Raw genomic sequence first — 50,105 nt, forward strand, 5'->3', positions numbered from 1 at the left:
GTAGCGCGACATGGCCATCAGTGCATAGGCCACCGACTGCGTGCTGTGCCAGCTGTCGTTGCTCAGCTGGGCCGAGATGTCGTCCACCAGCGGGCGGGCGCGTTCGCTCTGGCCCAGCGTCACCATGCCGGTCAGCACGATGGCGCTGTCACGCAGGCGCGAGCCGAAGGTGCCGTCGGGCGCGGCGTAATCCTGCAGCATCAGGCGGTCGGCCTTGACGATGTCGTTGGCGGCATCGGTCATGCCGGCCAGCTTGTAGGCCGCGGCCAGCATCCAGAGCGTCGTCGAGGGCAGGTTGGCCGATTCGCGCAGGCGGTTCATGGCGCCCACTTCGGGCTGGCCGGCCAGGGCCAGGGTGTAGAGGCGGTAGGCCTGGTCGAGCGCGGGTGTGCCGCTGCTGCCACTCCAGGTCTGTGCGGCCTGCTTCTGGAAGCGCACCCATTCGCTCTGCATGGACGAGGGCACCGTGTAACCCTGCTTGCCGGCTTCCACCAGGAAGTGGCCCGCGTAGTTGGTGGACCAGGCGTTGCGCGTATCGAAGCCGCTGAAACCGCCGAAGTCACCCGGCCAGTAGGCGAAGGAGCCGTTGGGCAGCTGGAAGCCGCGCAGCCGGTCGATCGCCGCCAGCACATTGGCCTCGATCTCCTTCTTGCGCGCATCCTCCAGCTTGAGCAGCGAGGGCAGGAAAAGCTGCGGGAAGGCGGCCGAGGTGATCTGCTCGATGCAGCCGTGCGGGTAGCGGATCAGGTAGTTCAGCCGCTGCTCCAGGTTCAGCGGCGGCACCGCCGACATCTCCAGCGTCACCGTGTTGGTACCCGGCAGGCCGTGCGGCGCGACGATCTTCTCCCAGGTCTCGCCCGGGGCGATCATCTTGGTCTGCGCACGCGTCGTGGCCGGGTTGGGGCTGCGCACCTCCAGGTGCACGTCCGCCTGCGCGCGGTGTGCGCCGCTGGTGGCGATGAAGCGCAGCCGTCCCTTGCCCAGGCGCGGCTGGGTCTTGATGCGCAGCTGGCCCAGCTTCTCCTCGGGCCGGCTGAACTGGATCTTGACCGTGTCGCCCCCGATCAGCTGGAAGCGCGAATCGGCCTCCAGCTTGAGCGTGACTTCCTTGATCGACGGGTCCATGGCGAAGACCGACACCGGTACCGTGATGTCCTCCCAAGGCCCCACCACACGCGGCAGCGTGGGCAGGATCATCAGCGGCTGGCGCACGTAGACCGACTTCTCGGCCGAGCCATAGGCCCCGGCCTCGCCGGCCACCACCATGGCACGCACCGCGCCCACATAGGGCGGCAGCGTCAGCTCGTGGCGGCGTTTCTCGCCGGCCTTGAGCCTGAATGGCCCGAGGTACTTGACCACCGGCGGGAAGCGCTTGCGGTTCTTGGCCTCCTCAGCCTTGCCGGCATCGCTGCCGCCCAGGGCCAGCAGGCGTTCCAGTTCGGCGCCGTAGGCGCCGGCCACGTCGTCGAACAGGTCCCAGGTGGTCACGCCCAGCGCCTCGCGCTTGTAGAACTGCTCGTGCAGCTCGGGCGTCTTGAAGTTGGTCAGGCCCAGCAGGCCCTCGTCCACCACGGCCAGGGTGTAGGTCATTTCGCGGCCCGAGGCCTCGGAGACATCCACCGCCACGCGCGACTCGGGTTTCCATTCCTCGGCCGCCGCAATCTGCGGCTTGATCCGCGTCTGCGGGTCCGTCACCAGCAGCGGGATCACCCCGTACAGGCGGATCGGCCGGTCGTTCTTCTTCTCCGCGTGCGGCTGGATCAGCGTCACGCTGACGTAGACATTGGGCGCCATGGCGCGTGTGATCGGCACCTCGAAGCGCGTCGCTCCCTTCTGGAACTCGATCCAGCGCGCCTCGATGATGGCGCTGCCGCTCTCCACCGTCACTAGCGCGCGGCCCTGGCTGGCCTCGGGCAACTGGACCACCGCCTTGTCGCCCACCACGTACTGCTCCTTGTCGGCGTTGAAGGTCAGCACGCTGGCGCCCGGCCCGGACTGCTCCTGGGCGCGACCGGCCCAGGCCGGCCAGTCGATGTAGAAGGTCTGCCCGGTGCAGTGGCCGCCGTCCAGGTCGCAGGCGCGCACCAGGTAACGGCCCCACTGCGGGTACTTGATCTCGAAGTTCCACGTGCCCTGGCCGTTGGCTGCGGTGGTGATGGTGTCCTTCTTGAGTACCCGGTTGCTGGAGGCCGAGGCGTACTGCGCCAGCGAATCGCCGGACTTGTCCCACCACCACTTCCACTCCACCTTGTAGAGCGTGACCTCGATGTTGCGCACTGCCGCCGGCTTGCCGTCGGCCAGCACGCTGGCGATCTCCACCGTGTGCTGCTTGTCGGTCAGCAGCATGTTGCGCGCCACGTCGCCCTTGGGCAGTTTCATGCCAATGTAGCGGTCGAAGGGCGAGTAGGGCGCCGTCTGCCGGTTGATGCTGAAGGCGCCGCCCGGCTCGAACACGCGCGTGGTCAGCGTGGCACTCAGCATGCCCGGCGCCTCCTTGGCAGAACTGCCCGCGTGTTCGAACGTGGTCTTGCCATCGTTGTCGAGTTCACCCTCGAAGATGGTTTCGGGCTCGGCGTTGAATTCGCGTGCCGGGTCGTCGAAGGCGAAGTCGGCGTAGCGCTCGAAGCGCGTGGCCGTGCGGTTCAGGCGCATCTTCACCTCGGCCTTCAGGCCGGCGGCCGTGGCGCCGGTCAGCCACTGGGCGGCCAGCTGGCCCTTCAGGGGCGTGCTGCCCGCCAGCTTGCCGGCGCCCACGTCCAGGTCGATCTTGAGCCGGTTGGGCATCACCGTCTCGATCTTCACGCTGCGGCTGAAGCTGGTGCCGCCCAGGATGGCCTTGGCCGTCCAGTCGCCGGTGGGTGCGCCGTCCGCCGTCTTCATGGCGAACTTGTAGAAGCCGCCCACCGGGGCGGTGTTGGTCAGCGTCTGCACCAGCTGGCCCTGCGGGTTGCGCAGTTCCATCGTGACCGGGTGGTTGGCCGGCAGGGTCTTGTGGCTGTCCTGCAGCACGAAGGTGAGGAAGATGTCGTCGCCCGGGCGCCAGACGCCGCGCTCGCCGTAGATATGGCCCTTCAGGCCGGCGCTGACCTTCTCGCCGCCCACGTCGAAGTGGCTGGTCGGCAGGGCCGTGCCCTGCGCAACCTTGAGGTAACCCTTCTGTCCGCCCTTGTCGGCCAGCAGGAAAAAAGGCGCGGTCTTGAGGTTGAAGTGGATCAGGCCTTCGCCGTTGGATACCTCGCTCACCACCGGCTGGTTCTGGAAGTTCATGGCCGTGACCTTCACGCCCGCCAGCGGCTGGGCCGTGCGCAGGTCGGTGGTCACCACCAGCATCTTGCCGTTCTGGTCGCGCTTGGCCAGCAGGCCGATGTTCGACGCCAGCAGGTTGCGCGCGGCGCGCGTGCGCTCAGAAAACCGGTAGTAGCTCTTCTTGCAGGGGTTCTCGCGCTCGTGCCAGCCCTCCTGCTCGCCCTCGCCGTAGTACTGCTCGGCAAAGTCCCAGCTGCTGGCTTCGCGCTGACCGAAGTCCTCCTCGTTCACCAGCGGCGACTCCATGGTCGCCTCTTCGGCGTCGGCGTCGGTGCCGGGGCAGGCGTAGGTCGAGTCGGCGCGGCCGATCGAGACCGTCAGGCGGAACAGCCCGCCCGGGTTCTTGTCGAAGAGTTCGGTCACGTCCAGCGCGTAGCGGCCCCAGCGGTTGGCCTGCGTGGCGGGCAGCGTGATGGTCTTGCGCCAGAGGTAGCGGCCCACGCGGCCCAGCTCCTGCTGGCCGTCGAGCTTGTTGACTTGCAGGAACTGACCCACGTTGTTGTCGTAGATGCGGAAGGCCGTCACGCGCACCGAGCGCGCGTTCACCGCCTCGATCGGCACGCTGAGCACCTTGTTCTCGGGCAGGATCACGCCCTTGCCCACAAAACGCACCTGCGGCTTGATGCTGGCAAAGGTCAGCGCCTGCTGGAAGCCGGAGAGCAGCCGGTCGCCCCGGGCCGTGCGCAGGCCGGCGGCCACCGTCACCTGCACCTCGCCTTCGGCGCCGTTTTCGGGATAGACCTTGATCACGTTGTTCTCGACGCGGTGGGTCGACCGGCCGGAGCTCAGCTCCACCAGGCCGCGCAGGTTCTGGCGCGCGTCCAGCGGCTCGGAGAAGGTGAGCTGCACGTACTGTTCGTTGTCGTTCTGCACGGCCCGCGCCTGCAGCACCTTGAACTGGTTGCGCGCCGGGATCTCGATCTGGCTCTGGCCCGTGGTGTTCTGCGCCAGGCTCTGGCCGGCCCATTCGATGGAGAGCTCGTGCGCGGTCTGCTGCCGCTCGATGCCCGTGACGGTGAACTCGTGCCGCCGGGCGTCCGGGGCGGGCTGCCATTCCACGGCCAGCGGCTGGCCCTGGAAGCGGGCCTTGAGCACCTTCTGCACGTCGACCGCCGCTTCCACGTCGGCCGTCACCACGGTGCCGCGCAGCTGCATGCGGCCCTCGTGCTTCAGGTCGGTGGCCAGGCCGGCCATCTGCACTTCGAACTGCCGCGGCTGGGTCTGCACCACGAACTCGTAGTCCTTCACGCCGGCGTCCACGCCCTGCAGGCCGGCCGGCTTGACCGTCAGGCGGTAGTCCCGGCCCGACTCCAGGTCCTGTTCCGGCGCCAGCACGATCTCGCGCGTGCTGGCGAAGACCGCGTTGCCCTTGATGGCCGGATAGGCCGCCAGATGCCGGGTGGCGCTCTGCCCGACCCGGTCCGCGGAGACCACGTCGCCCGAGAAGACCACACGGATCTTGTCCTTGCGCGAAAGCAGGCCCGCGCTGTGCGAGTTGATGATCCGGCTCCAGGCCGGGTCTTGCGGGGTGATCTTGAGGGAGGAGCCGGGGCCCCGGTTGCAGGCGGCAAGTCCGAGTACCACCAGGCCCACCAGCGCGAGCGCGCGCACGAACTTCGATCCAGACATGTTTCCTCCCTTCACCGTTTTCTGTTTCCGCTGGCGCAGGCCGCGGCGCTTGTATGAAGTGCGACACCCCGCTCCGTACCATGGATCAACGAAGCCGGGGAGCCGTCGCGGGGTCATTCTAGGCCAAGGTTTTGCGGCTCCTTGCTCTGGTTTTGATATCCGTCAAAATCATTCCCGGCCCCAGCCCTTGAAATTCAGTCAACGCACCCAAAGCTGGGCTGCAACCGGAGGATTTCATGCGGATCGACAAACTCACCACCAAATTCCAGGAAGCCCTGGGCGAAGCGCAGACGCTGGCCCTGGGCAACGACCACGCCTACATCGAACCGGCCCACCTGCTGGTGGCCATGCTGCGCCAGCAGGACGGCCCCAAGGCCCTGCTGGCCCGCGCCGGCGTCAACGTGGCCGGCCTGCTGGCCGGTGCCGAGGCCGCCGTCAAGAAACTGCCGCAAGTGGAGGGCCAGGAGCAGGTGCAGGTCGGCCGTGACCTGGTCAGCCTCTTGCAGGCCGCCGAGAAAGAGTCCATCAAGCGCGGCGACCAGTACGTCGCCAGCGAACTCTTTTTGCTGGCCGCCGCCGACAACAAGGGTGACATCGGTCACCTGGCCAAGGCCAACGGCCTGACCCGCAAGGCGCTGGAAGCCGCCGTGGACGCCGTGCGCGGCGGCCAGTCCGTGGACAACCCGGAGGCCGAGGGTCAACGCGAAGCTCTCAAGAAATACACCCTGGACCTGACCGAACGTGCCCGCGCCGGCAAGCTGGACCCGGTGATCGGCCGTGACGACGAGATCCGCCGTGCCATCCAGGTGCTGCAGCGCCGCAGCAAGAACAACCCCGTGCTGATCGGCGAGCCCGGCGTGGGCAAGACCGCCATCGTCGAGGGCCTGGCCCAGCGCATCGTCAACGGCGAAGTACCCGAGACCCTGCGCGACAAGCGCGTGCTGGTGCTGGACATGGCGGGCCTGCTGGCCGGCGCGAAGTACCGCGGCGAGTTCGAGGAACGCCTGAAAGCCGTGCTGAAGGAAGTCTCGCAGGACGAAGGCCGCATCATTCTCTTCATCGACGAGCTGCACACCATGGTGGGCGCGGGCAAGGCCGAGGGCGCCATTGATGCCGGCAACATGCTCAAGCCCGCGCTGGCGCGGGGTGAACTGCACTGCATCGGCGCCACCACGCTGGACGAATACCGCAAGTACATCGAGAAGGACGCCGCGCTGGAGCGCCGTTTCCAGAAGGTGCTGGTGGGCGAGCCCACGGTGGAGCAGACCATCGCCATCCTGCGCGGCCTGCAGGAGAAATACGAAGTGCACCACGGCGTGGACATCACCGACCCGGCCATCGTGGCCGCGGCCGAGCTGAGCCATCGTTACATCACCGACCGCTTCCTGCCCGACAAGGCCATCGACCTGATCGACGAGGCCGCGGCCAAGATCAAGATCGAGATCGACTCCAAGCCCGAAGTCATGGACAAACTCGACCGCCGCCTGATCCAGCTGCAGATCGAGCGCGAGGCCATGAAAAAGGAAAAGGACGAGGCTTCGCAAAAACGCCTGGAACTGATCCAGGAAGAAATCGGCAAGCTGCAGAAGGAGATCGCCGACTACGACGAAATCTGGAAAGCCGAAAAGGCCCAGGCCCAGGGCAGCCAGCACGTGCGTGAAGACATCGAGAAGCTCAAGGTGCAGATCGGCGAGTTGACCCGCAAGGGCGATTTCGCCAAGGTGTCCGAGCTGCAGTACGGCAAGCTGCCCGAGCTGGAGAAACTGCTCAAGGAAGCCCAGGCCCGCGAACAGGGGCAGGGTGAGGGCAGCGCGCCGCGCCTGCTGCGCACGCAGGTGGGCGCCGAGGAAATTGCCGAGGTGGTGAGCCGCGCCACCGGCATCCCCGTGGCCAAGATGATGCAGGGTGAGAAAGACAAGCTCTTGCAGATGGAAACGAAACTGCACGAGCGCGTGGTCGGCCAGGACGAAGCCATCTCGGCCGTGGCCAACGCCATCCGCCGTTCACGCTCGGGCCTGTCCGACCCGAACCGCCCGACGGGCTCCTTCCTGTTCCTCGGCCCCACCGGCGTGGGCAAGACCGAGCTGTGCAAGGCGCTGGCCGGCTTCCTGTTCGACAGCGTGGACCATCTGGTGCGCATCGACATGAGCGAATTCATGGAGAAACATTCCGTGGCTCGCCTGATCGGCGCGCCCCCGGGTTACGTGGGTTACGAGGAGGGTGGTTACCTGACCGAGGCCGTGCGCCGCAAGCCCTACAGCGTGCTGCTGCTCGACGAGGTGGAGAAGGCCCACCCGGACGTGTTCAACGTGCTGCTGCAGGTGCTGGACGACGGCCGCCTGACCGACGGCCAGGGTCGCACCGTGGACTTCAAGAACACCGTCATCGTGATGACCAGCAACATCGGTTCGCACCTGATCCAGGCCATGGTGGGCGAGCCGTATGAAGACGTGAAGGACGCGGTCTGGGGCGAGCTGAAGAACCACTTCCGCCCCGAGTTCCTCAACCGCATCGACGAGACCGTGGTCTTCCACGCCCTCGACGCCGAGCACATCACCAGCATCGCCGGCATCCAGCTGCAGGCCCTGCAGGACCGCCTGGGCAAGATGGAGCTGGCGCTCAAGGTGTCCGAGAAGGCCCTGGCCGAACTGGCCAAGGTGGGCTTCGACCCCGTGTTCGGCGCCCGGCCGCTCAAGCGCGCCATCCAGCAGCGCATCGAGAACCCGCTCTCGAAGCTTCTGCTGGAAGGCAGGTTCGCGCCCAAGGACGTCATTGCCGTGGACGTGGACCCCATCAAGAACCCGGGGCAGTTCAGCTTCGACAAGGTCTGAGCGACAGGCGGGCTGGCTGAAGCGGGAAAGTGAAACCCCGCCTCTTGCGTGCGCAGGAGGCGGGGTTTCTGTCTTGTACCGTCGGCGATCCGGGGGATGGCCTGGCTACCGGTCTCAGGGCTTGCCGCCTGGGCGCGGTTCAACATGCTGGCGAACCCAGTCGGCGAACTGCTCTTCGCTCAGATCGCCGGCCGCCACGCCCAGCATGGTGAGTACGCAGTCGGCGTCTGTAGCCATGAGTTGCCAGCCATTGAGCCGCAAGAAAAGTTCGGTGGCGACAAATGCGGTGCGCTTGTTGCCATCCACATAGGGGTGGTTGCGGGCGATGCCATAGCCATAAGCGGCCGCCAGTGCTGACACATCCGGCTTGCCGTAAACCGCCAGCTGCCTGGGTTTGGCCAGGGCTGATTCAAACATACCCGCATCGCGTATGCCGGTTCCGCCGCCATGTTCCGCCAATTGCATGTCGTGCACGGCGGTCAGGACCGCAGCGTCAAGCCAGCGCCAGGTCATCACTTGGCCAGTTCGCGCAGGACGGCTCGGCGCTCTTTCATGACGTCGCGGCTCAGGCGCATCTGCGCTTCAAATTCAGGGTTGTGCGGCGTGATGCGCAGACCGTCGGGCGTTTCCGTCACATAGAACTCGTCGCCCTTTTCCAGGCGCAAGCTGGCGAGCAACTCCTTGGGAAAGATGGCTCCCACGGAGTTGCCGATCTGGGTCAGTTTGAGCGTGTGCATGGTGATCTGCTTGTTATTACGAATGTAATACTAGCGAGGTGTTGTGCGGGCGTCAAGCTGCAAAAACCTCTTGCGTGATTTCGAGCACCAGATGGCGCGGGTTGATGCCCGACTCGCTCACGCAGCGCGAGTAGACACTGAGGAAATCAGGACCCTCAGCAGTCATCGGCGTGCCGATCCCTGCTGCAGTTGACCTGGTTCAACGCGGTGTTGGGTGCCTGCTGCCATTCCCAGGCCCAGTAGGAGAGCACGCCAGCCAGCAGCAGCATGGCCAGCCAGGCGTGGTTGCGCTTGGCCAGGTCCGGCCCCTTGCCTTCCATGCGGCCGGTGAGCATGGGCGTGGCCTGGTTTTTGCGGCGCAAGACGCTCAGGGCCAGCAGGAAGGCCAGGTGGCCCAGCACCAGACCGAGCATGAATTCACCCATCGCTTCATGGATCTCTTCGAGCCACTCGCCGCCCCATTCGTGAAAGGCCGCGTAGCCGCTCAGCGTGAGCGGCAGCACCACGGCCAGCAGGGCGACCACGGTCATCGCCATGGCCAGGTACTGGCCCTGGCGCCAGTTCACCGGCGCAGTGGTCTGGCCCCTGCCAGACCAGGCCGCCTTCACGCTGCGCAGCCAGGCCGGCGCGGCTGCCACCTTGCCCCAGAGCAGGGACAGGCGCGCCTGTCGCGGGCCGAACAGGCCGTAGAGCACACGAAAGACCAGCAGGCCGGCCATGCTGTAACCCAGCACGACGTGCACCAGGCGCAGGCGCTCGCCGTCGGCCGTGAGGTAGGCCCCCACGAAGCACAGGGCAAACAGCCAGTGGAACATGCGGGTGGGCGCGTCGATGACACGGCGGCTTGCGATGGCCTGGCGTGGCGTGGTGCCGGCTAGGGTGGTGTGGGGGGAGGTGGTGTTCATGAGGTCACTCCGGTTCGGGTTCATCAGTCCTGGAAGGCGCGGCGGTAGCGCGCGTCCAGGCCGCGGGGGAATTGAAGTTGGCTCTCGTCAAAGCTGCCCTGCTCGGCGCGGGTGTGGCAGGCCGCGCAGTTGGCCGCGCTCTTGACGCTGGCGTGTTGCCACACGGGCGCGTCCAGCTTGCGGTGCTTGCGCAGGAACCAGGCTGATTCGGTGATACGGTCCTGTGGCGGCTCCGCGCTCACGCGCTTGGTGGTGCCGGCCTTGGCCTGCAGCCACTGGCCGATCTGCTGCACCGTGGCCGCGTCGAGCGAGGCGTCGGTGCCGTAGTGCTGGTCCAGGCCGTTCATGATGCGGCCCCAGGAGCGCGCCGGCAGCAGGCCCGGCGGGTAGGCCAGGTGGCAGGCCGCGCATTCCTGCTGGTAGCTCGGCAGCATCTGGCGCGGGTTCAGGTTTCCGCTGTCGGCCAAGGCGGCGGTGGTCAGGCCCAGCAGCAGGGCCAGGGCCGGCAGGGTGCGCTTGAGTGTTCGGGTTTGCGTTGGGGCTTGCATGGTGTTGCTCCAGCGGGCTCAGGGTTTCAGGCTGGCCAGGTAGGCCAGCACGTCGGCCTTCTCGGCGGCCGTGCATTCGCGGCTCAGCACGTCCTTGCAATTGCGGCGCAGCCACTTGTCCACCTTGGCGCTGTCGGTGAAGGCCTGCGGGTTGAAGGCCGGCGCCAGCGGGGCGATGGTCTTGCCCGTGCTGGCGTGTTTGCCCTGGCCAGTGGGCGGCGTGCCGTGGCAGGAGGCGCAAGACCAGTCGCCGCCGTGCTTGCTGCCGAAAAAGACCTGGCCCCGGGCCGCGTTGCCGGGTGAACCAGCTGCCGCGTTCCAGCGGGCCAGCTCCTGCGCCATGCTGGTGTCCGCCGCCTGGGCCGGCTGCAGCATCAACATCAGCGCCAGCCCGACGGCGGCAGACCCGTTTTGCAATTTCTTCATGGGCAACTCCTGTTTCTTGTGGGTGGTTTCGGGATGGCGTTGATGGTGCGCCCCGCTGCCTGTACCCAGGCTGAAGCCGTCGTTCATCTGCCGTTCAGCTTCGCTGCGCAGAATGAGGGCATCACGGGAATAAGATCCCCCATCAGGTCATCCCCCCATGCGCACCACCCTCGCCATCGCCACCCTGCTTGCCGCCGCGGCCCTGACGCCGCTGGCCAGCCTGGCCGACGGCGACCACGACCGCGCCCGCGCTGCCCTGCGGGCCGGCGAAGTGCTGCCCCTGCACGTGGTGCTGGAGCGCGTGGCCCGGGACCACCCCGGCAACGTGCTGGAGGTGGAGCTGGAACGCGAGAAGGGCCTCTGGATCTACGAACTCAAGATCCTGCAAAGCGGCGGCAGCCTGCTCAGGCTGAAGGTCGACGCCAAGACCGCCGAGCTCATCAAACGGCGCGAGGGCAGACACTGATGCGCGTGCTGCTGGTCGAAGACGAAGCCACGCTGGCCGCGCAATTGCGCCAGGTGCTGCTGGATGCCGGTTACGCCGTGGACCAGGCCGACAACGGCCGCGACGCCTGGGTCCAGGGCGGCGTGCAGGCCTACGACGCCGTGGTGCTCGACCTGGGCCTGCCCGTGCTCGACGGCCTGAGCGTGCTCAAGCGCTGGCGCAGCGAAGGCATGAGCGCGCCGGTGCTCATCCTCACCGCGCGCGACCAGTGGCACGAGAAGGTGGTCGGCATCGACGCCGGCGCCGACGACTACCTCACCAAACCCTTCCATACCGAAGAGCTGCTGGCCCGGGTGCGCGCCCTGATCCGCCGCGCCAGCGGCCTGTCCTCCGCGCTGCTGGCCTGCGGCCCACTGGCGCTGGACACGCGCAGCGGCCGGGTCACGCTGGACGGCCAGCCCGTGAACCTGACCGCGCAGGAGTTCAAGCTCCTGTCCTACCTCATGCACCACCCCAACGAGCTGGTCTCGCGCACGGTGCTCACCGAGCATCTCTACGCGCAGGACTTCGAGCGCGACTCCAACACCATCGAGGTCTTCGTCGCGCGCCTGCGCAAGAAGCTGCCCGCCGCCATGATCGAAACCGTGCGCGGCCTGGGCTACCGCCTCAACGTACCGGCCAGCCCGGCCGCAGCCGCATGAAGGCCTGGGCACGCTCCCTGCGCTGGCGCCTGCTGGGCCTGACCCTGGTGGCGGTGGCCCTGGCACTGCTGGGCGCGGGCCTGCTGATCTCCAGCCTGTTTCGCACGCATGTCACCGCGCAGTTCGACACCCAGCTGCTGCGCCAGCTGGACCAGCTCACCGCCGCGCTGGAGCCCGACGCACAGCAACGCCCGCAACTCAAGATGCCCCTGAGCGACCCACGCTGGCACACACCTTACTCGGGCCTGTACTGGCAGATCGAGGCCCTGGACCCGGCCGGCGCCGCACCGTCACCCGCCCGCCCGCTGCTGCGCTCGCGTTCCCTGTGGGACAGCGAACTGGCCTTGCCCCCCGATGATCTGGGCCGTGGCGAGCTGCATCATCACCAGATTCCGGGGCCCGACGGGCAGGGCCTGCTGGCGCTGGAGCGCCGCGTGCAATTCGTCACCGCAGACCAGGGCAGCGCCGCTCAGGCCACACCGGGCTGGCGCCTCACCGTGGCCGCCGACAGGGCCGAGCTGGAGAGCGCCGTGGCCAGCTTCTCGCGCCAGCTGGCGCTCTCGCTCTCGGTGCTGGGCATGGCCTTGCTGCTCGCGGCCTGGGCGCAGGTGAGCCTGGGCCTCTTGCCACTGCGCAAGCTGCAGGCGGCCGTGCTGTCCATCCGCCAGGGCCGCGAGCAACGTTTGAGCGGCGCCTTCCCCGCCGAGGTCGATCCCCTGGTGCAGGACTTCAACCACGTGCTCGACCAGAACGAACAGGTCGTCAAGCGCGCGCGCCAGATGGCAGGTAACCTGGCCCATGCCATCAAGACCCCGCTGGCCGTTTTGGGCAACCTGGCCACGGACCAGACTTCGGAGCGCAGCGCCTGGGCCAGCCAGCTGCAGGAGCAGGTGGCCAGCATCCGCCATCAGGTGGACTGGCACCTGGGCCGCGCCCGTGCGTCCGGCGCCGGCATAACCGGCTTGCGCACCGAGGTGGCGCCCGTGGTGGAAGGGCTGGTGCGTGTCATGCGCAAGGTCCACGCCCGGCGCGAAGACCGGCCAGAGTTGCTCATCACCGTGGCGCCGCTGCCGGCCGGCCTGCAATTCGCCGGCGAGTCGCAGGACCTGCAGGAAATGCTGGGCAACCTGCTGGACAACGCCTGCAAGTGGGCGCGTTGCCAGGTGCAGATCACCGCCGGCCATGCCGACGGCCAGCTGCGCATCAGCATCGAAGACGATGGCCCCGGCCTCAGCGAAGCCGAGCGCAGCCGGGTCTTCGAGCGCGGCGTGCGCGCCGACGAGCGCACCCCCGGCACCGGCCTGGGCCTGGACATCGCGCGGGAACTGGCCGGTCTTTACCAAGGCGAGGTGCGGCTGGGTCTTGCCGGCCGGGGCGGGCTCAGGGCGGAGCTGACGCTGCCCGGTTACTGCGCCTGAGGGGCCCCATAACTGGGGCGACAAAGAGAAACGTGCTTCTGGCTTGCGCAGCAGGCAGCTTGGCTCTGTTAAAGCGCCATGGCTCATGCCCTGCCATCTTGCTGGGCGGCCCCACAAGGTGGCCGAAGCACTGTACATTGGGTCCACGGTTCGTGCTGCGCGGGCTGACACGAGAGTTGCCCATGGATCCCCACTTCTCCGATGCCACAGCGTCGAGCCTCAGAATCGCGGGTGCTGCCGCGCTGCGGCTCGATCTGCTGCAGGAGGCCGAGGAAGACCGCCTGGCAGTCAAGGGCCGGCCGCGGCTTTGGCCCCTGGTCGTGGCCATCCTGGCGCTGGTGGCCATGCTGCTGGTTTTTTACCAGGTCGTGCGCGGCTCCCTGCAGAAAAGCGAGTTGCGGCAGGAGGTGCAGGCCGAACACGCCGAAGCCCTCTGGCGCTGCAACAGCCTGCAAGGGCGGGAAGTGAGCGACAGTTGCCAGCTGCGGGTCAACGCCGAGGCGCGCGGGGTCGTCCTCGTGCGGTCCCCGGACTCGCCTTGAGAGGGCAGGGGTGGGGTTTTGATGCTTCGAAGCGTAACGCCCACATGGCAGCGCCGTGACAGGCGATAGGCAATTCGTCTCAGGACTTACATCTCGATGAGAAGTTTTGGGGCTTTGCACATACGCTTGTAAAACTCCCATGGGAAGCTATCTTTTTCGAGCGTGAACCCATCCATGAGAGCTTGCCATGCACACCTTGCCCTACAAGATCGAAAGCTCCTCCCCCATCGTGGCATCGCTGCCCCGCACCAACGTGCGCGATGGTTCCTTGCTGGCCAGCCGGGAGCTGGCCGTGTCCCTGGCCGCCAAGAGCATCACGGACCCGCCGGGCGGTGTGGTGCGTGTCATCCACGTCCCGACGGGCGAGGTGCTGTTCAGCAAGGTTAGTGGGTGGGGTGACTTGGAGGAATGAAGAGTAAGCACTCTGAAGCCGTTTGGAGCCGGGGACGTGATTGGGATTGATGGGGAGCCAATCGTGATCCATGAGTAGATCTAGCTTTGCAGAGGCTTACCGGTCGTTGCCGAAATGAAGGATTCTTGGACGCTACTTTGGGAGGATCCAGAACCCTAGATTTTTTCGCTTTATATGCTGCAGTCCTCTTTTTTCTGGAGGTATTCCCTTGAGTAACTGTCGGATGTCGGATAGCACGCTAAGGGAATCTGCGAAGCTTGAATGACCGCCAGGTCGATAATTAACAGATGAGACGTCGATAGTCTCAACTCCAGCGACCAAACGTAGTCCTTGTCCAGAATCGCCAGCACGCTCGCCAGAATTGGCTTTTTTGGACATCCGTAGTGCTGCATCGTTAGACGATACATAGTTGGTAATTCTGTGGTGGCTTGCTACGGCGGGCATCACCAACGCCTCGAAATCAGCCGCGCGAATGTCAGGCGCGGCCAAAATAATCTGATTAAACAGCGGAACGAGGGATGCGTCCTTGCCTGAATCTGCGAGCAGGTTCGGGGCGCGCAGTTGATCTAACGCTATCCCAAGCACCTGTGCTCCTTTGCTATGGGCAATGATGTGAATCTTTCCCACTCCGGTGTTATCGGTCAGTTCTTTTAAGAAAATTGCGAGTTGTTTGCCTGCAGACCACAATCTGTCAGTAGCACCGATGTAATTGAAGCCAGCAGGATCAGAGGGCCAACTGAATAGGACCGGCACTACGACATAGGATTCGTCAGACAAGTCGTAGGTGAACTGTGCTGTTCTAAATGCTGCATCCTTGAAGCTGTTGGCGAACCCGTGAACATAAACGATGGCTTGTTTGCTATCGGTTCGGTCAAGAGAATTTCTGAGGGTTTTTTGAAATTGTTCAGGATTGAATTCCTCAACGGCTCCGGCAAATGCGAAGTCTGTTTTGGGGTTCGCGGCTTTGACCGGTGTCATCCCAAGAAAACTTGCTGCGCTGCTGCTGGTGATTTTCTCGAGTGTTGCCATGAAGAACCCAGGCTCTGAGATTTCTCCCTTTCTACGATCAGGGGGGATGCTCACAAAAACACGACCTCGAGTGAGTAGGTCTACTTCTGTTGATTCATCTGACGTGAAGTACCGGTATGGATCGTTGTCGCCGGATTTCTTCCGAGTAGTTGCAAACAGCACAGCAACGACCCCTTTTGGGGGCGCCAACTCTTCAGGTGTGGCGGCGCTCTTTATTCGTGTGCCGACGATCTCTAGTTCTACGCGTCGATTTTTGAACCGATCTTTATCCGCCGGGCCGCTAGTGATGGGTTGTGTCGCGCCTTTGCCATCAACAAATACTAAATTGCTCTGAACTCCTCGGAATATCAGGTAACGTTTGACTGCTTCGGCTCTGTCTACCGACAAACGCATTCTTTGTGCACTGCCTGAAACTTCGTTGGCATCAACGTGGCCCGTAGCGATGATGGCCTCCAGCTTCAAGTCGGCCATCTTCTGAGTTAACAAGTCGAGCTGAGCTATGCCTTCAGGTCGTAAGTTCTTACTGTTCGCGGCGAAGAACATGTCCGCTGCGAAGGTGAATTTCATCGCCACTGGAGCTGGAGCTGGAGCTGGAGCTGGAGCTGGAGCTGGAGCTGGAGCTGGAGCTGGAGCTGGAGCTGGAGCTGGAGCTGGAGCTGGAGCTGGAGCTGGAGCTGGAGCTGGAGCTGGAGCTGGAGCTGGAGCTGGAGCTGGAGCTGGAGCTGGAGCTGGAGCTGGAGCTGGAGCTGGAGCTGGAGCTGGAGCTGGAGCTGGAGCTGGAGCTGGAGCTGGAGCTGGAGCTGGAGCTGGAGCTGGAGCTGGAGCTGGAGCTGGAGCTGGAGCTGGAGCTGGAGCTGGAGCTGGAGCTGGAGCTGGAGCTGGAGCTGGAGCTGGAGCTGGAGCTGGAGCTGGAGCTGGAGCTGGAGCTGGAGCTGGAGCTGGAGCTGGAGCTGGAGCTGGAGCTGGAGCTGGAGCTGGAGCTGGAGCTGGAGCTGGAGCTGGAGCTGGAGCTGGAGCTGGAGCTGGAGCTGGAGCTGGAGCTGGAGCTGGAGCTGGAGCTGGAGCTGGAGCTGGAGCTGGAGCTGGAGCTGGAGCTGGAGCTGGAGCTGGAGCTGGAGCTGGAGCTGGAGCTGGAGCTGGAGCTGGAGCTGGAGCTGGAGCTGGAGCGCTTCCAGATAAAGAACTACAACCGCCTAGAGCAAGGCAGATTCCTGTGATGACTAATTTGCGAAGCAAAAAGTGTGACATCATTTTGCGAGCCTTCCCTGCAATTTGAACGAGTCGCCCGTATGCTTTATGTTCTGTCCGTGGTGAGTTCGAATTTCGTGCGCGAAACGAAATCAATGTGCATACCGCATTCCATGCGGCATGTGATGTGACATCTTCTGATAGATGAATTCTTCTGTCAAATTTGTGAATGAGGTTTTGCGAGCTATCGCCGTTAAATCATCAAATTTTGAATAGTGAAGTCCCGTGCAGCGCGGCTGTAAGACATTGATATTGAGCAGAGACCAAAAAACATGAGCACCCTGATCTACACCCACGAAGCCTGCTTCAACCACAAGCCCGGTCCGCACCATCCCGAATCCCCCGAGCGCCTGGAAGCCGTGCTGGCCGCGCTGAAGACCCCGGCCTTTGCCGATGCTGTCTGGCGCGATGCGCCCCTGGGCACCTTCGAGCAGGTGCTGCACGTGCACACACCCGACTACGTGGAGACCGTGAAGGAGATGGCGCCCGAGCAGGGCTACCGCGCCCTGGACGCGGGCGACACCATCATGTCGCCCGGCACGCTGGAGGCGGTGATGCGTTGCGTGGGCGCGGCCTGCGCGGGCGTGGACGACGTGGTGAAGAAAGAGGCGAAAAACGTCTTCTGCGCCACGCGCCCCTGCGGCCACCATGCCGAGGCCGGTGAGGCCATGGGTTTCTGTGTGTTCAACCAGGCGGCCATTGCGGCCCTGCACGCGCGCGCGCAGCATGGCCTGCAGCGCGTGGCGGTGGTGGACTTCGACGTGCACCACGGCAACGGCACGCAGAACAGCTTCTACGACGACCCGGACCTGTTCTACGGCTCCTGCCACCAGGGGCAGTTCTACCCGGGCACGGGTGCGAAGCATGAGACGGGCGTGGCCCACAACATCGTCAACGTGCCTTTCCCGCGCGGCACGGGCTCGGCCGCCTTTCGCGCGGCCATGACGGACGTGCTGCTGCCCGCACTGCGCGAGTTCGCGCCCGAGCTGCTCATCATCTCGGCTGGTTTCGACGCCCACCACCTGGACCCGCTGGGCGGCCTGAAGTTCACCGACGAGGACTACCACTGGATCACGCGCGAGCTGATGAAGGTGGCCGACGAGACGGCCCAGGGGCGTGTGGTCTCGGTGCTCGAAGGCGGCTACAGCCTCGAAGGCCTGGCCAGCGGCACGGCCGCGCACGTGCAGGCGCTGATGGGGCGTTAGGCGCGGGGGCTGCCGGCACGCGCCGGCACGAAGAGCATCAGACGCAGCCCGTGGGCTTGGGCAGGCCGCCGTACTTGGTGATCGGTTTCATCGGCCCGGTCATCCAGCGTTTGAAGATGTCGCTCTGATCTTCGCCCAAGTACTTGGCGAACTTGCGGATCGGGGGCACGCTGCCGAATTCATCGTAATACTCGCGGGCCTTCAGGATCTGGGTCCATTTGGTGTCGTCGAGTTCATAACCGTCGACTTCGGCCATGGCCACGCCAATGTCCTGGGTCCAGGCGTTCATGTCGGTCAGATAACCATCGCCATCGCGCTCGGGAATATCCATCTCATGGCTCCTTTCTGGAATTGTGTTGAAGTAGGGTTACGCAGGCAGCAGCGCTGCCTGCGTGACGGCATGGAGGCGGGGTTCACTTTAATGGGGATTGCGCCCCTGACCCCAAAAAAGCGCAATGTCCCTGGTCGCAGCAGCGTTGTTGCTGCCGGCGCCGACCGCAGCGGACCGGCCCATCAGCTCAGTCGCGCTTGGGGATGTTCAGGCCGCGCTGAACGGCCGGCCGTGCCACGAAGGCCGCCAGCACGCGCGTGACTTCGGGGAAGTCCTTGGCGCCCACCAGATCGCCGGCTTCGTAGAAACCGAGCAGGTTGCGCACCCAGGGGAAGGTGGCGATGTCGGCAATGCTGTACTGCCGGCCCATGATCCAGTCGCGGCCCTTGAGGTGCTGGTTCAGCACATTGAGCAGGCGGCGCGACTCGGCCACGTAACGGTCGCGTGGGCGCTTGTCTTCATAGTCCTTGCCGGCGAACTTGTGGAAGAAACCGAGCTGGCCGAACATGGGGCCGATGCCGCCCATCTGGAACATCAGCCACTGCAGCGTCTCGTACTTGCCCGCGTCGTCGGCCGGCATCAACTGGCCGGTCTTGGCCGCCAGGTAGACCAGGATGGCACCGGACTCGAACAGGGCCAGCGGTTTACCGCCCGGGCCGTTGGGGTCGATGATGGCCGGGATCTTGTTGTTGGGGTTCAGGCTCATGAACTCGGGCGAGAGCTGGTCGTTCGAGCCGAAGTTCACCAGATGCACCTCGTAGGGCAGGCCGGTTTCTTCCAGCATGATGGACACCTTCACGCCGTTGGGCGTGGGCAGCGAGTAGAGCTGCAGGCGCTCAGGGTGCTGGGCGGGCCACTTGCGGGTGATGGGGAAGTCGGCGAGTCGGTTCATGGGCTGCAGCGGTGAGTGGAATGTGCCGCTGACTTTAGCCCAGATGCGCCGTCCGTGCAGGGGGCGGCCCTGGCCTGATGGCGGCTCGCCCGCGCATATTGACAGGTGGCGGGCACGTTCACATACTGCGGGCAGCCCCTGGCCGCGAGCCCGGGGAACCCCAAGGAGGAACGACATGGCCCAGAAAAGAAAGAACGCCACCGCATCCACGGAGGGCGTGCCCCTGCAGGCTGTGGTGCGACGCGCGCACATCTGCTTCGAACGCATCATTCCCGACGCACTCGACCCGGAGCGGCATGTCCGCCGGGCGCTGCGCGGCGAACTGGTGGCCGCGGCGGGCGGGGCGAAGAAGCTGGGGGCGGACGCGGTCGGGCAAGTGGCCCGCATGGCCGTGATGACCTCGAAGAAGTGGCCGCCGGGATGCAACTTGCGCTGCCGCTTCCTGGACGGCAGCGCGAAGATGCAGAAGAAAGTGCGGACCCAGGCGAAGGAGTGGGAGAAGCACGCCAACGTGAAGCTGAAGTTCATGGCCAAGGGGCCGGCCGAGGTGCGCATCTCTTTCTACGCCGACGATGGCTCCTGGTCCGCCGTGGGGCGCGACGCGCTCAACGCCAGCTATTTCCCGCTGCATCAGCCCACCATGAACTTCGGCTGGGTGCGTGACGATTCCGACCCCGTGGAAGACCGCGCCGTGATCCTGCATGAGTTCGGGCACGCGCTGGGCTGCATCCATGAGCACCAGTCGCCCACCTTCGAGCGCAAGTGGGAGAAGGCCGCGGTGATGAAGTATTTCAAGGGCCCGCCCAATTACTGGGACGAAGAAGGGATCCGCGACAACGTGTTGTTCAAGTATTCGCCCAAGGGGATCAAGGCGACCCGGTTCGACCCGAAGTCCATCATGCTGTACGCGTTCGACGGGGAGCTGTTTGCCGATGGCCGCGGGCCGACCAACCAGAACGCCCAGCTGTCGGCGACCGACCGGGCGATGATCAGGCAGATGTATCCGCGTTGAGGGGCGGTGCCGCCCGCTGGCGCCAGGCAAAGAAGCCGCGATACAGCGCCACGCTGAGCACCATGCCCCAGGTCATGCCCACGAACATGCCGCCCAGCATGCCGCTGAGCGTGCTGGTGCTGCTGCCCAGCTGCCATCGCGCCAGCCAGACGGCGCCGGCCGTCATGCCGATCAGCATCCAGCCCGAACACATGAGGTTCTGCGCGAGCAGTGAACAGAGGTAACGGCCGCAGTGCGGGCGCAGCACGCGCAGGCTGGGGATGGCCAGCAGGCCACCGGCCAGCATGCCGGCGTGCATGCCGGGCAGGAATTCGATGTGCAGCAGCAGGCTGTCATAAAAGCCCAGGGTCGCCGACTGGCTGCACAGGCTTTCCAGCCGCGCGGGGCCGGTCTGCAGCACGTCCCACAACAGGCCCAGCAGCATGCCGCCGAACCCCAGGGAGAGCATGACGTGCGGCGGCGAGAGGCCGGCGCGCTGCGGGCGCACCCAGGCCAGCGCGGCGCAGCCGGCGGCCACGGCGAGCAGGGTCAGTGCGATCAGCCATGTCTGTGCGCTACCCAACATAGCGGAGTCCCGGCCCAGTGCCCAGAGCGTGAAACCCACCAGGACCACCAGCAGGGCGGGCGTGAGGGTGGCCGAGCCGATGCTGCGGGCCAGCCAGTGGGGGTGCGGGGACAGGTTCATCGGAATTTGGCTACCGGATTCTTAGTTGAAATCTATCGGGCACGCGGGTTAACACCATGTTCACTGCGCGCACGCTGTAAGACACTCGGCCGCAACTCGGCGTGTTTACTCTAGTACGTACAGGACGAACACGCCGGCTTCGTGAATGAAACGCAGCTGCGTTGCATGAGCGCCCGCCAGCCGGCACGAGCACGCCGGCCATGACGGGCCTGCCGGGCTGCCCCCAAAGGAATGCTGCAACCATGAAAAGCTGTCCCATGTCGGCTGCCCCCGCGGCCAACCCGAATTCCTGGCTCTACCTGCTGGAGCGTTTCGACGTCGGCGTGATCCACCTGGACAAGGCGCTGCACGTGGTGGGCATGAACGACTTTGCGCGGCGCAGCCTGCCGGTGCAGGACAAGCTGCCCTTCGACAAGTACGTGCTGGACTTTCACCCCGACGCCGCCAAGAACAAGGTGAAGTTCCTGCTGGACCAGGCCGAGTGCCCGGTGAACAACGCGCCGCCCATGGCGATGATGATCAACATCCCCGACCGCATGCTGCTGATCAAGGTGTCCAAGATCGGCGACATGCAGGGTGCGACCACCGGTTACACCCTGGTGTTCTACGACATCACCGACGTGGTGAGCCCCGAGGCCGAGGGGGTTGCCCGCGGGCGCGACAGCGGCGAGGCCGCCGAGCGTCGCCTGCTGCGCAAGATTCCCACCATCAAGCAGAACCGCGTGCTGCTGGTGGACGTGCCCTCGGTGTCCTTCATCCGCTCGGAAGGCCACTACACCTGGGTGCACACGGGGCAGGGCAGCCAGTTCTGCAACCTCAACATCGGCGACCTGGAAGGCCGGCTGGACCCGCAGCTGTTCCTGCGCGTGCACCGCAGCTACATCGTCAACCTCTCGCACGTGGACGAGATCGTGCGCGACGACGGCCGCATGACGCTGCGCATGATGGGCCCCACGCCAGTGGAGATCCCGGTCTCGCGCTCCAGCGCCCCCACGCTGCTGGAGCATCTCGGCCTGGTCGATCCGGCCCCGGTGCGTAACTGAAGGCACCGGGCCGCCGGCATCAGCGGCGGCTTATGTAGGGATGTGCGTGCCGCATGCACGTTCGTGCGCGTCGGCTGCCATTCGTGCAAGCGGGACGACGGTTGATTGCATGGGCGCCAAAACCGGATGCGTCGGCGCTAGATTCACTCTCCGAGAGGTTTTGAGACCCAACAAAGGAGACAACGTGATCACAGTCCCATTCGATTACCACAGCCCCCGCACGGTGCCGGAGGCGCTCAAGCTGCTGTCCACCCTGGGTGACGACGCCAAGCTGCTGGCCGGCGGCCACAGCCTGCTGCCCATGATGAAACTGCGTTTCGCCCAGCCCGCCCACCTGATCGACCTGGGCAAGATCACGGACCTGCGCGGCATCGCGCAGGTGGGCAACGAGATCCGCATCGGGGCCATGACCACCGAATACGACCTGCTCAACTCCAAGCTGCTGGCCGACAAGGTGCCGTTGCTGGTCGAGGGCGCCGGCCTGATCGCCGACCCGCAGGTGCGCTACAAGGGCACGATCGGCGGCGACATCTCGCACGGCGACCCGGGCAACGACCACCCGGCCCTGATGCTGGCGCTGGACGCCTCTTTCGTGCTGCAGGGCCCGAAGGGCGAGCGCGTGGTCAAGGCCGACGGCTATTTCCTCGGCATGTATGCCACGCTGCTGGAGCCGGGCGAGATCCTGACCCAGGTCCGGGTGCCGGTGCCGGCCGCCGGTTGCGGCTACGCCTACCAGAAGCTCAAGCGCAAGACCGGCGACTTCGCCACCGCCGCCACGGCCGTGATGCTGCAGATGAAGGGCAACACCGTCGCCAAAGTCAGCATCGCGCTGACCAACGTCGGCGCCACGCCGCTCAAGGCCACGGCCGCCGAGGCTGCCTTGGTTGGCAAGCAGATCAACGACGCCAGCCTGAACGAGGCGACCCGCCTGGCCATGGGCATCTGCGACCCGGCGCCCGACCAGCGCGGCGACGCCGACTACAAGCGGGCCATGTGCGGCGAGATGACCCGGCGCGCGCTGCAGAAGGCGTACGAGCGCGCGGCCAAGGCCTGAACCAGAAGAACACAGGAGACAGAACATGGCGAAAACACAAACGGTGTCGTTCCAGCTCAACGGCAAGAAGGTCGAGACGGCAGTGGAGCCGCGCGAGCTGCTGATCCACACCCTGCGCGAGCGGCTGCTGCACACCGGCCCGCATATCGGCTGCGAGACCTCGCACTGTGGCGCCTGCACGGTGGACGTGGACGGCATGTCGCTCAAGTCCTGCACGGTGCTGTCGGTGCAGTGCGAGGGCGCCGACATGCTGACGGTCGAGGGCCTGGAGCAGGGCGGCGTGCTGCACGCCATCCAGCAGGCCTTCCACGAGGAGCACGGCCTGCAATGCGGCTTCTGCACGCCCGGCATGATGACGCGCGCCTACCGGCTGCTCAAGGAGAACCCCAACCCGAGCGAGCAGGACATCCGCTACGGCATCGCCGGCAACCTGTGCCGCTGCACGGGCTACCAGAACATCGTCAAGGCCGTGCAGTCCGCCGCCAAGAAGCTGGCGGCCACCGCAACGGCCTGACGCGCACCCCCGCTGTCACACACACAACGAACGCACCGAACACACCGGAGATTCACATGGGCAATATGTCTGATCTGAAGGAACGCGAAGACAAGCTGCAGGGCATGGGCACCTCGCTGCTGCGCAAGGAGGACGCCAAGTTCATCCGCGGCCAGGGCACCTACGTCGACGACATCAAGCTGCCGGGCATGCTGTTCGGCGCCATCGTGCGCAGCCCCTATGCGCACGCCCGCATCAAGTCGATCGACAAGAGCAAGGCGCTGGCCTGCCCGGGCGTTATCGCGGTGTTGACCGCCGACGACCTCAAGCCGGTGAACCTGCACTGGATGCCCACCATCGGCGGCGACGTGCAGGCCGTGCTGGCTGACAAGAAGGTCTGTTTCCAGATGCAGGAAGTGGCCATGGTGCTGGCCACCGACCGCTACGCCGCCGCCGACGGCGCCGACCTGGTGGAGGTGGACTACGAGGAACTGCCGGCCATCGTGGACCCCAGGAAGTCCCTGGACAAGGACGCGCCCATCATCCGCGAGGACATCGTCGACAAGAAGGACCTGAGCCACGGCCCGCGCACCCACCCCAACCACATCTTCACCTGGGAGGCCGGCGACAAGGCGGCCGCCGACACGGCTTTCAAGAACGCCGAGATCGTGGTGCGCGAGGAGATCCTCAACCCGCGCGTGCATCCCTGCCCGCTGGAGACCTGCGGCTGCGTGGCCTCCTTCAACAAGGCCACCGGCTACCTGACGGTCTACATGACCACGCAGGCCCCGCACCTGGTGCGCACCGTGCTGGCCATGCTCTCGGGCGTGGCGGAAAGCAAGATCCGCGTGGTCGGGGGCGACATCGGCGGCGGCTTCGGCAACAAGGTGCCGATCTACCCGGGTTACGTGGTCGCCATCGTCGCGTCCATCGTGACGGGCGTGCCGATCAAGTGGATCGAGTCGCGCATAGACAACATCTCCACCACCGGTTTTGCGCGCGACTACCACGGCGTGGGTGAGCTGGCGGCCGACAAGAACGGCCGCATCAAGGGCCTGCGCTTCACCGCCCTGGCCGACCACGGCGCCTTCAACTCGCACGTCTCGGCCACCAAGCTGCCGGCGGGCCTGTTCTCGATCTGCACCGGCTCCTACGACATCCCCAACGCCTATTGCCGCGTGGACGCGGTCTTCACCAACAAGGCGCCCGGCGGCGTGGCCTACCGCTGCTCGCTGCGCGTGACCGAGGCGGTTTACCTGATCGAACGCATGATCGACGTGCTGGCGCAGAAGCTGGGCATCGACAAGGCCGAGATCCGCCGGCGCAATTTCGTCAAGTCCGAGCAGTTCCCCTACACCACCTCGCTGGGCTGGACGCTGGACAGCGGGGCCTACCACCCGGCGCTGGAGAAAGTGCTGGACGCGGTGGACTACAAGGGCCTGCGCGCCGAGCAGGCGAAGAAGCGTGCCGATCCGAACAGCCCGACCCTGATGGGCATCGGCCTGGCCACCTTCACCGAAATCGTCGGCGCCGGGCCGACCAAGGTCTGCGACATCCTGGGCATCGGCCTGTTCGACAGCTGCGAGATCCGCGTGCACCCCACCGGCGGCGTGATTGCCCGCCTGGGCACCATGACGCAGGGCCAGGGCCACGCGACCACCTACGCGCAGATCATCGCCACCGAGCTGGGCCTGCCGGCCAGCGACATCGTGGTGGAGGAGGGCGACACTGACAAGTCGCCCTATGGCGCGGGCACCTGGGGCTCGCGCTCCACGCCGGTGTCGGGCGCGGCCACCGCACAGGCCGCGCGCAAGATCAAGGACAAGGCCAAGAAGATCGCGGCCCACCTGCTCGAAGTGGCCGAGGGCGACCTGGAATGGGAGATCGACCGCTTCACCGTCAAGGGCAACCCCGGCCAGCACAAGACCATGAAGGAGATCTGCCTGGTCTCGCACACCGGCAACCTGCCGGCCGGCATGGAGCAGGGCCTGAACGCCGTGTCCTACTACGATCCGCCGAACCTGACCTACCCCTTCGGCACCTACCTGTGCGTGGTGGACATCGACAAGTACACCGGCGAGAGCAAGGTGCGTCGCTTCTACGCGCTGGACGACTGCGGCACCCGCATCAACCCCATGATCATCGAAGGCCAGATCCACGGCGGCCTGACCGAAGCCTTTGCGGTGGCCTTCGGGCAGCAGATCCCCTTCGACGACAACGGCAACCACCTGGGCAACAGCCTGATGGACTACTTCCTGCCCACCGCCATGGAGACGCCGCACTGGGAGACCGACCACACGGTGACGCCGTGCCCGCACCACCCCATCGGTGCCAAGGGCGTGGCCGAATCGCCGCACGTGGGCGGCATTCCCTGCTTCAGCAACGCGGTGATCGACGCGTTTGCGCACCTGGGGGTGACCCACATGGACATGCCGCACAGCGCCTACCGTGTCTGGCAGCAGTGCCAGGCGCTGGGCATCAACAAACGATAAGTACATGAACGTCACACTGGAAAAAACCTTCCCCATGCCCGGCTCGGCGCAGACGGCCTGGACGCTGCTGCAGGACATCGAGGGCGTGGCCAGCTGCATGCCCGGCGCGCGCATCACCGAACGCACCGATGCGCAGCACTACAAGGGCACGGTGGCGGTCAAGTTCGGGCCGGCCAGCATGTCGTTTCGCGGCGAGGTGGAGGTCAAGGCCATCGACGCGACCAGCCGCACCCTGCGCCTGATCGGCAAGGGCACGGACTCCACCGGCAGTTCCGGCGCGTCCATGGACCTGACGGCGCGCATCGAGGCGGTGAGCGACACAGCCTGCAACCTCGTGGGCAACAGCGAGGTGTCGATGAGCGGCAAGGCTGCCGCCTTTGGCGGGCGCATGATGAACTCGGTGGCCGACCAGGTGCTCAAGCAGTTTGCCGACAACTTCGCGGCCAAGGTGCAGGCCCTGCAGGCGAACGGGCCCGGCGGGCCGTCTGCGTCGGCGGGCGGGGGTGCCCCGGCGGCGGCTCCTGAACCGACGCAGCTGAATGCCCTCGCCCTGGCCTGGGCTGTGATCAAGGACTGGTTCAAGTCGCTGTTCTCGGCGAAGAGGGCATGAGCGTTTCGCGTGCGCAGGAGCTGGCTGCCTGGCAGCAGGACCTGGCACGCGCTGGCTATATCGCCGAACCGGGCCTGGTGGCGGCGCTGATGCTGATGCAGGACCTGGAGCGGCCCCTGCTGCTCGAAGGCGACGCCGGCGTCGGCAAGACCGAAGTGGCCAAGGTGCTGGCAACCCTGCGCGATACGCGCCTGATCCGCCTGCAGTGTTACGAAGGCCTGGACGCCCATGCGGCCATGTACGAATGGAACTACCAGCGGCAGTTGCTGGCCATCAAGCTGCTGGAGCACGACGACCGTGGCATTGCGCAGAAGGAGCAGGACATCTTCTCCGAACGCTACCTGCTCAAACGCCCGCTGCTGGAGGCCATCACCTGCGAGCAAGCCCCCGTGCTGCTGATCGACGAGGTGGACCGCGCTGACGAGGCCTTCGAAGCCTATCTGCTGGAACTGCTCTCGGACTTCCAGCTCTCCATCCCCGAACTCGGCACGGTGCGCGCCATCACCCGGCCCCTGGTGGTGATCACCTCCAACGGTACGCGCGAGCTGTCGGACGCCCTGCGCCGGCGCTGTCTCTACCATTACATCGACTACCCGGACTACGACAAGGAACTCGCCATCGTGCACGCAAAAGCGCCCGGCGTGCCGGCGGCGCTCGCCGCACAGGTGGTGGCCTTCGTGCAGAGCGTGCGCCGCATGGAGCTGCAGAAGAAACCGGGCATCGCCGAGACGCTGGACTGGGCCGCCGCGCTGCTGCGGCTGGGCATCACGGTGATCGAGAAGGACGGTGCCGAGCGCATTCTGCAGACACTGGGCGCCCTGATCAAGACGCGCGACGACCGCGTGGCCTTCACGCGCGAGGTCGTCGCCCGGCTGGCGGCCGCATGCTGAGCACGGACGCGTCGGCGCTGGAAGCGCTGGCCAGCACGCGCCTGGCGGGTTTCCCCGGTTTCCTGCGCGCCAATGGTTTTGCGGTGGGCGGCGGTGACGGCGTCGAAGTGCTGCGCACGGCCGAGCGCGTGGGCCTGCTCGATCCGGACATGCTGCGCTGGAGCCTGCGGGCCCTGCTGTGCGGCCGCGCCGAAGAGTGGCGGCGTTTCGACACACTGTTCGATACCTGGTTCCTGCCCGCCAACAAGTGGCAACGCCCGGAGCGGCGCGACAGCGGTTTCCTCAGCGGCCACCAGCCGCAGGGTCCGGCCGGTGACCGCGCGCCCACCGAGGACAGCGAGGACATCCGGCCGCGCCAGACCGCCAGCCGGCAGGAGGTGCTGAGCTCCACCGATTTCCGCGCGCTGACCGAACGCGAGCACGCGCTGGACATCGAAGCCCTGATGCGGCAGTTCGCCCGCCAGTTGAAGCACATCCGCCTGCGCCGCGAGGCGCGCGCGCGCCATGGCCGCCGCCTGGACCTGCCCGCCACCATCAGGCGCAGCGTGGCCAGCGGTGGCACGCCTTTTCACCTGCAGTGGAAGGACCGCAAGCGCGTGCGCCCGCGCCTGGTGCTGCTGATCGACGTGAGCCGCTCCATGGTGCTCTACAGCTTTTTCTACCTGCGGCTGGCGCGCGCGCTCAGCGCTGAATTGAGTGACGTGCACAGCTTCATCTTCCACACGCGTGTCACCGGGGTGTCGCAGGCCTTGCACGATACCGACCCCTGGCGTGCGCAGGAGCGGCTGCACCTGCTGGCGCAGGGCTGGGCCGGCGGCACGCGCATCGGCGAGAGCCTGGCGCAGTTCAACCGCGAACATGCCGCGCGCACCGTGAATTCCCGCACGGCCGTCATCATCCTGAGCGACGGCTACGATACGGGTGAACCGGCGGCGTTGTCGGGCGCCCTGGCGCAGCTGCGGCGCCGTGCGCGGCGGGTGGTCTGGCTCAACCCTCTGGGCAATCAGCCGGGTTATGCGCCCGTCAGCCAGGGCATGTTGGCGGCCCTGCCGCACCTGGATCTGCTGGCGCCGGCCGGCGACCTGGCCAGCCTCAAGGCGGTGTTGCCCCGGCTGATCGAGGCATTGGGATGAGCGGCGGCGTGATCACGCCTTATTGAAGGAGTTCGGGTATGGGATGCATGTTCAAAGCCAATGGCCTCTACAGCCGCATGACCGTGGGCGCCGTCTTGCTGGCTGCGGGCGCCGGCTCGCGCCTGGGGGGCAAGCCGAAGTCGCTGCTCGAACTCGGCGGCGTGCCGCTGATCATGCGGCAACTGGTGGCCCTGTCGGGCGCCGGTGTCGATGAGGTGGTGGTTGTGCTGGGCCACCATGCCCAGGCCATCGAAGCCGCCATCCGGCACCTGCCCATCACCCTGGTGCACAACCCCGCGCCCGACGAGGGCCAGGCCTCGTCGGTGCGCATCGGCTTGCAGGCCCTGTCGCCGCGCATCGACGCCGTGATGGTGGCGCTGGCCGACCAGCCCCTGATCACGGCGCAGGACATCACCGCCCTGATCAGCGCCTACCGCAAGCGCGGCGAGAAATCCATGGTGGTGCCGCGCGTGAGCGCGGCGGACGGCAGCACGGCACCCGGCAACCCGGTGATGTTCGATGCCGCGCTGCGCGAGCAGTGGCTGGCCGGCAGCGCCGACCTCACCTGCCGCAACTGGCGCGAGAAGCATCCGGAAAGCGTGCAGTGGTTCGAGACCGACAACCGGCATTACCGCATCGACATCGACACGCCCGAAGACCTGGAGCGCTTCGCCGCCAGCACCGGCCACACGCTGAGCTGGCCGCAGGCCTATGCCGGCACCAAGGACGTGGCTGCCTGAGCTCAGGGCCTGGAGGGCAGCTGCTCGGCCACCAGCTCGACCAGGCTGGCGATGCGCGTGGGCCACTGGTCGATCTCGGCGGCTTCCATGAAGTTCAGGCGACAGCTGGCGCAAGAGAGCACCACGGTGTCGGCCCCGGTGGCTTCGATCTGCTCACGCTTGATTTCCCAGGCCTTGTGCCGCAGCGGCGCGGCGCGGTTGATCAGGAAAGCGCCGGCACCGCCGCCGCAGCACCAGTTGAGCTCGGCCGTGGGCGTGCTTTCGCGGAAATCGGCACCGAGCGCATGGAGTGCCGCACGCGGTTCGTCGATCACACCGCCGTGGCGTGCCAGCTTGCAGGCATCGTGGTAGGTCAGCTTGGCACTGCCATCGCCTGGCTGCAGCTGCAGGCGCCCGGCCTGGATTTCGCGGCCGACGAACTCGGAGGCGGCCAGCACCTCGAAGGGCAGGGGGGAGCCATCGGCCAGCCGCCCTTCCCAGCGCAGGGCCGGGTAGGCGTGGCCGCATTCGGGCAGGATGAGGGTGCGCGCGCCGATGGCCAGCGCCTCGTCCACCAGGCGCTGGCTGGCGGCCTTTTGCAGCGCTTCGTTGCCCGAGAGCAGGCCGAAGTTGGCCGCTTCGAAACCGGCGCTGCGTAGCGTCCACTTCACGCCCAGGTGGTTGAGGATGCGCGCCGTGGCGGCCAGCGCGTCCTGGAACAGCAGCACGTCGATCACCGTGGTGACCAGCAGCACATCGGCCTGCGCCTCGTCCAGCGGGATGGTGATGCCCTGGGTGCGCAGCGCCTGCACACAGCCTGCCAGCTCTTTCGGGCCGACGCCGAATACCGTGCCGCGACCGGCCTGCTCCTGCGCCACGGCCATCAGTTCCAGCGGCACCAGGCCGGCCTGCGACAGCGCTTCGCGCATGACGTTGACACCACGCGCGATATTGATGCCCATGGGGCAGGCCATGCTGCAGCGTCCGCATTCGGTGCAGCTGTCGTAGACCAGCTCCTGCCATTCACGCAGCTCGTCGACCGTGATGTCCTTCGTGTAGAGGCGCCGCAGCGGGGCGAAGGCCGAGGTCTCGCGCATGTGCACGCGCCGCAGCAGGTCGAGCTTGCGCGTGGGGGTGTATTTCGGGTCCTGCGTACTCTGGTAGAAGTGGCAGGCCTCGGAGCAGTAGCCGCAGTTGACGCAGGACTCCAGATCGAGGGCCAGCGCGCGGTCGGTCTTGTCGTGCATCACGGCCTTGGCGCGGGCCAGCCGCTGCTCGTCGACCAGCACCTCGGGTTGCGCCATCTCGCCCAGGTGCCGGATGGCCTCCTGGAACTGCTTGAACACGGCCATGTCGATCATGTGCGTACTCCCCGGCGGCCCAGGAAGCGGGCCAGCTGCATGCGGTTGGGCAGGACGAGAAAGGCGTGCATCAGCTTGCCGAAGGGGAACCAGATCAGCAGCAGCTCCAGGCTCAGCAGGTGGATGGCCAGCGGGTCGCGGTAGACCGGGCTGGCGTGCGCCAGCAGTGAGCTGGACGGCTCGCCCACCACACCCATGCCGGTGATCAGCGGCAACAGCGTCAGCGCCCAGGTGATGTGGTCATCGGCGCGCGAGATCTTGCGCAGCACCGGGTCGGAGAGGCGGAACACGATGGCCAGCAGCAGCGAGACGATGGTGGCCGCCGCGGCCAGGTACATCACCATGTCCGGCAGGGCGGGCCAGCCCAGGCCGGTCAGGCGCTGGATGAAGGCGATGTGCGGCGCGTAACCGAAGAAGACCAGCGCCAGCCCGATGTGGAACACATAGGGGTTGAGGGTGACCAGTGTGGCACTGGGGTGGAAGCCGCGGTGGGGCAGCATGCGGCCCAGACTGGCGCTGAGCGCATCGGCCGTGCCGAAGGGCTGGCGGGCGGGGGCTTGCGGCTGCTTGCTGGCCGGCAGGCGCCAGAGCACCCACAAGCGCCACGTGACGCCGAGCACGAACACCAGCAGGGAGGCGACAAATAGCGGGCCGCGAACCCAATCGAGAAAATCCATGTTCCCTCCTTGCGCCGGCGTGGCACGGGATCGACAGGCCCATGGTAACGCTGATGCATGGGCACTTCAATGTCGTCGGATTTTCTGATCCATTTGCTATCAAAAAAATAGCTTTGGAGTGCTGTCGGGAAGGATCAGCCGACGGCTCTGCGGCCTGGATCGTGGCAGTGCTGCAGCATCGGCGCCGTCACGGTCTGCAGGGTGGCGTGGTCGATGCCGAAGCGCTCGTGCAGGCCTACGCTCACTTCGCGCAGGAAGTCATCCCCCGGGTGGCCCTGCGGCATCACCAGGTGAGCGGTCAGGGCGACCCGTGTGGTGCTCATGGCCCAGACGTGCAGGTCATCCACGCGCGCCACGCGGGGTTGTGCGGCCAGCCAGGCCTGCACGGCGGGCAGGTCCACGTGCTCGGGCACGCCGTCGAACAGCAGATGCAGGGACTGGCGCAGCAGGCCCCAGGTGCCGACGACGATGACGGCGGCGATCCCCAGGCTCATGACCGGGTCCAGCCAGGCCCAGCCCTGCCAGAGGTAGAGCGCGCCGCCGATGACCACGCCCAGCGAGACCACGGCGTCGGCCGCCATGTGCAGGAAGGCGCCGCGCACGTTGAGGTCGTGCTCGCCGCCGCGCAGGAAGAGCAGGGCGGTGGCGGTGTTGACCACGATGCCGATGGCCGCCACCGTGATGATGGTCCAGCCCTGCGTGGGCTCGGGCGAGCCCAGGCGCTGGAAGGCTTCCCAGCCCAGCGAGCCCATGGCGACCAGCAGCAGAACCGCATTGGTGAAGGCGGCCAGGATGGAGGCGCGTTGCCAGCCGTAGGTGTGGCGCGCATCGGGCTGCAGGCGCGCAGCCAGGGCGGCCATCCAGGCCAGCAGCAGGCCGGCCACGTCGCTCAGGTTGTGGCCGGCGTCAGCCAGCAGGGCCAGGGAGTTGATCTGCCAGCCGTACCAGGCTTCCACCGCCACGAAGCCGGTGTTGAGCGCGATGCCGATGGCAAAGGCGCGGTTGAAGTTGGCCGGGGCGGGGTGATGATGACCGGCGTGCCCGTGAGCGGCAGCCTTGTCGTGCGCGTCGTGGGAATGATCGTGCGGGTGCTCGTGTGCCATGTCCCCAGTATGCCCGCGCCGGCACGCGCCGCCCGCGGGCGGGGACGTTTCAGAACGTGGAAATCAGCGACTGGCGTGTGCTCAGCAGGGGGGAGTTGGGGTCCATCGCGTGCAGCAGCAGCGAGGGCAGCTTGGGCCACTGGATGGGACGCTGCAGATGGGTGGCGCCGTGGGGGGCGCTCTGGCCATCGACCTGGATCACGGTCTTGCCCACCAGCATGCTGGCTTTGGCGGCCCAGGCCATGACCTTGGCGTCCGCCCCGTCGAGCAGGATGACGTCGGCGGTGTCGGCGTCATCGGAGCGGGTCAGCTCCAGACGCAGCGGGCGGCGCTGCGACAGCGACACGATGCCCTGGATCAACTCCCGTTCGGAGGGAGAAAAGCCGTAGACCAGGACCCGCAGCGTGCTTTGCAGCGGAGCGGGCCGCGACGCCGGGGCCGCAGCGCGTTCAGGTTCGGATTCGGGGCCGATGGGCAGGATGATCATGATGGGGCTCCCCTAGCGTTCTTTGATGCGGCAATGATGTGCTGTTCGAGTGGATTCTTGTCCCGGCCCGGTGATCTGGCGAGGGACAAGTTCACGGAAGCGGCGGGTGCCTGCTGCGATGCAGCAGTTCGCCGGGCATCACGTGCAATAGTTCACGCTGCGTCAGCCGGGGGGTCTTGCCGGGCAGCGCGCAGGGGCCTGCATTACCATCGCGTCATGAGCACTGCGAGCCTCGCTTCCACCCCTGTTTCCCTGCGCGAGGACGCCAGCCTGATCGGCCTGATCGGCCTGGCCCATCTCATGAGCCACTTCAGCCAGCTGCTGTTGCCGCCGCTCTTTCCCTGGCTGAAAGACGCCTTCAACGCCAGTTATGCCGAGCTGGGTTTCCTGATGACGATCTTCTTTGTCGTCTCCTGCACGGTGCAGGCGCTGTCGGGCTTCTGGGTGGACCGCTACGGCCCGCGTCCCGTGCTCTACACGGGCCTGGCCCTGCTGTCGCTGGCGGCCTTCGGCTTTTCATTGAGCACCAGCTACGTGATGCTGATGGGGTTTTCCGTGGTGGCGGGTATGGGCAATGGTGTGTTCCACCCGGTGGACTACACGCTCATCAACCGCAAGGTCAGCGCGCCGCGCCTGGGCCATGCCTACAGCGTGCACGGCATCAGCGGCACCCTGGGCTGGGCCGTGGCGTCGGCCCTGCTGGCACCCTTGGCGCTGCTGTATTCCTGGCGTGTGTCCCTGGCCGTGGCCGGGTCCCTGGTGGTGGCCGTGCTGCTGCTGTGCTGGTGGCAGGGGCGCCGCCTTGCCCTGGCGCCCAGCGCGCCGGCGCGCGCGGCGGCCGACGCTCCCGGCGAGGGCAGCCTGGACTTCCTGCGCATCCCCGCGGTGTGGATGTGTTTTGCCTTCTTCTTCATCTTCGCCGTGTCGCTGAGTGTGGTGCAGGCTTTCGCACCCGAGGCGGCGCGCCAGCTGCACGGCGTGCCCCTGACCCTGGTGGCGGTGTGCCTGACGGCCTATATGCTGGCCAGCGCCGGCGGCATGCTGGTGGGCGGCTTCCTGGCCACCGACCCGGCGCGCAGCGAGCGGGTGGTGGGTGGCGGGTTTGCCGTGGCGGCCGCCATCTCACTGGTGCTGGGCCTGACGAGTTTGCCGCCCCTGGCCGTACCGGTGCTGTTCGCGCTCATGGGGTTTGCAGCCGGTTTTTCCGGTCCTTCGCGCGACCTGCTGATCAAGCGTTCCACGCCCGAGAACGCCAGCGGGCGTGTCTATGGCGTGGTGTATGCGGGCCTGGACATCGGCCAGGCCATCTCGCCGCTGATCTTCGGCCTGCTGATGGACCAGCAGGCCTGGCGCGCGCTGTTCGTGGGCCTGGCCCTGGTGCAGCTTATGCTGGTGGTGACGGCCTTCCGTGTGCGGCGCACGCGCCGCACGGTGGCGGTGGGCGCCTGAGTGGCGTCACGGAGGGCCACCACGCGCTGACGTGTGGTCAGGAGCCCGGCCGAAAAACCATGGGCTACGATGTCTGAACCATCCACTGTTCGTGAGCCCGCCTATGCCCGCCTACCGTTCCCTGATCCGTTTCTTCTGCGCGCTGGCACTGGTTCTGAACTGGCCGATGACGGCACAGGCGCAGCAGCCGGCCGCTGGCACGCAGGCAGACACCCTGCCGCTGGCCGACGTCCATTTCCACCTGATGTGGTTCATGACACCCCAGGAACTCAAGGAACGCATGGAGCAGCACCATGTGCGCTGGGTGGTGGGTGCGGGCGCCATCGAGGGGCTGACGGGGGTTGAATCCTTTGCTCGCGATCTGGAGGCGCGCAAGCTGCTGGGCAACCGTTACCTCCCGTCGGTGGGCTGGATGTCGATCCGGCGCGCGGATGCAGACGTCGGCCTCGCTCGCCTGTACACGGACGAGACCAGTTCGCAACGCGAGGCCCTGCTCAAGCTGCTCGACGAGCAGCTGTCCTCAGGCCAGCAGGCGGTCTTCTCCGAGCTGCATCCCAATGCCCTGACCTCGACCACCATCCGGCAGCTCCTGCGTCGCTTGCCCACAGATGCCCCCCTGTTCCGCGAGCTCTACAAGCTGTCGATCAAGCACAAGGTGCCCTTGCCCTTGCACATGCAGTGGCATCCCGAATCGGTGGAACAGCTCGGCCGTCTGCTGGCGTCGGACCGCGAAGGCGTGGTGCTGCTCTCGCACTGCGGCAAGGACAGCGAGGCTGGGCAGATCCGGATTTTCTTCGAGCAACATCCCAATGTCCTGTGCGACCTTGGTTTTCGCAGCCCGCCCCAGGCGGCCGCGGAGAGTGGCAGGGACCCGGCACGCACCATCTACTGGGGCGCGGGTCTTTTCAGCAAACCCGGCATCAGGCCTGCATGGGCCCAGCTGATCGAGGATTACCCGGACCGCTTCATGGTGGCCGTGGACGATGTCCATAGCTGGAGCACCTATGACGAGGTGATCAAGGTGATACGTACGGGGCTGCTGGCCCAGTTGCGCCCCGAAACGGCCGAGAAGGTGGCGTACAAGAATGCGGTGCGGGTGTTTCGCTTGCAGGAGCCGCCAGCGGTTCAAGCCCCGTCGGCGCCGCCGGCGGGCGGCTGATGTTTCAGGCGCACGCCCCGCGAGGCGCGCGACGCGACGGTCGGGTGGATTCGTTCAGGTCGTCGCCAATTGAGCCTGGCGAGGTTCACACCACGCTGCGGTGGCGCGCGATGCAGGTGTCGAGCACCTCGCCGCAATCGCGCTGCCACCAGTTCTTGATGGAGAAGATCTCCACCTCGCTGTAGCCGGCAAAACCCGCGTCCTCGACCCAGCCGCGCAGGCGTGGGATGTCGATGACACCGTCGCCCATCATGCCGCGGTCGTTGAGCAGGTCGGTCGTGGGGGTGAGCCAGTCGCAGACGTGAAAACCCAGCACGCGTGCATCACGTCCCGCGCGCTCGATCTGCGCCTGCAGCTTCGGGTCCCACCAGGTGTGATAGATGTCCACAGCCACGCCCAGCGCGCGCGGGCCGGCAGCCGGCTTGACCGGGTCCAGCAGATCGCAGACGTCCAGCGCCTGCTCCAGGGTGTTGATGCAGGCGCGGTCGGCCGCGTACATGGGGTGCAGGGGCTCGATGGCCAGCGGCATCTTCTGGGCGCGGGCGTATGCCAGCAGCTCGGCAATGCCGTCGGTGACCTGCTGGCGGGCCAGGGCGATGTCCTTGTGCGTCGCCTGGCCGGCCAGCGCGCCGGGCAGGCCACCCACCACCAGCACCAGGCAGGCGGCGTTCAGTTCGCAGGCTTCGTCCACGGCGCGGCGGTTGTCGTCGCGCGCGGCTTTCAGGCCCGCGGCGTCGGCGGCCGGGAACATGCCGCCGCGGCAATAACCCGAGAGCTCGAAGCCGTGGGTCTTGACCAGCTTCGAGATGGTGGCCAGGCTCGCGGCCTGCACCTGGTCGCGCCAGGGCGAGATGGCGCGGATGCCGCGGCGCGCGCAGGCCTCCAGGATGTCGGGCAGGGGCAGCTCCACGCCGCGCTGCTTGCGCACGGTGGCGGTGTTGATGGAGAGCCAGCGGTGGTCTGACGAGAAATCTCTCATGCTCACTCCACGCCGTGCAGGGCCAGCAGGGTTTTCATGCGGCGTACGGCCAGCTCGGGCTGTTCCAGCAGGTTCGCGGCATCGGCCAGGCGGAACAGTTCGGCGAAGTGCACCAGCGAGCGTGTGCTCTGCTGGCCACCCACCATGGTGAAGTGGCTCTGGTGGCCGTTGAGCCAGGCCATGAAGACCACGCCGGTCTTGTAATAACGTGTGGGCGCCGCGAAGATGTGGCGCGAAAGCGGCACCGTGGGGCCCAGGATGTCGTGGAAGCGCTGGGTGTTGCCCTTGGCCAGTTCGCCCAGGGCGGCGCTGGCGGCGGGGGCGATGGCGTCGAAGATGCCCAGCAGGGCGTCGCTCTGGCCGTGGAAAGCCTCTTGGCCCCAGCCGTCACCGGCGATGAGCTCGGCGTAGTTGAAGTCGTCGCCCGTGTACATGCGTACGCCCTTGGGCAGGCGACGCCGCATGGCGATTTCCTTGTCCTTGTCGAGCAGGGAGATCTTGATGCCGTCCACCTTGTCCGGGTGCGCCGCGATCACCGCCAGCGCCGTGTCCATCGCCTGGTCGGCATCCACATTACCCCAGTAGCCCTTGAGCGCCGGGTCGAACATGTCGCCCAGCCAGTGCAACACCACGGGTTGTTGGGCTTGCGACAGGATGCGGTCGTAGACGCGTTCGTAGTCGGCCGGGCTCCTGGCCACGCGGGCCAGCGCACGGCTTGCCATGACGATGAGCTTGCCGCCGAGTTTCTCGATGGCTTCCATCTGCATTTCGTAGCCGCGGATCACCTCGTCCACGGTCTTCACGTCTTCGAGCACCAGGTGGTCGGTGCCGCAGCCCGAGGCCACCAGCGCGCCGGGCATGTCCTTGGCCGCGTCGATCGAGCGGCGGATGAGTTCGAGCGAGGTGGGCCAGTCCAGGCCCATGCCGCGTTGTGCCGTGTCCATGGCCTCGGCCACGCCCAGTCCCAGGGACCAGAGGTGGCGGCGGTAGGCGATGGTGGCGTCCCAGTCCACCGCGCATTGCAGCCAGGGGTCGATAGCGGCGCGCGGGTCGGCCACCACGTGGGCGGCAGAGTAGGCGATGCGGTTGAAGGCGGGTTTGCCGGCGGGCTGCACCGGGGTGCTGCCGCTCAGCGCGTAGTTCTCCAGCGTGCCGGAGAGGCTGGGCAGTTTGATGGATAAGGGCATGGAGTGTTCCTTTCGAGGGCCACCGCGGAGCCGGCTTTGCCGGGCCGCTGGTGGCGCCCCCTTGAGGGGGAGGCGCCGCAGGCGCCTCGGGGGTGGGTCAAATCTTCAGTGCGGGGACGTCGATCCAGCGACGCTCTTTCCAGCTCTGCAGCGCGGCTTCCACCAGCTGCACGCCCTTGGCGCCTTCGGGCAGGGTCCAGCGGTAGGGCTCGTTCTCCACCACGTGGCGGATGAAGTGTTCCCACTGGATCTTGAAGCCGTTGTCGTAGAACTGCGTGTCCGGCACGTCCTGCCACTGCTCGGTGAAGTTCATGGTCTGTTTCTCGTCCGGGTTCCAGACCGGGCGCGGCGTGTTGACGCGCGACTGGGCCTTGCAGGAGCTCAGGCCGGCGACGGCCGAGCCGTGCGTGCCATCGACGTGGAAGGTGACCAGGTCTTCGCGGTTCACGCGCGTGGCCCAGGACATGTTCAGCTGCGCGATCACCGGTTCGCCGTTGTGGCCGATGAGTTCTGCCGTGGCGTAGGCCGCGTCGTCGGCGGTGGCCTTGTAGGGCTTGCCAGCTTCGTCCCAGCGCTCGGGGATGTGGGTGGCGCCTATGCAGGACACCGACTTCACTTCGCCAAACAGGTTGTCCAGCACGTAGCGCCAGTGGCACATCATGTCCAGGATCATGCCGCCACCGTCTTCGGTACGGTAGTTCCAGCTGGGGCGCTGGATGGGTTGCAGGTCGCCTTCGAACACCCAGTAGCCGAACTCCAGGCGCACGCTGAGCATGCGGCCGAAGAAACCGGCGCGGCGCAGCATGTCGAGCTTGCGCAGGCCGGGCAGGAAGAGCTTGTCCTGCACGGCGCCGTGCTTGAGCCCCGACTTCTCGGCCAGGCGGGCGATCTCCACCGCCTCGTTGAGGTTGGTGGCGATGGGCTTCTCGCAGTACACGTGCTTGCCAGCGCGGATGGCCTTGGCCAGCAAGGCGGGGCGCATCTGCGTGGTGCCGGCGTCGAAGAACACAGTGTCGTCCTTGTTCGCCAGGGCCTGGTCCAGGTCCGTACCCCAGCGGGCGATGTTGTGCGCCTTGGCCAGGGCCTCCATCTTCTCGGCGTTGCGGCCGATCAGGATGGGGTCGGGCATGACCTTGTCGCCGTTGGACAAGGTGACACCGCCCTGGGCGCGGATGGCCACGATGGAGCGGATCAGGTGCTGGTTCATCCCCATGCGGCCGGTCACGCCGTGCATGATGATGCCGAGTCTTTGCGTAGGCATGTCAGTTTTCTCTTTAGGGTCTGTTCACACTGATTTCTCAAGTGCGAACGTGGTTAAAACCGCGCCAATCTAGGCGCGCGACGACGCTCAGGCTGGCCGCCTGGGCTAGGAGTACAACAACGAGTGGCGTGGTTTTAACCACGTTCCCTCCGGGTTGCGGCCAAAAAAACCATGCGGGGTGTTGCGCGGACTTGCCGGGGGTTACCCCGGCGGCGTCCACGCGCCTACCGCATGACTTTTTTGATCCGCAACGCATCTTGAGAACAGTGTGAACAGACCCTGGAGGGTTTACTGGGGCTGCAGGCCGGCGGCCTTGACCAGCGTGGCGTTGCTGGCGATCTCGTTCTTGATGTAGGTGTCGAAAGTTTCGGGCTTGAGCGTCCAGGCGTCGGCGCCGACCTTGGCGAAACGCTCTTTCACGTCGGGCGAAGCCAGGGCCTTGAGCACCTCGTCGTGCAGGCGGTTGACGATGTCGCGCGGGGTCTTGGCCGGGGCCATCATGCCGATCCAGAAGTTGAACTCCGAGCCCGGCACGCCGGCTTCGGTGGTGGTGGGCACGTCGGGCAGGGCGCTGGCGCGGCTGGGCGAGCCCACGGCCAGGGCCTGCAGCTGGCCACCCTTGATCTGGCCGATCACCGGGGCGATGGGCGAGAAGTAGTAGTCCACCCGGCCGGCCATCACCTCGGTCACGGCTTCGGCCGAGCCCTTGAAGGGGATGTTGGTCGCATCGATCTTGGCGGCCATCTTGAACTTCTCGGCGTTCAGGTGCGTGGCGCTGCCCTGGCCGGCCGAGGCGAAGTTCAGGCTGCCCGGCTTGGCGCGAGCGGCGGCCAGCAGTTCGCCCAGGTTCTTGTAGCCCTTGGACGGGGAGATCACCAGCACGTTGGAGAGCGAGGAGATCGGCGTGATGCCTGCGAAGTCCGCCACGGTGTCGAAGGGCAGCTTGGCGAAGGTCGAGGGGCTGACCGTGTGCGAGGACGAGTGGATCAGGATGGTGTAGCCGTCGGCAGCGGCGCTGGCCACGGCCGCCTGGCCGATGGTGCCGCTGGCGCCGGCGCGGTTGTCCACCACCAGGGGCTGGCCGAGGCTGGCGCTCATCTTGTCGGCGATGGCGCGGGCGATGATGTCGGTGGTGCTGCCGGCCGGGAAGGGCACGATCACGCGGATCGGCTTGTTCGGGTAGGCGCCCTGGGCGCTGGAGAGTGCGGGCAGCAGGGCGGCGCCGGTGAGCGCAGCGGCGAGGGCAAGACGGGCAAGTTTCTTCATGATGTCTCCTGGTATGGGCATGAACGGATGCGCACCACGGCAACTCGTGGCGACGGGGTCGCGCACCGGCTTGCCGGATTTAATTCACCAAAAGGTGAATAGAGGCATTCTAGAAACGCGACCGGGCCGGCGTCAAGCGCCGTCCGTCGTCAGTCTCTCAGTACATACCCTAGGATGACGTCGCTCATATGCGACAGACGCTCGTTGAGGGCCTTGGGCACCATCAGGTCACGGCCGAAGATGGCCGAGAGCGTGTGCTTGTTGTTCAGGTAGAAATAGGCCATGCCGGCGATGGATACGTAGAGCTGCATGGCGTCGATGCCGCCGCGGAAGACGCCGTCGCGCCGGCCTCGTTCCAGGATCTCGGCCAGGGTTTCGATCAGCGGCAGGTTGGTCTTGCGCGCGCGCGAGGAGTGTTCCAGGTGCCGCCCGTGCTCCAGGTTTTCGCTGTTGAGCAGAGTGAGAAACTCGGGATGCTCCAGGTAGTAGTTCCAGGTGAACTCGGTCAGGCGGCGGATGGCCTGGGGCGGCGGCATGTCGGTCAGGTGCAGTTGCTGCTCGGCCGCGCGGATGTCGGCGTAGGCGGCTTCGAGCACGGCGAGAAAGAGCTCGTCCTTGCTGGTGAAGTAGTAGTAGATCAGGCGCTTGTTGAGCCCGGCGCGCTCGGCAATGCGGTCCACGCGTGCACCGGCCAGGCCGTACTGGGCGAACTCGTCGCGCGCGGCCAGCAGGATGGCCAGCTGCGATCGGTCGGCGTCGCGCGAGCGCGGTTCTTCGGCGGCGGGGGTCTTCGATGCCATGGGGTGAATTTAACCGTTTGGTGAATTAAATCAAGTTTTTCGAGCGCGCCGGCCGCGCTGCTGCCGTAGCGGCGCGACAGAACGCTGCCGAGCGTACACGGATAATCGGCCACAACAACGACACCCTCGAAGCACCTCACAGGAAAGACACATGAGACTACAAGCAGCGGGACACCTGATCGTGCAATGCCTGATCGAGCAGGGCGTGACCCATGCCTTCGGCGTGCCAGGCGAAAGCTTCCTGGCCGTGCTCGACGGCTTCCACGCCTACCGCGAGCAGATCCAGTTCGTCATCAACCGGCAGGAGGGCGGGGCTGCCTTCATGGCCGAGGCGCACGGCAAGCTCACCGGCCGCCCCGGCGTGTGTTTCGTCACGCGCGGCCCCGGTGCCACCAATGCCTCCATCGGCGTGCACACGGCCTTCCAGGATTCCACGCCCATGGTGTTGTTCGTGGGCGATGTGGCCAGTGACATGCGCGACCGCGAGGCTTTTCAGGAAGTCAACTACGAATCCTTCTTCGGTCCCAGTACCAAGGGCTTCGCCAAGCGGGTCGAGCGCATCGACGACGCGCGCCGTATCCCCGAGTACGTCGCGCGTGCCTTCGCCACCGCCATGAACGGCCGCCCCGGCCCTGTGGTGCTGGTGCTGCCCGAAGACATGCTGGTGCAGGCGGTGGACGCCGCGCCCCTGCCGCGCGTGGAGGCCGTGCAGGCCTGGAGCGATCCGGGTTCCCTGCGCAGCCTGCGCGAGATGCTGCTGCAGGCGCAGCGCCCCCTGGTGGTGGCCGGCGGTGGTGGCTGGACGCCGCAGGCCGCGCAAGCCCTGCAGCGCTTTGCCGAGAACTGGAAGCTGCCCGTGAGCAATGCCTTCCGTTTCCAGGACACCTTCGACAACCTTCATCCGCAGTACGCGGGCGACATGGGCATCGCGCCCAACCCCAGGCTGGCCAAGCGCATCCAGGACAGCGACCTCCTCCTCGCCATCGGCCCGCGCCTGGGCGAGATGACCACCGGCGGCTACACCCTGCTGGAGGTGCCGAAGCCGAAGCAGAAGCTGGTGCATATCCACAGCAGCGCCGAGGAGCTCAACCGCGTCTACCAGGCGGATCTGGCCATCCACGCCACCATGAACGCCGCCGCGCGTTCGCTGGAGGTGCTGACCGCGCCACCCAGCCTGCCCTGGGAGGCGTGGACGCAGGCCGCCAACGCCGACTACCTGGCCAACCTGCAGCCGCAGCCCCTGCCGGGCGAGATCGACATGCCGGCCATCGTGGCCCTGGTGCAAAAGCACCTGCCGGCCGACACGGTGGTGACCAACGGCGCCGGCAATTTTGCGAGCTGGGTGCACCGTTTCTGGCGCTACCGCGGCCTGGTCCATGGCGACAAGACGCAGCTGGCGCCGACCAGCGGGGCCATGGGCTACGGCGTGCCCGCCGGCATCGCCACGGCCATCACCACGGGGCGCATGGCCTTCACCATCGCCGGCGACGGCGACTTCCTCATGAACGGGCAGGAACTGGCCACCGCCGTGCAGCACGGCGCCAAGACCCTGATCGTGCTGCTCAACAACGGCATGTACGGCACCATCCGCATGCACCAGGAGCGCGAGTACCCGCAGCACGTCAGCGGCTCGCAGCTGCAGAACCCGGACTTCGTGGCCTTGGCCCGCGCCTACGGCTACGCCGGCGCACGTGTCACGCGCACCGCCGAGTTCGAAGCGGAGCTGAAAGCCGCGGTGGCCCGGCCCGAAGGCACCCTGATCGAGGTCATGCTCGACCCCGAGGTCATCACCACCCGCGGCACCCTGGGCGCCATCACGCAGGGGGCGCTGGAGCGCCAGGCGAAAGGGTGAGGGGAGGGCAGGCCGTGGCAGGCGCCGCGGCCGGGCATAAAAAAAGCCGGCTGTGAAGCCGGCTTTTTCGTAAGCGGGGTGAACCGATTACTTGAGGTGCTTGCCGATCAGGGCAGCCATCTCGAACATCGAGACTTGCGCCTTGCCGAAGATCGCCTTCAGCTTGTCGTCAGCGTTGATGTTGCGCTTGTTGACGTTGTCCTGCAGCTTGTTCTTCTTGATGTAAGCCCACAGCTTGCTCACGACTTCCGTACGCGGCAGGCCAGCGGAACCCACCACTGCGGCCAGAGCCGGGCTCGGGGTCAGCGGCTTCATGAAAGCTGCGTTGGGGGTGCGCTTCTTGGCCGGAGCCTTTTTCTTCGCAGCGGCCTTTTTGGCCGGAGCCTTCTTGGCAGCGGCTTTCTTCGCCGGAGCCTTCTTCGCAGCCGGCTTCTTGGCCGGAGCCTTCTTCGCAGCGGCCTTCTTCGCCGGAGCCTTCTTCGCTACCGCCTTTTTAGCGGGAGCCTTTTTCGCAGCGACCTTCTTGGCCGGAGCTTTCTTGGCCGGAGCCTTCTTCTTTGCAGTTGCCATGATTGAATTCCTCTTCTAGAAGTTGATTAATCACCAGAGGGAACTGCTTCCTCTCTGGTATTGCGGATGCTATAGGAGAAAAAACGCATCTCCAAGCGAAAAGTGTGTTTTCTCCCTCTGGGATGTTGTTTTTTTCATCGCGATTTTCGGGCTGCTACGCTCTGCAAATCGCTTTTCTCCCTCTGGAGACGCCTTCTGGAGGGGCTCAACACGCTCTGCGGCGAGAGGAGAACCATGCGCGCACTGACCCGCTGCCACCCCCGTTTCTCCTCTGGAGAGGCCGCTTTTTCGCTCGTGATTTCTTCTGCGCGCTCCGAGGTGACGGCGGTGCGGCGCCCGGGGTGTGCCGAGAAGGCGGCCCGGTGGCGCGCTCGCCGCGACCCACGCTGTCGCCTGAAAAGGCCCGGCGAGCCGCTTGAACGCCCTCAGGAGCCCTTGTCAGCCGCTGTCCCATGACTGCCCCGTCCGACCTTCATGTTTTCGTCTACGGAACGCTGCGCCGCGGCGAAGCCAACGACATCAACCGCCTGCGGCCGGCGCCGCGCTATCTGGGGCAGGCGCGCATCTGCGGCGTGCTCTACGACCTGGGGCCCTATCCCGGCCTGGTGCTGGGCGGCACGGACCCGGTGCTGGGCGAGGTCTACGCCATCGTCCCCGAGCTGGAGCGGCAGCTCGATGCGATCGAGGCGGTGGCGCCCGTGCCCAGCGGCGAGTACGCGCGCCGCCACGTCGAGCTCGTTCTCGACGGCCGGCCCTTGCGCTGCCTCGTCTACGAAATCGATCCGTTACGCGTGCGGGGCCGGCCGCGCATCAACGCCGGGGATTGGCTGCAGCGTCGCTGACGGCTGTCTTTGCGTGCCGCGTCCGGTCAGCGGCAGTGCGGGGTCGGGTCGCGGCGGGCTGTCCTGGCTGCATTTCAAAACCAGCCCACCCCGTTTCATGATTTGAAATTCACTGCTGATGCATTGCAGCAAATTTTCTCAATACGAGATATGCAATTTCACATTGCAAATCAAATGCCGTAAGTGATTGATTCGTAATGAAATAATAAATGTCTTGTATAAGACACAAGAGGTTTCCAAAGTCTTATACAAGACTTAAAGTAGACCCATCGAGCCAGGCCGCACCGCCGCCCGGGAATCGAACGGTTTCATCCACTGCTTTAGGAGTTACACCATGCCGCAAACCCTGACCGAACAACTCAGCCGTGAGCAACAGATCGCTGCCCTGGAAAAGGACTGGGCCACCAACCCCCGTTGGAAAGGCATCGAGCGTGGCTACAGCGCGGCCGACGTGGTGCGCCTGCGTGGTTCCTTCCCCATCGAGCACACCATTGCCCGCCGCACCGCCGAGAAGCTGTGGGACATGCTGCACAGCGAGCCCTACGTCAACTGCCTCGGCGCGCTGACGGGTGGCCAGGCCATGCAGCAGGTCAAGGCCGGCGTGAAGGCCATCTACCTCTCGGGCTGGCAGGTCGCCGCCGACAACAACACCTACTCGTCCATGTACCCGGACCAGTCCCTCTACCCGGTGGACTCGGTGCCCAAGGTCGTGGAAACCATCAACAACACCTTCCGCCGCGCTGACGAGATCCAGCATTCCAAGGGCATCGACGCCGGCCACAAGGACTACATCGACTACTTCGCACCCATCGTGGCCGATGCCGAAGCCGGCTTCGGCGGCGTGCTCAACGCCTTCGAACTGATGAAGGCCATGATCAAGGCCGGCGCCGGTGGCGTGCATTGGGAAGACCAGCTCGCTTCCGTCAAGAAGTGCGGCCACATGGGCGGCAAGGTGCTGCTGCCCACCCGCGAGTCCTGCCAGAAGCTGATCGCCGCGCGCATGGCCGCCGACGTCATGGGCGTGCCCACCCTGGTGATCGCCCGTACCGACGCCGAAGCCGCCGACCTGCTGACCTCCGATTACGACGAGATCGACAAGCCCTTCCTGACCGGTGAACGCACCGCCGAAGGTTTCTACAAGACCCGCAAGGGCCTGGACCAGGCCGTGGCCCGCGCCAACGCCTACGCCCGCTACGCCGACCTGGTGTGGTGCGAGACCGGCACGCCCGACCTGGACTTCGCCAAGAAGTTCGCCGACGCCGTGCACAAGGTGCACCCGGGCAAGATGCTGGCCTACAACTGCTCGCCCTCCTTCAACTGGAAGAAGAACCTGGACGACGCCACCATCGCCAAGTTCCAGCGCGAGCTCGGCGCCATGGGCTACAAGTACCAGTTCATCACGCTCGCCGGCATCCACTCCATGTGGTACAACATGTTCGACCTCTCGCAGGACTACGTGAAGCGCGGCATGACCGCCTATGTGGAACGCGTGCAGGAACCCGAATTCGCCGCCCGCGACCGTGGTTACACCTTCGTGTCCCACCAGCAGGAAGTCGGCACCGGCTACTTCGACGACGTCACCACCGTCATCCAGGGTGGCAAGTCCAGCGTCACCGCGCTGACCGGCTCCACCGAAGAAGAGCAGTTCCACTAAGTACCAAGTACCCAAGCGGCCAACGGGGCTGACGCACCTGCGCTATGCGCAGGTCCGTCGGCCCCGTGCAATTTCCGGGACCGTTTTGATTACTTTTGGAAATGTCTTCATTCAATAAGATTAATAAACATTTTCAACGATTGTTGTTAGAAGAATTTAATTTACCTTATTAGTTGCTGTTTATATATTTGCGCCATACCGAGCCGGTTGCCCCGTTCTCCAGTCGAGCATCCAGCGCTGAAACGATTTCTAAAACTACGGTCCCGCAAGGGCATTAATCATCATGAGCAAGAAATACAACATCCTGATCCTCGGGGCTTCTTATGGCTCCTTGCTCGCCAGCAAGCTGCTCATGGCGGGGCACTCGGTCAGCCTGGTGTGCCGCCGCGACACCGCCAACCTGATCAACAGCGAAGGCACCCGCGTGCGCATGCCGGTCAAGGGCCGCGAAGGCCTGGTCGAGATCGACTCGCGCCAGCTGCCCGGCCAGCTCACCGCCGTCATCCCCACCGAGGTGAAGCCCGAGCAATACGACCTGGTCTGCCTGGCCATGCAGGAGCCGCAGTACAGCGCCAGCGGCGTGCGCGAACTGATGAAGGCCATCGCCCTGGCCAAGGTGCCCTGCATGTCCATCATGAACATGCCGCCGCTGCCCTACCTGGCCCGCATTCCCGGCCTGGACGCCAGCGCCCTGCGTGCCTGCTTCCATGACGCCAGCGTCTGGGAGCACTTCGAGCCCGGCCTGATGACCCTGTGCAGCCCCGACCCGCAGGCCTTCCGCCCGCCGGAAGAGCAGCCCAACGTGCTGCAGGTCGGCCTGCCCACCAACTTCAAGGTGGCCGCCTTCGACAACCCCGCGCACACTGCCATGCTCGAGCAGATGGAAGCCGACATCACCGCCGCCCGTCTCACGGTCAACGGCGAGGCGCTGGATCTGCCGGTCAAGCTCAAGGTGCATGACTCCATCTTCGTGCCGCTGGCCAAGTGGGCCATGTTGCTCACCGGCAACTACCGCTGCGTGCAGGCCGACGGCATGCGCGCCATCAAGGACGCCGTGCACGGTGATATCGAGAAGTCGCGTGAGATCTACGCCTGGGTGGTGGACCTGTGCGTGCAGCTGGGCGCTTCCCGCGACGACATGGTGCCTTTCGAGAAGTACGCCGCCGCTGGCCAGGGCCTGCTCAAGCCGTCTTCTGGGGCCCGCGCCCTGGCGGCCGGTGCCACCGATATCGAGCGCATCGACCTGCTGGTCAAGCTGGTGGCCGAGCAGAAGGACCTGAGCAACGAGTCCGTCAACGAGACCGTCAAGGTGGTCAACGGCTGGCTGGACCGCAACCGCAAGGCGGCCGCCGCAAAAAAAGCGGCTGAGGCGGTCGCCGCCTGACCGGCACGCCTCCCGACTGTCGCAACAACGCCAAGGGCCAGCCCCTTGGCGTTTTTGTTTGCAGCCCTCGGGTTAGAATGGCCGCCTTGGACGCTGCGTCCGTTCACAAGAGCGAGAAAGGCACCCTGGTTATGACACCGCGAACTACCACCGCCAGCGAGAAACGCCTCAGGGGTTGCTAGTCCGCGCGCCCCCGGCGCAGGTGCTACACATACAAGACAAGGCGCGGTTTCTACCGCGCCTTTTTCATTTTCTGCGAGTGAGAGATATGGTTCAGATCACGCTACCCGACGGTTCCAAACGCGATTTCCCCGGCCCGGTCACCGTGGCCGAAGTGGCTGCCTCCATCGGCGCCGGCCTGGCCAAGGCCGCGCTGGCCGGCAAGGTGAACGGCAAGGTCGTCGACACCAGCTACCAGATCACGGCCGACAGCCCCCTGTCCATCGTCACCGCCAAGGACGCCGACGGCCTGGAAGTCATCCGCCACTCCACCGCCCACCTGCTGGCCTATGCCGTCAAGGAGCTGTTCCCCGACGCGCAGGTCACCATCGGCCCGGTCATCGAGCACGGTTTCTTCTACGACTTCTCCTACAAGCGCCCCTTCACGCCCGAAGACCTGGTCGCCATCGAGAAGAAGATGGCCGAACTCGCCGCCAAGGACGAGCCCGTGGTGCGCCGCGTGCTGCCGCGCGACGAGGCCGTCGCCTATTTCAAGAGCCTGGGCGAGCACTACAAGGCCGAGATCATCGCCAGCATCCCGGCCAATGAAGACGTCAGCCTCTACCGTGAAGGCCAGTTCGAAGACCTGTGCCGCGGCCCCCACGTGCCCAGCACCGGCAAGCTCAAGCACTTCAAGCTCATGAAGGTGGCCGGCGCCTACTGGCGCGGTGACCACCGCAACGAGATGCTGCAACGCGTCTACGGCACGGCCTGGGCCAGCAAGGAAGAGCTGCAGCAGTACCTGACCATGCTGGAGGAGGCCGAGAAGCGCGACCACCGCAAGCTCGGCCGCGAACTCGACCTGTTCCACCTGGACGAGCATTCCCCCGGCACCGTGTTCTGGCACCCCAAGGGCTGGACCGTCTGGCAGGAGGTGGAGCAGTACATGCGCCGCGTCTACCGCGACAACGGCTACCAGGAGGTCAAGGGCCCGCAGATCCTGGACAAGGCCCTGTGGGAGAAGACCGGCCACTGGGACAAGTACCGCGACAACATGTTCACCACCGAGAGTGAAAAGCGCGACTACGCCCTGAAGCCCATGAACTGCCCGGGCCACATCCTGATCTTCAAGCAGGGCATCAAGAGCTACCGCGAGCTGCCCCTGCGCTTCGGCGAGTTCGGCCAGTGCCACCGCAACGAGCCCACCGGCGGCCTGCACGGCATCATGCGCGTGCGCGGCTTCACCCAGGACGACGGCCACATCTTCTGCACCGAAGACCAGATCCTGGCCGAATGCGTCAACTTCACGGCCCTGCTGCAGAAGGTCTACAAGGACTTCGGCTTCACCGACATCATCTACAAGGTCGCCACCCGCCCGGCCCAGCGCATTGGCGCCGACGCCCTGTGGGACAAGGCCGAGGCCGCCCTGATGGAGAGCCTGAAGGCCGCCAATTGCGACTTCGAGATCTCCCCGGGCGACGGCGCCTTCTACGGCCCCAAGATCGAATACACCCTGAAGGACGCCATCGGCCGCCACTGGCAGTGCGGCACCATCCAGGTCGATTTCTCCATGCCCGAGCGCCTGGACGCCGAGTACGTGGGGGAAGACGGCAACCGCCACCGCCCCGTCATGCTGCACCGGGCCATCCTGGGCAGCCTGGAGCGTTTCATCGGGATTCTGATCGAGGAACACGCCGGCGCGCTGCCCACCTGGCTGGCCCCGGTGCAGGTTTCGGTGCTCAATATCACCGACGCGCAGGCCGATTACTGCCTGGAAATCGCCCAAAAACTGAAGAAATCGTTGCCGAATCAAGAACTTAGGGTCCAGACGGACCTGCGGAACGAGAAAATTACGTATAAAATACGCGAGCATTCGATGCAGAAGCTGCCTTACATCCTCGTCGCGGGCGACAAGGAGAAAGCAGCAGGTGCCGTCGCAGTGCGTGCCCGGGGTAACAAAGACCTCGGTGTGATGTCCCTCGAAGCCTTTGTGCAAATCATCGCGGCAGACATCGCTCACAAGTCAGTCGAGCAGGCTCAGTAAGAGTCTCATACGGCAGGTTTCTGGTACGTACCAAGGCGGTCTCAGCCACCCATGGGTGGCAAAGTTTTAAGGAATTGAACCATCGCTACTGAATTTCGTGATCGTCGCCAGCGCGAAGAGCGCAAGCACCGCCTGAACCGTGAAATCATGGCCACCGAGGTCCGGATTTCCGGCCCTGAGAATGAGCCCATGGGGGTGGTGAGCCTGACGGAGGCCCTGCGTTTGGCAGGCGAGATGGATGTGGACCTGATCGAAACAGTGGCCACCGCGAATCCTCCCGTCTGCCGCCTGATGGACTACGGCAAGTTCAAGTTCCAGGAACAGAAGAAGGCTGCCGAGGCGAAATCGAAGCAGAAGGTCATCGAGGTCAAGGAAATCAAGTTCCGGCCCGGTACCGACGATGGTGACTACAACATCAAGTTGCGCAACATCAAGCGCTTCTTGGAAGAAGGTGACAAGTGCAAGATTACCTTGCGCTTCCGTGGTCGAGAGATCACGCACCAGGAGATCGGCATGGCCATGCTGGACCGCATGCGCGCCGATCTGGCGGATCTGATCGTCGTCGAGCAGTATCCCAAGCTGGAAGGCCGGCAGATGATCATGATGATCGCGCCGGGCAAGAAGAAGACCGGTGGCGCTGCGGCGCCCAAGCCTGCTGCAGAAGCAGCGCAAGGTTAAGTTTTTTCCTGCGGGTTGCAAAACCGGCAGGAAATGCCGGGAAGGTGCAAGCCTTCCCGAAACGCGGCGGGGTGAAACCCGCAGCGGGGGCGGTGGGGTAACCCGCCGCCTACAAGTGGCTCGGGGCCTACAAGGCTGGAAACGGTTTCCAGACGCCTCACGAGCACAAGTAATAGGAGCATGTATATGCCCAAAATGAAGACCAAGAGCGCGGCGAAGAAACGCTTCCGCGTTCGTCCCGGTGGTACCGTCAAGCGCGGCCAAGCCTTCAAGCGTCACATCCTGACCAAGAAGACCACCAAGAACAAACGCCATCTGCGGGGTTCCACAGCTGTCCATGCGACCAATATGGGTCACATGGCACAGATGCTGCCCGGCCAAGGCATTTAATTAACGACGAACAAGGAGTAATCAAATGCCTCGCGTCAAACGTGGTGTAACGGCTCCCCCCCCCCCC

45 protein-coding genes are annotated in these 50,105 nt (G+C 65.7%); 25 read left to right on the plus strand and 20 right to left on the minus strand.

Annotation, left to right across the window (positions count from 1 at the left end; all coding sequences use genetic code 11):
• The coding region (locus tag AO057_RS10700) for an alpha-2-macroglobulin family protein (protein WP_205630018.1) at positions 1-4,935 on the minus strand (4,935 nt) is incomplete at its 3' end.
• Positions 4,936-5,171: 236 nt separating this feature from the next.
• Between AO057_RS10700 and clpB the strand changes: the two genes are divergently transcribed.
• Positions 5,172-7,766 carry an ATP-dependent chaperone ClpB gene (gene clpB / locus AO057_RS10705; protein ID WP_057675731.1) on the plus strand — a complete coding sequence of 865 codons (2,595 nt, stop codon included), beginning with the start codon at positions 5,172-5,174 and terminating at the stop codon, positions 7,764-7,766.
• Positions 7,767-7,880: 114 nt separating this feature from the next.
• Here the strand turns inward: clpB and AO057_RS10710 are convergent, their stop codons facing one another.
• The 5 genes from AO057_RS10710 to AO057_RS10730 form a co-directional block, all read right to left on the minus strand.
• Entirely contained in the window at positions 7,881-8,279 is a 399-nt protein-coding gene (locus AO057_RS10710) for a type II toxin-antitoxin system death-on-curing family toxin (RefSeq protein WP_057677258.1), read from the minus strand.
• Entirely contained in the window at positions 8,279-8,503 is a 225-nt protein-coding gene (locus AO057_RS10715) for an AbrB/MazE/SpoVT family DNA-binding domain-containing protein (protein WP_057675733.1), read from the minus strand. The genes AO057_RS10710 and AO057_RS10715 overlap by 1 nt, the downstream gene beginning before the upstream one ends.
• A 155-nt stretch (positions 8,504-8,658) precedes the next feature.
• A complete protein-coding gene (locus AO057_RS10720) occupies positions 8,659-9,408 on the minus strand; it encodes a cytochrome b/b6 domain-containing protein (protein ID WP_057675735.1) in 750 nt (249 codons plus the stop codon).
• A 23-nt stretch (positions 9,409-9,431) separates the two neighbouring features.
• On the minus strand, positions 9,432-9,956 hold the full coding sequence (locus AO057_RS10725; RefSeq protein WP_057675737.1) for a diheme cytochrome c: 525 nt from the start codon (positions 9,954-9,956) through the stop codon (positions 9,432-9,434).
• Between the two features lie 18 nt (positions 9,957-9,974).
• Positions 9,975-10,382, minus strand: a complete 408-nt coding sequence (locus AO057_RS10730; RefSeq protein WP_057677259.1) for a DUF1924 domain-containing protein — start codon at positions 10,380-10,382, stop codon at positions 9,975-9,977.
• A 157-nt stretch (positions 10,383-10,539) separates the two neighbouring features.
• Here AO057_RS10730 and AO057_RS10735 point away from each other — a divergent pair, with 157 nt between their 5' ends.
• The 5 genes from AO057_RS10735 (at position 10,540) to AO057_RS10755 (ending at position 13,900) form a co-directional block, all read left to right on the plus strand.
• On the plus strand, positions 10,540-10,848 hold the full coding sequence (locus tag AO057_RS10735; protein ID WP_057675739.1) for a PepSY domain-containing protein: 309 nt from the start codon (positions 10,540-10,542) through the stop codon (positions 10,846-10,848).
• Positions 10,848-11,528 (plus strand): response regulator transcription factor, encoded by a 681-nt coding sequence (locus AO057_RS10740; RefSeq protein WP_057675741.1) that lies wholly within the window; start codon positions 10,848-10,850, stop codon positions 11,526-11,528. The genes AO057_RS10735 and AO057_RS10740 overlap by 1 nt, the downstream gene beginning before the upstream one ends.
• Positions 11,525-12,946 carry a sensor histidine kinase gene (locus AO057_RS10745; protein WP_057675743.1) on the plus strand — a complete coding sequence of 474 codons (1,422 nt, stop codon included), beginning with the start codon at positions 11,525-11,527 and terminating at the stop codon, positions 12,944-12,946. The genes AO057_RS10740 and AO057_RS10745 overlap by 4 nt, the downstream gene beginning before the upstream one ends.
• 182 nt (positions 12,947-13,128) lie before the next feature.
• Positions 13,129-13,488, plus strand: coding sequence for a hypothetical protein (locus tag AO057_RS10750; RefSeq protein WP_057675744.1), 360 nt, complete (start codon positions 13,129-13,131; stop codon positions 13,486-13,488).
• Between the two features lie 187 nt (positions 13,489-13,675).
• Positions 13,676-13,900 (plus strand): hypothetical protein, encoded by a 225-nt coding sequence (locus AO057_RS10755; RefSeq protein ID WP_057675746.1) that lies wholly within the window; start codon positions 13,676-13,678, stop codon positions 13,898-13,900.
• Positions 13,901-14,032: 132 nt separating this feature from the next.
• Here the strand turns inward: AO057_RS10755 and AO057_RS17810 are convergent, their stop codons facing one another.
• On the minus strand, positions 14,033-15,496 hold the full coding sequence (locus AO057_RS17810; protein WP_168163366.1) for an alpha/beta hydrolase: 1,464 nt from the start codon (positions 15,494-15,496) through the stop codon (positions 14,033-14,035).
• 953 nt (positions 15,497-16,449) lie between these two features.
• Here AO057_RS17810 and AO057_RS10765 point away from each other — a divergent pair.
• Positions 16,450-17,382: a histone deacetylase family protein gene (locus AO057_RS10765; protein ID WP_057675751.1), complete on the plus strand. Its 933-nt coding sequence runs from the start codon at positions 16,450-16,452 to the stop codon at positions 17,380-17,382.
• A 37-nt stretch (positions 17,383-17,419) separates the two neighbouring features.
• Here the strand turns inward: AO057_RS10765 and AO057_RS10770 are convergent, their stop codons facing one another.
• Both AO057_RS10770 and AO057_RS10775 read right to left on the minus strand, forming a co-directional pair.
• The gene (locus AO057_RS10770; protein ID WP_057675752.1) at positions 17,420-17,713 is read right to left on the minus strand and encodes a TusE/DsrC/DsvC family sulfur relay protein; all 294 of its coding nucleotides are present in this window, start codon (positions 17,711-17,713) and stop codon (positions 17,420-17,422) included.
• Between the two features lie 187 nt (positions 17,714-17,900).
• Positions 17,901-18,605 (minus strand): glutathione S-transferase N-terminal domain-containing protein, encoded by a 705-nt coding sequence (locus tag AO057_RS10775; RefSeq protein ID WP_057675754.1) that lies wholly within the window; start codon positions 18,603-18,605, stop codon positions 17,901-17,903.
• 175 nt (positions 18,606-18,780) lie between these two features.
• Between AO057_RS10775 and AO057_RS10780 the strand changes: the two genes are divergently transcribed.
• A complete protein-coding gene (locus AO057_RS10780; RefSeq protein WP_057675756.1) occupies positions 18,781-19,617 on the plus strand; it encodes a M12 family metallopeptidase in 837 nt (278 codons plus the stop codon).
• On the opposite strand, the gene AO057_RS10785 is transcribed toward AO057_RS10780, so the two are convergent.
• A complete protein-coding gene (locus tag AO057_RS10785; RefSeq protein ID WP_057675758.1) occupies positions 19,595-20,302 on the minus strand; it encodes a hypothetical protein in 708 nt (235 codons plus the stop codon). The two genes, AO057_RS10780 and AO057_RS10785, sit on opposite strands and share 23 nt — an antisense overlap.
• 242 nt (positions 20,303-20,544) lie before the next feature.
• On the opposite strand from AO057_RS10785, the gene AO057_RS10790 reads away from it, so the two are divergent.
• The 8 genes from AO057_RS10790 (at position 20,545) to AO057_RS10825 (ending at position 28,757) form a co-directional block, all read left to right on the plus strand.
• Positions 20,545-21,345 (plus strand): LytTR family DNA-binding domain-containing protein, encoded by an 801-nt coding sequence (locus tag AO057_RS10790; protein WP_156404537.1) that lies wholly within the window; start codon positions 20,545-20,547, stop codon positions 21,343-21,345.
• 184 nt (positions 21,346-21,529) lie between these two features.
• Positions 21,530-22,399, plus strand: a complete 870-nt coding sequence (locus AO057_RS10795) for an FAD binding domain-containing protein (RefSeq protein ID WP_057675761.1) — start codon at positions 21,530-21,532, stop codon at positions 22,397-22,399.
• Positions 22,400-22,424: 25 nt separating this feature from the next.
• Positions 22,425-22,913 carry a (2Fe-2S)-binding protein gene (locus AO057_RS10800; RefSeq protein WP_057675763.1) on the plus strand — a complete coding sequence of 163 codons (489 nt, stop codon included), beginning with the start codon at positions 22,425-22,427 and terminating at the stop codon, positions 22,911-22,913.
• Between the two features lie 56 nt (positions 22,914-22,969).
• Positions 22,970-25,384 carry an aerobic carbon-monoxide dehydrogenase large subunit gene (locus tag AO057_RS10805; RefSeq protein ID WP_057675764.1) on the plus strand — a complete coding sequence of 805 codons (2,415 nt, stop codon included), beginning with the start codon at positions 22,970-22,972 and terminating at the stop codon, positions 25,382-25,384.
• Between the two features lie 4 nt (positions 25,385-25,388).
• A complete protein-coding gene (locus AO057_RS10810) occupies positions 25,389-25,994 on the plus strand; it encodes an SRPBCC family protein (protein ID WP_057675766.1) in 606 nt (201 codons plus the stop codon).
• Positions 25,991-26,884, plus strand: a complete 894-nt coding sequence (locus AO057_RS10815) for an AAA family ATPase (protein ID WP_057675768.1) — start codon at positions 25,991-25,993, stop codon at positions 26,882-26,884. Before AO057_RS10810 ends, AO057_RS10815 begins: the two co-directional genes overlap by 4 nt.
• Positions 26,878-28,017 (plus strand): vWA domain-containing protein, encoded by a 1,140-nt coding sequence (locus AO057_RS10820; RefSeq protein WP_057675769.1) that lies wholly within the window; start codon positions 26,878-26,880, stop codon positions 28,015-28,017. Before AO057_RS10815 ends, AO057_RS10820 begins: the two co-directional genes overlap by 7 nt.
• A 47-nt stretch (positions 28,018-28,064) precedes the next feature.
• Complete coding sequence (locus AO057_RS10825; RefSeq protein WP_240480769.1) at positions 28,065-28,757, plus strand: nucleotidyltransferase family protein; 693 nt, start codon at positions 28,065-28,067, stop codon at positions 28,755-28,757.
• A gap of 2 nt (positions 28,758-28,759) precedes the next feature.
• Here the strand turns inward: AO057_RS10825 and AO057_RS10830 are convergent, their stop codons facing one another.
• From AO057_RS10830 to AO057_RS10845, 4 genes are all read right to left on the minus strand, one after another.
• Positions 28,760-30,097 carry a (Fe-S)-binding protein gene (locus tag AO057_RS10830; protein WP_057675773.1) on the minus strand — a complete coding sequence of 446 codons (1,338 nt, stop codon included), beginning with the start codon at positions 30,095-30,097 and terminating at the stop codon, positions 28,760-28,762.
• Positions 30,094-30,774 carry a hypothetical protein gene (locus AO057_RS10835; protein ID WP_057675775.1) on the minus strand — a complete coding sequence of 227 codons (681 nt, stop codon included), beginning with the start codon at positions 30,772-30,774 and terminating at the stop codon, positions 30,094-30,096. Before AO057_RS10835 ends, AO057_RS10830 begins: the two co-directional genes overlap by 4 nt.
• 134 nt (positions 30,775-30,908) lie before the next feature.
• Positions 30,909-31,877: a cation diffusion facilitator family transporter gene (locus AO057_RS10840; protein ID WP_057675776.1), complete on the minus strand. Its 969-nt coding sequence runs from the start codon at positions 31,875-31,877 to the stop codon at positions 30,909-30,911.
• A gap of 49 nt (positions 31,878-31,926) precedes the next feature.
• A complete protein-coding gene (locus AO057_RS10845; protein WP_057675778.1) occupies positions 31,927-32,364 on the minus strand; it encodes a hypothetical protein in 438 nt (145 codons plus the stop codon).
• A gap of 216 nt (positions 32,365-32,580) precedes the next feature.
• Between AO057_RS10845 and AO057_RS10850 the strand changes: the two genes are divergently transcribed.
• Positions 32,581-33,813 (plus strand): MFS transporter, encoded by a 1,233-nt coding sequence (locus AO057_RS10850; protein WP_057675780.1) that lies wholly within the window; start codon positions 32,581-32,583, stop codon positions 33,811-33,813.
• Between the two features lie 91 nt (positions 33,814-33,904).
• Positions 33,905-34,972, plus strand: coding sequence for an amidohydrolase family protein (locus tag AO057_RS10855; RefSeq protein ID WP_156404538.1), 1,068 nt, complete (start codon positions 33,905-33,907; stop codon positions 34,970-34,972).
• Positions 34,973-35,057: 85 nt separating this feature from the next.
• On the opposite strand, the gene AO057_RS10860 is transcribed toward AO057_RS10855, so the two are convergent.
• From AO057_RS10860 to AO057_RS10880, 5 genes are all read right to left on the minus strand, one after another.
• On the minus strand, positions 35,058-35,951 hold the full coding sequence (locus AO057_RS10860) for a sugar phosphate isomerase/epimerase family protein (RefSeq protein ID WP_057675784.1): 894 nt from the start codon (positions 35,949-35,951) through the stop codon (positions 35,058-35,060).
• A gap of 2 nt (positions 35,952-35,953) precedes the next feature.
• Positions 35,954-37,138, minus strand: a complete 1,185-nt coding sequence (locus AO057_RS10865) for a dihydrodipicolinate synthase family protein (RefSeq protein ID WP_057675786.1) — start codon at positions 37,136-37,138, stop codon at positions 35,954-35,956.
• Positions 37,139-37,235: 97 nt separating this feature from the next.
• The gene (locus tag AO057_RS10870) at positions 37,236-38,399 is read right to left on the minus strand and encodes a Gfo/Idh/MocA family protein (RefSeq protein ID WP_057675787.1); all 1,164 of its coding nucleotides are present in this window, start codon (positions 38,397-38,399) and stop codon (positions 37,236-37,238) included.
• Positions 38,400-38,687: 288 nt separating this feature from the next.
• The gene (locus AO057_RS10875) at positions 38,688-39,665 is read right to left on the minus strand and encodes a tripartite tricarboxylate transporter substrate binding protein (protein ID WP_057675790.1); all 978 of its coding nucleotides are present in this window, start codon (positions 39,663-39,665) and stop codon (positions 38,688-38,690) included.
• Between the two features lie 149 nt (positions 39,666-39,814).
• Positions 39,815-40,465: a TetR/AcrR family transcriptional regulator gene (locus tag AO057_RS10880; RefSeq protein ID WP_057675792.1), complete on the minus strand. Its 651-nt coding sequence runs from the start codon at positions 40,463-40,465 to the stop codon at positions 39,815-39,817.
• Positions 40,466-40,616: 151 nt separating this feature from the next.
• On the opposite strand from AO057_RS10880, the gene AO057_RS10885 reads away from it, so the two are divergent.
• Complete coding sequence (locus AO057_RS10885; RefSeq protein WP_057675794.1) at positions 40,617-42,317, plus strand: thiamine pyrophosphate-binding protein; 1,701 nt, start codon at positions 40,617-40,619, stop codon at positions 42,315-42,317.
• Positions 42,318-42,404: 87 nt separating this feature from the next.
• Here the strand turns inward: AO057_RS10885 and AO057_RS17520 are convergent, their stop codons facing one another.
• Positions 42,405-42,887: an SWIB/MDM2 domain-containing protein gene (locus tag AO057_RS17520; RefSeq protein ID WP_082605516.1), complete on the minus strand. Its 483-nt coding sequence runs from the start codon at positions 42,885-42,887 to the stop codon at positions 42,405-42,407.
• Positions 42,888-43,339: 452 nt separating this feature from the next.
• On the opposite strand from AO057_RS17520, the gene AO057_RS10900 reads away from it, so the two are divergent.
• The 6 genes from AO057_RS10900 to rpmI all read left to right on the plus strand — a co-directional run bounded on the left by AO057_RS10900 (position 43,340) and on the right by rpmI (position 50,038).
• The gene (locus AO057_RS10900; protein WP_057675800.1) at positions 43,340-43,729 is read left to right on the plus strand and encodes a gamma-glutamylcyclotransferase family protein; all 390 of its coding nucleotides are present in this window, start codon (positions 43,340-43,342) and stop codon (positions 43,727-43,729) included.
• 334 nt (positions 43,730-44,063) lie between these two features.
• The gene (gene aceA, locus AO057_RS10905; protein WP_057675802.1) at positions 44,064-45,383 is read left to right on the plus strand and encodes an isocitrate lyase; all 1,320 of its coding nucleotides are present in this window, start codon (positions 44,064-44,066) and stop codon (positions 45,381-45,383) included.
• A gap of 283 nt (positions 45,384-45,666) precedes the next feature.
• Positions 45,667-46,767: a ketopantoate reductase family protein gene (locus AO057_RS10910; RefSeq protein WP_057675804.1), complete on the plus strand. Its 1,101-nt coding sequence runs from the start codon at positions 45,667-45,669 to the stop codon at positions 46,765-46,767.
• Positions 46,768-47,035: 268 nt separating this feature from the next.
• Complete coding sequence (gene thrS, locus AO057_RS10915; RefSeq protein ID WP_057675806.1) at positions 47,036-48,970, plus strand: threonine--tRNA ligase; 1,935 nt, start codon at positions 47,036-47,038, stop codon at positions 48,968-48,970.
• An 81-nt stretch (positions 48,971-49,051) separates the two neighbouring features.
• A complete protein-coding gene (gene infC, locus AO057_RS10920) occupies positions 49,052-49,648 on the plus strand; it encodes a translation initiation factor IF-3 (protein ID WP_082605517.1) in 597 nt (198 codons plus the stop codon).
• 186 nt (positions 49,649-49,834) lie between these two features.
• Positions 49,835-50,038: a 50S ribosomal protein L35 gene (gene rpmI / locus AO057_RS10925; RefSeq protein WP_057675808.1), complete on the plus strand. Its 204-nt coding sequence runs from the start codon at positions 49,835-49,837 to the stop codon at positions 50,036-50,038.
• Positions 50,039-50,105 lie beyond the last annotated feature (67 nt).

The organism is Curvibacter sp. PAE-UM (assembly GCF_001432305.1).
Lineage (GTDB): Bacteria > Pseudomonadota > Gammaproteobacteria > Burkholderiales > Burkholderiaceae_C > Hylemonella.

Excerpts from the sequence above, each read along its gene's own strand:
- AO057_RS10900 (WP_057675800.1), top strand. The coding sequence starts at position 43,340 with ATGACTGCCCCGTCCGACCTTCATGTTTTCGTCTACGGAACGCTGCGC.
- AO057_RS10825 (WP_240480769.1), top strand. The coding sequence starts at position 28,065 with ATGTTCAAAGCCAATGGCCTCTACAGCCGCATGACCGTGGGCGCCGTC.
- AO057_RS10850 (WP_057675780.1), top strand. The coding sequence starts at position 32,581 with ATGAGCACTGCGAGCCTCGCTTCCACCCCTGTTTCCCTGCGCGAGGAC.
- thrS (WP_057675806.1), top strand. The coding sequence starts at position 47,036 with ATGGTTCAGATCACGCTACCCGACGGTTCCAAACGCGATTTCCCCGGC.
- AO057_RS10720 (WP_057675735.1), bottom strand. The coding sequence starts at position 9,408 with ATGAACACCACCTCCCCCCACACCACCCTAGCCGGCACCACGCCACGC.
- AO057_RS10745 (WP_057675743.1), top strand. The coding sequence starts at position 11,525 with ATGAAGGCCTGGGCACGCTCCCTGCGCTGGCGCCTGCTGGGCCTGACC.
- AO057_RS10750 (WP_057675744.1), top strand. The coding sequence starts at position 13,129 with ATGGATCCCCACTTCTCCGATGCCACAGCGTCGAGCCTCAGAATCGCG.
- AO057_RS10815 (WP_057675768.1), top strand. The coding sequence starts at position 25,991 with ATGAGCGTTTCGCGTGCGCAGGAGCTGGCTGCCTGGCAGCAGGACCTG.
- AO057_RS10725 (WP_057675737.1), bottom strand. The coding sequence starts at position 9,956 with ATGCAAGCCCCAACGCAAACCCGAACACTCAAGCGCACCCTGCCGGCC.
- AO057_RS10790 (WP_156404537.1), top strand. The coding sequence starts at position 20,545 with ATGAAAAGCTGTCCCATGTCGGCTGCCCCCGCGGCCAACCCGAATTCC.
- AO057_RS10770 (WP_057675752.1), bottom strand. The coding sequence starts at position 17,713 with ATGGATATTCCCGAGCGCGATGGCGATGGTTATCTGACCGACATGAAC.
- AO057_RS10820 (WP_057675769.1), top strand. The coding sequence starts at position 26,878 with ATGCTGAGCACGGACGCGTCGGCGCTGGAAGCGCTGGCCAGCACGCGC.
- AO057_RS10860 (WP_057675784.1), bottom strand. The coding sequence starts at position 35,951 with ATGAGAGATTTCTCGTCAGACCACCGCTGGCTCTCCATCAACACCGCC.
- AO057_RS10710 (WP_057677258.1), bottom strand. The coding sequence starts at position 8,279 with ATGACCTGGCGCTGGCTTGACGCTGCGGTCCTGACCGCCGTGCACGAC.
- aceA (WP_057675802.1), top strand. The coding sequence starts at position 44,064 with ATGCCGCAAACCCTGACCGAACAACTCAGCCGTGAGCAACAGATCGCT.
- AO057_RS10735 (WP_057675739.1), top strand. The coding sequence starts at position 10,540 with ATGCGCACCACCCTCGCCATCGCCACCCTGCTTGCCGCCGCGGCCCTG.
- AO057_RS10765 (WP_057675751.1), top strand. The coding sequence starts at position 16,450 with ATGAGCACCCTGATCTACACCCACGAAGCCTGCTTCAACCACAAGCCC.
- AO057_RS17810 (WP_168163366.1), bottom strand. The coding sequence starts at position 15,496 with ATGAAATTCACCTTCGCAGCGGACATGTTCTTCGCCGCGAACAGTAAG.
- AO057_RS10910 (WP_057675804.1), top strand. The coding sequence starts at position 45,667 with ATGAGCAAGAAATACAACATCCTGATCCTCGGGGCTTCTTATGGCTCC.
- AO057_RS10715 (WP_057675733.1), bottom strand. The coding sequence starts at position 8,503 with ATGCACACGCTCAAACTGACCCAGATCGGCAACTCCGTGGGAGCCATC.
- AO057_RS10840 (WP_057675776.1), bottom strand. The coding sequence starts at position 31,877 with ATGGCACACGAGCACCCGCACGATCATTCCCACGACGCGCACGACAAG.
- AO057_RS17520 (WP_082605516.1), bottom strand. The coding sequence starts at position 42,887 with ATGGCAACTGCAAAGAAGAAGGCTCCGGCCAAGAAAGCTCCGGCCAAG.
- AO057_RS10830 (WP_057675773.1), bottom strand. The coding sequence starts at position 30,097 with ATGATCGACATGGCCGTGTTCAAGCAGTTCCAGGAGGCCATCCGGCAC.
- AO057_RS10845 (WP_057675778.1), bottom strand. The coding sequence starts at position 32,364 with ATGATCATCCTGCCCATCGGCCCCGAATCCGAACCTGAACGCGCTGCG.
- AO057_RS10785 (WP_057675758.1), bottom strand. The coding sequence starts at position 20,302 with ATGAACCTGTCCCCGCACCCCCACTGGCTGGCCCGCAGCATCGGCTCG.
- rpmI (WP_057675808.1), top strand. The coding sequence starts at position 49,835 with ATGCCCAAAATGAAGACCAAGAGCGCGGCGAAGAAACGCTTCCGCGTT.
- AO057_RS10865 (WP_057675786.1), bottom strand. The coding sequence starts at position 37,138 with ATGCCCTTATCCATCAAACTGCCCAGCCTCTCCGGCACGCTGGAGAAC.
- AO057_RS10835 (WP_057675775.1), bottom strand. The coding sequence starts at position 30,774 with ATGGATTTTCTCGATTGGGTTCGCGGCCCGCTATTTGTCGCCTCCCTG.
- AO057_RS10740 (WP_057675741.1), top strand. The coding sequence starts at position 10,848 with ATGCGCGTGCTGCTGGTCGAAGACGAAGCCACGCTGGCCGCGCAATTG.
- AO057_RS10805 (WP_057675764.1), top strand. The coding sequence starts at position 22,970 with ATGGGCAATATGTCTGATCTGAAGGAACGCGAAGACAAGCTGCAGGGC.
- AO057_RS10810 (WP_057675766.1), top strand. The coding sequence starts at position 25,389 with ATGAACGTCACACTGGAAAAAACCTTCCCCATGCCCGGCTCGGCGCAG.
- AO057_RS10870 (WP_057675787.1), bottom strand. The coding sequence starts at position 38,399 with ATGCCTACGCAAAGACTCGGCATCATCATGCACGGCGTGACCGGCCGC.
- AO057_RS10800 (WP_057675763.1), top strand. The coding sequence starts at position 22,425 with ATGGCGAAAACACAAACGGTGTCGTTCCAGCTCAACGGCAAGAAGGTC.
- AO057_RS10775 (WP_057675754.1), bottom strand. The coding sequence starts at position 18,605 with ATGAACCGACTCGCCGACTTCCCCATCACCCGCAAGTGGCCCGCCCAG.
- clpB (WP_057675731.1), top strand. The coding sequence starts at position 5,172 with ATGCGGATCGACAAACTCACCACCAAATTCCAGGAAGCCCTGGGCGAA.
- AO057_RS10875 (WP_057675790.1), bottom strand. The coding sequence starts at position 39,665 with ATGAAGAAACTTGCCCGTCTTGCCCTCGCCGCTGCGCTCACCGGCGCC.
- AO057_RS10880 (WP_057675792.1), bottom strand. The coding sequence starts at position 40,465 with ATGGCATCGAAGACCCCCGCCGCCGAAGAACCGCGCTCGCGCGACGCC.
- AO057_RS10755 (WP_057675746.1), top strand. The coding sequence starts at position 13,676 with ATGCACACCTTGCCCTACAAGATCGAAAGCTCCTCCCCCATCGTGGCA.
- AO057_RS10780 (WP_057675756.1), top strand. The coding sequence starts at position 18,781 with ATGGCCCAGAAAAGAAAGAACGCCACCGCATCCACGGAGGGCGTGCCC.
- AO057_RS10885 (WP_057675794.1), top strand. The coding sequence starts at position 40,617 with ATGAGACTACAAGCAGCGGGACACCTGATCGTGCAATGCCTGATCGAG.
- AO057_RS10730 (WP_057677259.1), bottom strand. The coding sequence starts at position 10,382 with ATGAAGAAATTGCAAAACGGGTCTGCCGCCGTCGGGCTGGCGCTGATG.